Raw genomic sequence first — 45,651 nt, 5'->3', positions numbered from 1 at the left:
GGTACCGGGTGAACGCGGGGACGCGGAGCACCGGGCTCGTGCGGGGCGCCGGAGGTTGCCGCCGGGAAAGCGGGCCGGGCTCCATCCTCCCGGCGTGTTCTCGTCGACCCGGTGTGTTGCGAGCGCATGCAAGGTACCGGGCGGGCGGGAAGGTACCGGGTGAACGCGGGGACGCGGAGCACCGGGCTCGTGCGGGGCGCCGGAGGGTTGCCGCCGGGAACCGGGCCGGGCTCCATCCTCCCGGCGTGTTCTCGTCGACCCGGTGTGCTGCGAGCGCATGCAAGGTGCCGGGTGGGCGGGAAGGTACCGGGTGGACGGGAAGGTACCGGGCGGGCGGGAAGGTGCCGGGTGAACAGGAAGGCACCGGGCGGACAGGAAGGTACCGGGAACACGGGGACGCGGAGCGCCGGGCACGAGGCGCCGCCGGCCCGGGAAGGCCCGGGTCAGCGGGCGGACAGGGCCTTCACGATGCGCTGGGGCGAGACGGGCTGCGCGGTGCCGAGGCGCTGCGCGAAGAGGCTCACACGGTACTCCTCGAGCAGCCAGCGCACCTCCACGAGGCTCGGCGCGGCGCCGGGGGAGAGCGGGATCGTGCCGCCCGCATCGTCGTACGCCGTCGCCATCCGCTCGAACTCCGTCATGCGGGTGCGGTCCTTGCCCGGGGCGTCGCCGAGCACGCGCAGCCGCTCGACCATCCCGTCGAGGTACCGGGGCAGCTGGGCGAGCTGCGCCGCACCGGTCGTCGACACGAAGCCCGGATGCACGAGCCCGGAGAGCTGCGACCGCACGTCGTTGAGCGGAGCGAGGAGCGCGAGCGAGTTCTGCTGCTTGATGCCGCGCTCCACGTCCCTCGCCCGGGTGAGGATGCGGGCGACGAGCGACACACAGGAGAACAGCTCGTCGACGAGCTGCGCCGAGACCGCGTCGCGCACGCGGTGGAATCCCGCCTCGGTGCGGACCCGGCCGCCGGGCGCCTCCCGTTCGACGAGGGAGCGGGCCACGGCGGCGCGGCAGTCCTCGATGAGGGTGGCGACGTTCGGGTAGGGCGAGGCGGCGAGGGCGAGCTTCTCCGGCGCGGTCAGATGCTCCTGCACATAGGACGCCGGCGACGGCACGTTCAGCAGCACGAGGCGGAGGACGCCGTCGCGGGTCGCGGACGCGGCCGCCTCCGCCGTCGCCTCCACCCGCAGCGACACGGTCTTCCCCCCGTCCACGAGGGCCGGATAGCCCCGCACGACGCCCCCGGCCACGCGGGTGTCCAGCACCTCGGGAAGGTCGCCGAAGTCCCAGGTGGTCAGGCCGTCGCGCTCGATCGGGCCGCGTACCGACGCCTGCGCGACCGCGTCGGGGGTCGCCCGGCCGGGCTTCCGGTCGCGAGGTGCGGACGGGGAGAGCGACCGGGACACGCTCGCACGGGAGCGATCGGACAGCCGGGCCTGGAGCTCTCCGAGGTCGCGTCCGGCGCCGGCGACCCGGCCGCGCTCGTCCACGGCGCGGAAGTTCATCCGCAGGTGGGGAGGGACGCGGTCCAGCTCGAAGTCCGACGCCGAGACCCGCTGGTTGGCGAGCGGCTGGATGCGCTTCGCCAGCGCATCGGCGAGAGGGAGCGCCGGCAGGCCGGCGTGGTGCTCAGGACCCTCGGCGGCGAGCTCCGCGCCGAACCGCTCCGCCCAGTCCGCCGCGGGAACGACGTGACGCCGGATCGCCTTGGGCAGCGCCCGCAGCATGGCCGTCACGAGCTCCGCGCGGAGGCCCGGCACCTGCCAGTCGAAGCCGGTGTCGCGCACCTGCTGCAGCAGCGCGAGCGGGATCACCACGCTCACGCCGTCATCGGGCGCGCCGGGCTCGAAGCGGTAGGCGAGTCCGAGCACCTGGTCGTCCTGCGTCCACCGTGTGGGGAACTCGCCCTGGTCGGACCGCTCGTCGGCGTCGACGAGGTCGCTCTCCCGCATCACGAGGAGCTTCGGCGTCTGTGCGAGCGCCTCGCGCCACCACCGTTCGAAGGAGCGCACGTCGAACACGTCCGCCGGGATGCGCTCGTCGTAGAAGCGGAAGACCGCCTCGTCGCCGGCGAGGATGTCGCGGCGCCGTTCGCGCTCCTCGAGCTTCTCGAGGCGACGGCGCAGCTCGGCGTTGGACCGCCAGAAGGCGCTCACCCTCTTGTCGATCCGGCTGGGGTCCCACTCGCCCTCCACCAGCGCGTGGCGGAGGAACAGCTCCCGCGAGCCGGCGCGGTCGACCCTGGCGAACTGCACGCGGCGGCGCGGGATGATCTCCACGCCGAACAGCGTGACCTTCTCGTAGGCGAGCGCCGCTCCGGCATCCTTCGACCAGTGCGGCTCCGACACCTGCCTCTTGGCGAGGTCTCCGGCGAGGGACTCCGCCCAGGCGGGGTCGATCGCGGCGACCGTGCGCGCGAAAGTGCGGGAGGTCTCGACGATCTCGGCCGCCATCACCGCCTGCGGCGACCGTTTGCGCAGACCGGAGCCGGGGAAGATCGAGAAGCGGATGCCGCGGGCGCCGCGGTACTCGGCGATGCGGCGCTTCTGCTCCTTCGACGGCGTCTTGTTCGGCCCCTTCGCTGCGGTGCGCTCGTCGAGCACCCCGATCTGGGAGAGCAGCCCGGCGAGGAGCGCGCGATGGATCGCGTCCGCCGGATGTGCGGTCTCCCCGGCGGGCGGAGCCGCTCCGCGGGACGCCGCGCCCTCGGCCCGGTCCGGGCGTGAGGCCTCGTCGCCGCCCCCGGCCCGAGACGGACTCAGCGAGCGGGTCAGCGTCTTCAGCTGGCGGTGCACGTCGAACCACTCCCGCACCCGGACGTAGTTCAGGTGCTCGGAACGGCACATGCGCCGGAACGCGCTCGATCCGCGCTCGCGCTGCTGCTCGCGCAGGTGGTTCCAGAGGTTGAGGAGGGCGAGGAAGTCGCTCGTCGGATCGGCGAACCGGGCATGCATGCGGTCCGCCTCGTCACGCACGGCCTGCGGCGCGTCCGCCGACGGGCGCTCGCGCACGTCCTGGATCGAGAGGCCCGCGACGATCGGGAGCACCTCCTGCGACACGCCAGCGCGGACGCTCTCGAGCAGCATCCGCGCGAACCGGGGATCGATCGGCATCCGGCCGATCTCGCGGCCGATGCGGGTGAGGCGCGGCGCCCCGTCCCGTCCGAGGTCGACAGCGCCGATCTCGGTGAGCAGGTCGAAGGCGGCCTTGACGCCGCGGGAGTCGGGCGGGGTGAGGAAGGGGAACTCGGAGATGTCGCCGAAGCCGAGCGACAGCATCTGCAGCACGACCGAGGCGAGCGAGGTGCGCAAGATCTCGGGCTCGGTGAACTCCGGGCGCTTCTCGAAGTCGTCCTCGCCGTAGAGGCGGATCGCGATCCCGTCACTGGTGCGCCCGGCGCGACCGGAGCGCTGAGCGGCCGATGCCTGGGAGACGGGCTCGATGGGCAGCCGCTGGATCTTGGAACGGTTGCTGTACCGGGAGATGCGCGCGGTGCCCGTGTCGATCACGTACTTGATGCCCGGGACCGTGAGGCTCGTCTCCGCGACGTTGGTGGCGAGCACCACACGGCGCCGGAGGCCCGCGACCGTCGATCTCTCGAACACGCGGTGCTGCTCGGCCGCGGAGAGGCGGCCGTAGAGGGGGAGCACCTCGACCGGGGCGGTCTGCGAGCGGTAGGCGCCCCGCACGGCCTCTGCGGCGTCGCGGATCTCCGCCTCGCCGGGGAGGAAGACGAGCACGTCGCCGGGCGCCTCGCGGTCGAGCTCGCGCAGCGCGGCGACGATCGCCGAGACCTCGTCGTCGGGCTCGGTGCTCGCGGGACGCCTCGTCGGCGTCGCCGTGGTGCTCTGTTCCTCGTCGTCCGTCAGCGGTCGGTAGCGGACCTCGACGGGATAGGTGCGGCCGGAGACCTCGACGATCGGCGCCGGCGTGCCGTCGGGCTCCGCGAAATGGGCGGCGAAGCTCTCCGGATCGATCGTCGCCGAGGTGATGATCACCTTGAGGTCGGGGCGTTCGGGGAGGATGCGCCGCAGGTAGCCGATGAGGAAGTCGACGTTGAGTGAGCGTTCGTGCGCCTCGTCGATGATGATCGTGTCGTAGCGGCGCAGCAGACGGTCGCGGTGGATCTCGTTGAGCAGGATGCCGTCGGTCATGAGCGCGATGCGTGTCGCATCCGACACGTGATCGGTGAACCGCACCTTGTAGCCGACCAGGCCGCCCATCTCGACGCGCAGCTCCTCCGCCACGCGCTCCGCGATCGTGCGCGCGGCGAGCCGGCGCGGCTGGGTGTGGGCGATGCGCTCCCGGCCCAGCTCGAGGCAGATCTTCGGGAGCTGGGTGGTCTTGCCCGAGCCGGTCGCCCCGGCGACGATGACCACCTGGTGGTCGCGGATCGCGGCGGCGATCTCGTCGCGCGCGGCGCTGACGGGCAGCTCGGGCGGGTACGTGATCACGGGCGCGGACATAGCCCTCCATCGTACGACGAGCGGGGAGCGGACGGCGCCTCGGCGTTGACTTGCAAACAAGTTTGCATTACAAAGTTAACTATGGAACGCGATGACGAAGACGCACCGCTCTCGCCGGAGCGGATGCTGGCGCTGCTGCAGGACCAGCAGGTGACGGTGACCGGCCGGATGGCGGCGTTCGTGCCGTGGATCCTCGCCGCCTGGGGCCTCGCCTGGCTGATCGGCTTCCTCGTGCTCTGGGCGGACGCGCTGGGGAGGCCCGGGGAGGCGCCCGGCGTCGCCGCGGGTCTGACCTTCGCCGGCCTGCTCGTCGCCGCCGGTGCGGTCTCCGCGGTGCTGGGCATCCGCTCGGGTCGCGGCCTGCGCGGCACCCGGGAGTCGGCTGTCGTCGGCATCGTGTACGGCAACCTGTGGTGGCTGGGGAGCCTCGCCATCGGGGTCATCGGGCAGGCGCTGGTGCGCGCCGGCATGCCGACCCAGGCGCTCGGCGTCTTCTACCCGAGCGCGTTCATCTTCTTTGCCGGGATCATGTACGTGATGTCCGGCCTCATCTGGCACGCGTATCCGATGATGGTCCTCGGCGTCTGGTCGGTGATCGTCGCCGCGGTGGGCGCCTTCCTCCCGCAGCCGTCGCACTATCTCCTCTACGCGCTCGGCGGCGGCGGGGCGTTCCTCATCGTCGCGGCCTGGAGCGCCTGGTGGGTGCGTCGCGCCGGTCGCCGGGTGGCCTCGGCGGGGGCGCGCTGATGGACGATCTCGATCCGGTCATCCACGCGCAGGCGCGCCTGCGGATCGTCGCCGCCCTCGCGACGCTCGACGTCAAGGACCAGATCGCGTTCCCCCGGCTGCAGGAGGTGCTGGAGATGACGGCGGGCAACCTGTCCACCCATCTCCGCAAGCTCGAGGACGCGGACTACGTCGCCGTGGAGAAGACGCACCGGGGACGCACCCCGGTGACCTACATCGCACTGACCACGAAGGGGCGCCGCGCCTTCGAGGACTACACCGCGCAGCTGCGCGGCCTGCTGGGAGGCGGCTCATGACCCTCGCGACCTTCGACCACGTGACGCGGCGGTTCGGCGACCTCGTCGCCGTCGACGACGTGACTCTCGACATCCCCGAGGGGCAGATCCTCGGCCTGCTCGGCCCCAACGGCGCCGGCAAGTCGACGCTGCTGACCCTGCTGCAGGGGCTGCGCCGTCCGACGGCGGGCACGGTGCGCCTGTTCGGCGGCGACCCCGCATCGCCGCGCTCGCGGATGCGGCTCGGCTGCACGCCGCAGGAGACCGCACTGCCCGAGACGCTGCAGGTGGGGGAGGTGCTCGACTTCGTGGGCAGCCACTTCGACGATCGCGTCGACACCGCGGAGCTCGCGGAGCAGTTCGGATTCGGCGACCTGCTCCGCCGGCAGACAGGCGGCCTCTCCGGCGGGCAGAAGCGCCGCATCAGCGTCGCGCTCGCGTTCGTCGGACGCCCCCGGCTGGTGCTCCTGGACGAGCCGACCACGGGCCTCGACGTGGATGCGCGGAGGGTGCTGTGGGACGCGATCAGAGAGCGTCATGCGCAGGGCGCGACGGTCGTGGTCACGAGCCACTACCTCGAGGAGATCGAGGCGCTCGCGCAGCGCGTCGTCGTGGTCGACCGCGGGCGTGTCGTCGCCGACGACTCCCTGCAAGGGGTGCTCGGCCGCGTCGCCCGCTCCCGAGTGACCCTGAAGGCGTCCGACGCCGCCGCCGTCTCGGCCCTGGCCGGCGACGCCGCGGCGCGCGAGCAGGACGGCGAGCTCACGCTGATGGTCGCGGACGCCGACGCGTTCGTGCGCCGGCTCGTGGGCAGCGGTCTGGAGTTCCACGACCTCGGCGTGCGCGGAGCGACCCTCGAGGAGGCCTTCCTCGCCCTCACCGCTGCGGACGGCCCCGTGGCGCCCCTCCCGAACGGAGCAGAACGATGAGCGTGCTCTCGCTGACCGCCGTCCACTCCCGCTACAACCTCGTCGAGACGCTGCGGGTGCCGATCGCGGTGATCGGCACCATCGCCTTCCCCTCGCTCGCCCTGCTGTTCTTCGTGGTGCCGAATCGCACCGTCGCGGACAGCCCCGAGTTCGCGACCCAGGCGATCATCTCGATGGGCGTGTTCGCCGTGATGGCCAACGGCCTCTTCTCGTTCGGGCTCACGATCGCCGAGAATCGTGCGAAGCCATGGGATCCCTACCTCCGCACCCTTCCGGCGCCCGGGATCGTGCGCGTGCTCGCGCACATCTTCTCCACCGGGGCGCTGGGCTTCGTCGCCCTGCTGCCGATCGTGGTGATCGGCGCCGTGCTCACCGCCGCCGAGGCCTCGCCCTGGCGGGTGCTCGCGGGGCTGGTCGCGGTGGCGGTGGGGGCCCTGCCGTTCATGCTGATCGGCATCTGCATCGGGTTCTCGATGTCGCAGAAGGCGGCGATCGCAGTGGTGCAGGTGGTGATGTTCGGCCTGGCCTTCGCCGGAGGCCTGTTCCTCCCGCCGGTGCTCTTCGCCCCGTGGCTCGACACCCTCTCGAAGTTCTTCCCCTCGCGTCAGGTGCGCGAGCTGGTGATCTGGGCGGTGCAGGGCGGCGAGCTGCCGTGGTGGTCCTGGGCGGGCGTCGTGCTGTGGACGGCCCTGTTCCTCGCCCTCGCACTGCTGCTGTTCCGCAGGGACGAGGGGCGCCGGTTCCGCTGAGCCGCCGTCCCTCCGGCCCTCGTCGGAGGGCGGCGGTCCTAGGCTGGAGCCATGACGATCCCCACCCGTGAACTCAACGACGGTCACTCCATCCCCCAGCTCGGCTACGGCGTCTTCAAGGTCGACCCCGCCGACACCGAGCGCGTGGTCAGCGAAGCGCTCGAGATCGGATACCGCCACATCGACACCGCGGCGATCTACGGCAACGAGGAGGGCGTCGGCGCCGCGATCGCGAAGAGCGGCATCCCTCGCGACGAGCTGTTCATCACCACGAAGCTGTGGAACGACCGCCACGACGGCGACGAGCCCGATGCCGCGATCGACGAGAGCCTCGAGAAGCTCGGCCTCGATCGCGTCGACCTCTACCTGGTGCACTGGCCGACCCCCGCGCACGACAACCACGTGCACGCCTGGGAGAAGCTGATCGGCATCCGCGAGCGGGGTCTGGCGACCTCGATCGGCGTCTCCAACTTCCTCGTGCCGCAGCTGGAGGACATCGTCGCCGCCACCGGCGTCACCCCCGCCGTCGACCAGATCGAGCTGCACCCCGCCTACCAGCAGCGCGACGTGACCGACTGGGCCGATGCGCACGGTGTGCTCATCGAGGCCTGGGGTCCGCTCGGACAGGGCAAGTACGACCTGTTCGGCGCCCCGGCGATCGCCGCGGCCGCCGAGGCGACGGGCAAGAGCCCGGCGCAGGTCGTGCTGCGCTGGCACCTGCAGCGCGGCACCATCGTGTTCCCCAAGTCGGTGCGCGCCGAGCGCCTGCGCGAGAACATGGATCTGTTCGACTTCTCGCTGAGCGACGAGCAGATGGCGGCGATCACGGCGATCGACCCGGGCGACGGCTCCGGCCGCGTGGGGACGCATCCCCACGATCTCAACTGACCCGCGTGACCGGTCGCGCGCTCGGCGCGTGACGTTCCGCTCCATGACGCCCCGTGTCGCCCGACGGCGACGCGGGGCGTCATGCTCGATACCGTCGAGGGATGAGCGCTCCCCATCGCGTCGTCGCCGTCTCCGGGTCGCTGCACGAGCCGTCGAAGACCACGGCGCTGGTGCGGGCGATCGCCGCAGCCGTGTCGGCGCGCTCCGACGCCGAGGTCGACCTGATCGAGCTGGCCGTCATCGGCCCGGACCTCGCGGGCGCGCTGCGGAGGGAGCAGCTCCCCGACGCCGTCGAACGGCAGCTGCGGGCCATCGAGGAGGCGGATCTGCTGATCGTCGGCAGCCCGGTGTACCGGGCGTCGTTCACCGGTCTGTTCAAGCACCTCTTCGACTTCGTCGACCAGTACGCCCTGGTCGGCAAGCCGGTCCTGCTCAGCGCCACCGGAGGCGGGGAGCGCCATGCGCTGATGATCGAGCATCAGCTGCGTCCGCTCTTCGCGTTCTTCCAGGCGCTCACCCTCCCGGTGGGCGTCTACGCGAGCGACGGCGACTTCGCCGACTACGAGGTCGCCTCCGGTCTGCTGCATGATCGGATCTCGCTCGCCGCCGAACGCGCGCTCCCCCTGGTCGGGTACGCGTCCGCGCGCCGGGCGCAGCTCGCAGCGTCCTGACCGGCCCCGTCCGCCGGGCGCGGCGTAGCGTGGAGACATGAACCGTCTCGCGGACACGCGCAGCCCCTATCTGCGCGCCCACGCCGGGAATCCCGTGGACTGGCGGCCCTGGGGGCAGGAGGCCTTCGACGAGGCCCGGCGCCGCGATGTCCCGATCCTCATCAGCATCGGCTACTCCACCTGCCATTGGTGCCATGTGATGGCGCGCGAGTCGTTCTCCGATCCGTCGGTCGCCGCGCGGATCGACGAGGGCTTCGTCGCCGTGAAGGTCGATCGCGAGGAGCATCCCGACGTCGACGCCGCGTATCTGGCCGCGGCCTCCGCCTTCACGCAGAACCTCGGCTGGCCTCTGACCGTGTTCGCCACGCCCGACGGCCGTGCGTTCCACGCCGGGACCTACTATCCGCCGGTCGCCCGGGGAGGGATGCCCTCGTTCACCGACGTGCTCGTCGCCGTGCGCGAGGCGTGGACCGCCCGGCGGGGGCTGGTGGACGAGCAGGCCGGGACTGTCGCGCAGGCGCTGGCCGCCGCGGCGACCCGGACGGCCGGAGCGCTGCCGACGCGGGACCGGCTCGCCGAGGCGGCATCGGCCATCGCGGAGCGGGAGGATCCTCGGTACGGCGGCTTCGGAGGCGCGCCGAAGTTCCCCGTCGCGACGACTCTACGGCTGCTGCTCGCGGTCGGCCCGCGAGAGCCCGCAGAGCGCGCCATCGCCGCGATGGCCGGGTCGGAGTTGTGCGACGACGACGGCGGGTTCTTCCGCTACGCGACGCAGCGCGACTGGACCGTGCCGCACTACGAGCGCATGCTCACCGACAACGCACAGCTCCTCGACGCCGCCCGGGAGGCGGGGAGGGAGGACGTCGTGCGGGGCGTCGCGGGATTCCTGCTCCGGGTCCTCCGGCTGCCCGGGGGAGGGTTCGGCGCCGCGCAGGACTCCGAGTCGACGATCGCCGGGGAGCGCAGCGAGGGCGGGTACTACCGGCTGCCGCTCGCGGATCGCGGATCGGTGGAGGTCCCGGCGGTCGATGGAAAGGTCATCACGGGATGGAACGGCCTCGCGATCGGCGCGCTCGCACGGGCCGGCGCCGCCCTCGCGGAGCCGGAGTGGATCGACGCGGCGCAGGAGGCCGCTCGATGCGTCCTCACGGTCAACCGCGATGCCGGGGGTGCGCTCGTCCGGTCGTCGCTCGACGGCACCGCGTCCGATGCGGTGGCGACGCGCGCCGACCTGGGCCTGCTCGCCGACGGTCTGCTCGCGCTGGCGGTCGCGACCGGAGACGCATCCTGGGCCGAGGAGGGCCTCGCAGTGCTCGCCGCCGATGCGGACGCCGATCCGGTGCTCGCCGCGCAGGGCATTCCCGTCGCCGGTGACGAGGGCGACGGAGACCTGCCCTCGGGCACGGCCGCCCTCGCCGCGGCCTCCCTCACGGCCTGGCGTCTCGGCGCGGGCGACGGGCACCGGCGGCGCGCCGAGAGCCTGGTCGAGGAGCTCGCAGAGCGTGCGCTGCGCCATCCCTTCGCCTACGGATCGCTGCTGCAGGTCGCCGCCGGGCTCGCCGTCCCGCCGCGGCAGGTGGTGGCGGTCGCCTCGGATCCGGACTCGCCGCTGGTCGCCGCGGCGCGGGGCGTGGACGCCGATGTCATCGCAGTCGTGACGCCGGCGCAGGCCCGTGCGCTCGCCGCCGCGGGTCTCGGTCTCTTCGAGGGGAAGGACGCGCGCGACGGTGTCGTCTACGACTGCCGCGACTTCGTGTGCCGCCTGCCGGCCGCCGACCCCCGCGGGCTCTCGCCGCGGCGCTGAGCACGGGGTCGATCGCTGGTCAGTCTGTACAGCGGAACGCGACGAGAGCGGGGCATGCTGTGCGTCATGCGCAGTCGGCGATGCACGTATTGCCCAGCAGGGCGGCCGGTGCCTACAGTGACGTGACCCCGGCGCCGCTGCCGACGAAGACCAGCAAGGATGCTCTGACGATGACTCTCCCCACTCGTCCCGGACTCGACTCCGTCCCCGCCTACAAGCAGGGGCGCTCGGCCCCCGCGGGCGCCTCGAAGCTCTCGTCGAACGAGTCACCGCATCCGCCGCTGCCCTCCGTGATGGCGGCGATCCAGGACCGGCTCGGAACGATCCACCGGTATCCGCGGATGGATGCGCCGGAGATCATCGGGCGCCTCGCGGGGCGGTATCGGGTCGACCCGCAGCGGGTGACGGTCGGCGCCGGCTCGGTCGAGCTCGCGGCGCAGCTGATCCACGCCGTCGCGGGGGACGGCGACGAGGTGATGTTCGCCTGGCGCTCGTTCGAGGCCTACCCCTCGCTGGTGCGCATCGCGGGCGCGACACCGGTGATGGTGCCGCTCGACGCCGACCACCGGCACGACCTCGACGCGATGCTCGCGGCGATCACCCCGCGTACGCGCCTGATCTTCGTCTGCAACCCGAACAACCCGACCGGCACGGTCGTCGGCCCGGAGGAGCTGGAGCGCTTCGTGGACGCAGTGCCGCGCGACGTGCTCGTGGTGATCGACGAGGCCTATGTGCACTTCGACGGGTCGGAGTACTTCGACGACCCCGACCGGGGAGCCGGCCTCGAGCTCTTCCGCCGCTACCCGCACGTCGCCGTGCTGCACACGTTCTCCAAGGCCTACGGCCTGGCGGGTCTGCGCATCGGCTACGCGATCGCCCCGGCCGAGATCGCCGACAACCAGCGCAAGGTCGCCGTGCCGTTCGGGGTGACCGACCTGGCGCAGGCCGCCGCCGTCGCCTCGCTCGACGCGGAGGACGAGCTGGCGGCGCGGATCGCCGAGGTCGCCGCCGAGCGCGACCGGCTGCACGAGGTCCTGGTCGCCGCGGGCTGGCCCGCCGTGGCGTCCGAGGCGAACTTCGTCTGGGTCCCGGCGGGGGAGCGGTCTGCCGCGCTCGACGACCTGTTGCACGCGGGCGGCGTGGTCGCCCGCACCTTCCCGGGGGAGGGCGTGCGGATCTCCTCCGGCTCCGCCGAGGACGTCGACCGCGTCGCGAGGGCGCTCGCCGCCGCGCGTGCGGAGGTGCGCGCATGACCGAGGTGCCGCTGACCACGACCACGACCAAGGGGCTGCACCCCGGGCTGACCCGGCGTCAGATCTCGATGATGGGGCTGGGCGGGGCGATCGGAGCGGGGCTCTTCGTCGGATCCGGAGAGGCGATCGGGATCGCGGGGCCTGCGGTGCTCATCTCCTATCTGGTCGCGGGAACGATCGTGGTCCTCGTGATGGCGATGCTCGCGGAGATGGTCGCCGCGAACCCGAGCTCCGGCGCGTTCAGCTCGTACGCGCAGAAGGCGATGGGGCGCAGCGCGGGGAGCGCCGTCGGATGGCTGTACTGGATCCAGCTCATCGTGGTCATCGCCGCCGAGGCGACCGGCGCCGCCGGGATCGTCGCCCACTGGGCGCCCGGCGTCCCTGATTGGGTGTGGGTGCTCCTGTTCGTCGTCGCCCTGACGGTCGTCAACCTGCTCGGCGTGCGCAACTACGGCCGGTTCGAGTTCTGGTTCGCGGCGATCAAGGTCGCCGCGATCATCGCCTTCCTCGTCGTGGGGGTCTGCGCGATCGTCGGCCTCATCCCCGGCACTCCCGCCGTCGGCGTGAGCAACCTCGTGGCGCACGGCGGGTTCGCGCCCACCGGCATCGCGGGCATCGCCGGCGCCCTGCTGATCGTCGTCTTCGCTTTCGGGGGCACCGAGGTGGTGGCGATCGCCGCGGCGGAGTCGGACGACCCCTCGCGCAACATCCGCCGCATCGTGCGCGAGGTGATGGTGCGCATCCTGGTCTTCTACATCGGATCCATCTTCGTGATCGTCGCGGTGCTGCCGTGGAACTCCGATGCCGTGAGGGCGGGGCCGTTCTCCGCGGTGCTCGACACGCTGAACATCCCGGGCGTGAGCCTGGTGATGGACCTCATCGTGATCGTCGCGCTGCTCTCGGCGATGAACGCGAACATCTACGGCGCCTCGCGGATGGCGTTCTCCCTGGGGGAGCGCGGGCTCGCGCCCCTCTTCCTCACCCGCACGAGCGTCGGCGGGGTTCCGCGCGCCGCGGTGCTCGCCTCGGTGGCCTTCGGGTTCGTGACCGTGGTGCTCAACTGGATCTGGCCGGGGCAGGTGCTGCCCGCGCTGCTGAACGTGGTCGGCTCGACCCTGCTCGTGATCTGGACCGCGACCGCGGTGTCGCAGCTGATCCTGCGCCGCCGCGCGGACGCCGCCGGGGAGAGCCTGCCGATGCGCATGTGGGCCTTCCCTTGGCTCACGATCGTGGCGCTCCTCCTGCTGCTCGCGGTCACCGTTCTCGCGATGTTCAACGAGGCCGCGCGCACCCAGCTGCTGCTCACGATCGGTCTCACCGTGGTGCTGGTGCTCGTCGCCGGCCTCACCCGCGAGATCTCCCGGCCCGGCGTGATCAAGGAGCCCTGATGCGGATCGACGCCCTCGACGCCGCGCTCATCCGGCTGCTGACCGACTCTCCCCAGCTGCCGGTGCTGGAGTGCGCGCGGAGGCTGGGCGTCGCGCGGGGAACCGTCACCAGCCGGCTCGCCCGGCTGCACGAGAACGGCGTGATCGAGGGGATCGTGCCGAGGGTCGACCCCCGCGGATTCGGCTACGGTCTCACCGCCTTCTGCCAGGTGGAGATCGATCAGAAGGTCGGGCACGACCAGGTCGCCGTCGCCCTCGGAGTCGCGATCCCGGAGATCGTCGACATGTACACGGTCACCGGCGCGAGCGACATGCAGCTGCGGCTCGTCGCGCACGACGCCGAGCACCTGCAGGTCGTGCTCGACCGCATCGCGCTGGTCCCGGGCGTCGCGCGCACCGCGTCGTCGATCGCGCTCCGCACGCATCTGTCCGGGCGGATGGTCCCGCTCGTCGAGACCGCGGCGGTGTCGGCGGACTGACTCAGCCCGCGTTGCGCGGATGGCGGCGGGCGTCGCGCTCGTTGCCGTGCCGATACTGGCCGGTCAGGCGTGCCATGAGCAGCTGGGCATCGCCGGACTCCACCTGCGCGAGAAACTCCTCCGCGCGCCGCCCGCGCAGCGTTCCCGCGCGCACTCCATGGTGGGTGATGACGACCTCGTCGCCGCGGACGGTGTAGGCGAATCCCTGTGGTGCGGGCATCCGGCCATGGTAGACGGGAGGTGCGGAGCCTCTCGACCGTTCCGCGGAGGTCAGCCGTCGCGGCTGCGGCCGGACTCACGCTCGAGCAGGCGCTCGGCGCCGTGCGCGCAGCCTGGCACGAACGGGATTGACGCTCGCGCGCGGGCCGTGGGACGGTGGAGGGCTGCCCGAGGAGGGAACATGCCGAACGACTACGTCGCCGCCAACATGCGCAACTGGGACGAGCGCGTCGCCGACCACCTCGTCGCCTATGGCGCGGAGGCGTTCGCGGATGATCCCGCGGCCCTCACCGCCCGGGTCGAGGCGGAACTGCTCGCTCCCTTCGTGCCCGGGGGATCGTTCGAGGGCGTGACGATGCTGCATCAGCAGTGCCACATCGGGCTCGACACGATCAGCTTCGCGCGCCGTGGGGCGGACATCGTCGGCACCGACCTCTCCGGCGCGGCGATCGCCGCGGCCCGGGCGCTCGCCGCGCGCGCCGGCACACCGAACGCGACGTTCCTGCAGAGCGCCAACGAGGACGTCCCCGACGCGGTCGGACGGCGGTTCGACGTGGTCTTCACCTCCGTCGGCGTGCTCGTCTGGTTGAGCGATCTGGATGCCTGGGCACAGAGCATCGCCCGGCTGCTGGCGCCCGGAGGCGTGTTCCTCGTCTACGACGGGCATCCGATGATGGCGGCGATGGAGGACGGGCGTGACGACGGTCTGCTCGTCGTCGGCGAGCCGTACTTCGCGACCGGGGAGCCGCGGCGCTTCGACGACGGCGCGACCTACGCGAGCGAGAACCGGATGGAGAACGGGGTCACCTACCAGTGGCCGCACGACCTCTCCGAGATCCTCACCGCGGTGCGCGGGGCGGGGCTCTCGATCGAGGCCTTCGGGGAGCACCGATCGATCCCCTGGAAGGCGCTGCCCGGCCTGGTGCCCGGAGACGACGGATGGGTGCCCCCGGAGGGGAGCCCGGACCTCCCGCTGATGTTCTCGCTGATCGCGCGGGGGCCGGGGCGGGGCGAGACGCGCGGCTAGATCCAGCCGGGCAGCCAGTTGTGGATCAGCCAGAACTCGTAGGGCACGCTCATCCCGGTCCAGACCGGATAGAAGAACGCCGACACGAGCAGGGCGACCACGAGGAAGACCCCCACGGTGCGCTGGCCGGCCTTGCGGCGGTGCAGCGGCGCGTCGGGGCGGCCGGCGAGCTCTCTCAGCGCCACGGCGAGCGCGATCACCACGAAGGGGACCATCACCACCGTGTAGAACTGGAAGATCGTCCGCTCGGGGTAGATCAGCCAGGGCACGTAGGTGATCGCGAGGCCCACCAGGGGCACCGACATCGCGGGGGCGACCGACCGTCCCCGCAGCAGCGCCCGCACCACGCGGTAGAGCAGATAGACCGCGGCCGCCATGCCGCCGAACCAGATCAGCGGGTTCGGCACGGAGGAGATCACCGAGATACAGTGGCCGGTGCCGCAGCCGCCCTGCTCGTTGCCCACCCAGATCGCGGTGGGGCGCAGCAGGAAGGGCCATTGCCAGGCGGGGCTCGCATAGGGGTGCGAGGAGTGCAGGCCGACGTGGAAGCCGTACATCGCGGAGTGGTACTGCCAGAGCGCGACGAGCGGGTTGCCGGCGAGCTTCCGGTCGTAGCCGCCTGAGGTCACGAGCCATCCGGTCCAGCACACCAGATAGGTCAGCAGCGCCGGGGGCACGAGCAGGAGGAAGGAGATCGGTCCCTGGCGGAAGGCCGCGTCGGAGGGCCAGAGGATCACCTTGGCGCGGCGCCGCGCGAGAGCATCGGTCACGACCACGTAGATCCCGAGGCCGGCGAGCGCATACAGCCCGGACCACTTCACGGCCGAGGCGGCACCGAGCGCGATGCCGGCGGCGATGAGCCAGGGGCGCCGCACGAGCAGCCTCCCGAGCATCGGATCCGGCGCCTCGGGATCGCCGCGCTCGATCAGCGGGATGGCGCGCCGGCGATCGTAGAGCACGAAGAGCACGCCCAGGAGGACGAAGAAGGTGAGGCTGGCGTCGAGGAGGGCGATCCGGCTCAGCACGATGCCCAGGCCGTCGATCGCGAGGAGCGAGGCGGCGATCGTCGCGACGGTCGCCGACCTCGTCAGCTCCTTCGCGACGAGGAACACGAGGAGCACCGTGAAGGTGCCGATCAGCGCGGTGGTGATGCGCCATCCGAAGCTCGAGCCGGGGCCGAAGAGGCCCATTCCGAGCGCGATGATCCATTTGCCCAGCGGCGGGTGCACGACGAAGCTGCCGCGGGAGGTCAGAGCGTCGGTGTTCCCCTTCAGCAGGGCCTCGTTGGCGCCGTCGCCCCACTCGGCCTCATAGCCCTGTGTCCACAGCGACCACGCGTCCTTGACGTAGTACGTCTCGTCGAACATGATCTGCTGCGGATGCGAGAGGTTCGCGATGCGCAGGATCGCCGCCAGCAGCGTCACCAGCGCGGGCGCGAGCCAGCCCGACATGCGATGGAGCACGGGGTCAGCCCTGACCCGGTCGCGGATCGCCTCGAACCGGGTCGTGCCGCGCTCGACGGGCGGCAGCAGCGAGGCGGTGTCAGTCACCCGAACAGCCTATTCCGCTTCGCCCTGCTCCTAAGCTGGGCGGGTGATCATCCTCGCGGCGACCCCGATCGGCAACCTCGGCGACGCGTCCCGGCGCCTGATCGAGGTGCTCGAGAACGCGGAGCTCGTCGCCGCCGAGGACACCCGTACCACCCAGCGGCTGCTGCAGGCCCTGGGCATCGCCAACCGTCCCCGTCTCATCGCGCTGCACGATCACAACGAGAAGCAGAAGGCCGACGAGCTCGCGGCCCTCGCCGCCGATCGCGACCTCGTGGTCCTCAGCGACGCGGGGATGCCCACGGTCAGCGACCCCGGCTACGGCCTGGTGGCCGCCGCGGCCTCGCGCGGCGTGACCGTGACGGCCATCCCCGGCCCGAGCGCGGTGCTCACGGCTCTCGCGGTGTCGGGGCTTCCCACCGACCGCTTCGCCTTCGAGGGCTTCCTGCCGCGCAAGCAGGGGGAGCGACGGCAGGCGCTGCGCGATCTCGAGGCCGAGCGGCGCACCCTGGTGTTCTTCGAGTCCCCGTCGCGGCTCGCCGCCTCGCTCGGCGATATCGCCGCGGTCTTCGGCGCCGACCGCCGGGTCGCCGTGTGCCGTGAGCTCACGAAGCTGCACGAGGAGGTCCGCCGGGGCTCCGCCGCGGAGCTCGCGGAGTGGGCTGCCGAGGGCGTTCGCGGAGAGATCGTCGTGGTCGTGGAGGGGGCGGCGGTGCGGGCGGTCTCCCCGGAGGACGCCGACGCCCAGGTGCAGGAGCTGGTGGCCACCGGGGTGCGGCTCAAGGACGCCTGCGCGGAGGTGGCCGCCGCCACCGGCCTCGGCTCCCGCGACCTCTACCAGCGGGCGCTCGCCGCCCGGAAGCGCTGAGGCGCGCATGGCCGACCGTGACGTCGCCGCAGCGTACGGCGCCCGCGCCGCGGAGTATCTGGCGATCGCGGGCGGCATCGCCCAGATGGAGGAGCCCGACGTCGACCGCATCGCGCGGTGGCGGGATGCCACGCCCGGACGGCTGCTCGACGCGGGCTGCGGTCCAGGGCACTGGACGGCGTTCCTCGGCGCGGGCGGACGCGACGCCGAGGGCCTCGACCTCACGCCCGCGTTCGTCGAGGCCGCGCGGGTGGAACACCCCGGGATCCGCTTCTCCGAGGGCACGATGCGGGACCTCCCGTACGAGGACGCCTCGCTCGGCGGCGTGCTCGCCTGGTATTCGCTCATCCATCTGCCGCCCGCCGACGTGCCAGCGGTGCTCGCGGAGTTCGCGCGGGTCCTGGCGCCCGGAGGCGGACTGCTGATCGGATTCTTCGACGGTACGGCGGGGGAGGGGTTCGCGCACGCCGTCGCCCCCGCGCACTACTGGTCCGCCGACGCCCTGGGCACGCTGCTCGACGCGGCGGGCTTCGACGTCGTCGACGGCGAGCGCCGCGAACGCCTTCCCGGTGCCGCCAGCATCCGTCCACACGGCGCGCTGTCCGCCGTGCGCCGCCCCTGGAAGGCGAAGGGTGGTCAGTTTCGGCAGGAATTCGCCGCAAAACCTGCCGAAACTGACCACCCAACAGGCGGGCTGGCGCGCAGGCCCCCCGCGCCCTGACGCTCACGCGGGCGCGGGGGCTCAGCCCTTGCGGCGGCGGGACTGCTGGTACAGGTCCGCGTAGGTGGGGGCGTCGCCGATGAGGCCATCGCAGAACGCCGCGACGTCCGGCCCGATGAGGTCCATGACCCCGGTGCCCGCGGCGGCGCCCTCCTCGAAGAAGTCCACGATCTCGCTCAGCAGGCCGCCCTCGGTCAGCGACACGGGGCCGACCTTGAAGAGGTACTTCTGCATCTCCTCATAGACGATCCGGTAGTCGGGCGGGAGCGCCTTGACGCGGGCGACGTGCGCCCGCCACTCCCTCTTGCCCTCGATGATGTCCTGGATGCCCATCTCAGTCTCCGTCTCCCCGCTTGCTCAGCCGCCGGGCGACGCTGCGATTGAGCTGCTCGCGCCACCGGTCGCGGTAGTCCCCTGCGCCGTCCTCGCCGGCGACCGCGGCGCAGAACGCGGGGATGTCGTCCCCGAGCGCCTCGGCAGCGGTCTGTCCGTCGGCGGACGCGGTCTCGAGCAGGCCGAGCACCCCGTCGACGATCGGGGTGAGGTTGCGTCCGGTGAGATCGGCGTGCGGCATGATGCCGACCTTGATCTGCTCCCACGCCGCGCGGTAGTCCTCCGGCAGGGCCGTGGCCCGTTCGTCGAAGGCCCGCCAGTCGCGGGTCATGTCGTTCCCGGTGATCCGGTCCCAGAAGTTCATGCGCCGCCCTCCTTGAGCGTGCCGATGCGTGCGGAGACGTAGTCCCACTTCGCCCAGAAGGTCGCCAGCTCCCGACGCCCCGCGTCGTTGAGCGTGTAGAACTTGCGCGGCGGCCCGAGCTCGGAGCGGCGCTTGGTCACGTCGACCAGGCCGCCCTTCTCGAGCCGGAGCAGGATCGTGTAGACCGTGCCCTCGATGACGTCCGTGAACCCGAGCTCGTTGAGCCGGCGTGTGATCGCGTATCCGTAGGTCTCCTCGGCGTCGATGATCTGGAGGACGCATCCCTCCAGCGTGCCCTTCAGCATCTCTGTCAACCCGTCGATGATCCGCTCCCGTCGCTCGCCGTCCGGCTATTCGTTATCACATAGTACCACTACTCTGCATGACGTGGTACCGGCTCTGGTCACAGAGAACGGGCGCCCCCGCTTCCCGCCTAGAATTGTGCGCATGCCCGCAGGCGAATCGTTCTACATCACCACGCCGATCTACTATCCGAGCGACGTGCCGCACATCGGCCACGGCTACACGTCCGTCGCCGTGGACACGCTCGCGCGCTGGCACCGCCAGGCCGGCGACGACACCTGGATGCTGACCGGCACCGACGAGCACGGGCAGAAGATGCTGCGGGCCGCCGCGGCGAACAACGTCACCCCGCAGGAGTGGGTGGACAAGCTGGTGACCGAGTCGTGGTTCCCGCTGCTGAAGACGCTCGACGTCGCGAACGACGACTTCATCCGAACCACGCAGGAGCGGCATGAGACGAACGTGCAGACGTTCTTCCAGCGTCTCTACGACCGCGGCTACATCTACGCCGGCGAGTACGAGGCGCTGTACTGCGTGGGCTGTGAGGAGTTCAAGCCCGAGTCGGAGATCGTCGACGGCACCGGGCCCTTCGAAGGGCTGAAGGTCTGCGCGATCCACTCCAAGCCGCTGGAGCTGCTGCAGGAGAAGAACTACTTCTTCAAGCTCAGCGAGTTCCAGGACCGCCTGCTCGAGCTCTACAAGACCGAGCCCGACTTCGTGCGTCCCGACTCCGCGCGCAACGAGGTGGTGTCCTTCGTCTCCCAGGGGCTGAAGGACCTCTCGATCTCGCGATCGACCTTCGACTGGGGCATCCCGCTGCCGTGGGACGACTCGCACGTCATCTACGTGTGGGTGGACGCGCTGCTCAACTACGCCACGGCGATCGGCTACGGCGCCGACGACGAGCTGTTCGCGCGCCGCTGGCCCGGGTACCACGTGGTCGGCAAGGACATCCTGCGGTTCCACGCCGTGATCTGGCCGGCCATGCTGATGGCCGCCGGCCTCGACGTGCCCGAGGGCGTCTTCGCGCACGGCTGGCTGCTCGTCGGCGGCGAGAAGATGTCGAAGTCGAAGCTCACCGGGATCGCACCGACCGAGATCACCGACGTGTTCGGCTCGGACGCCTACCGGTTCTACTTCCTCTCGGCGATCGCCTTCGGCCAGGACGGCTCGTTCTCCTGGGAGGACCTGTCGGCGCGCTACCAGGCCGAGCTCGCGAACGGGTTCGGCAACCTCGCCTCGCGCACGATCGCGATGATCGAGAAGTACTTCGACGGCGTCGTGCCCGCACCGGGTGACGCCACCGAGCGCGACCTCGCGATCCAGAAGACCGTCGCGGATGCCGCACGGAAGGCGGACGCGGCGATCGAGAGCTTCCGCGTCGACGAGGCGATCTCGTCGATCTGGACGATCGTCGATGAGCTGAACGGCTACATCACCGAGAACGAGCCGTGGGCGCTGGCCCGCGACGAGAGCGCACGGGACCGTCTTGGGACCGTGCTGTACACCTGTGCCGAGGGCCTGCGCGCCCTGTCGGTGCTGCTGTCGCCCGTGATGCCGCAGGCCACGGGCAAGCTCTGGGAGGCGCTGGGCGCCGCCGGCGCGCTGGGCGTGCTGCAGGAGCAGCCGATCCGCGAGGCCGGCGCCTGGGGCCAGCTGCCGCCGGGGACGACGGTGAGCGCGCTCGCGCCGCTGTTCCCGCGCGTGGAGCAGACCGCCTGACGCGCAGCACGTTTCGTCTCGCTTCGCTCGCTCGCTCGACGACCGGGACCGAATACCGCGGGTCATCGAGCGAGCCAAGCGAGGAGACGAAAATGCCCGACACGTACGTGCAGCGCCGCGACTCCGAGGGTCGCAAGGACCTCCGCTACCCTCCGCCCCCGGAGCCGCTGAGGGTGCCCGTGTACGACAACCACGCGCACCTGGAGATCGCCGACGGCGACGAGGTCCTGTCGCTGACCGAGCAGCTCGACCGCGCCGAGGCCGTCGGGATCGCGGGGGTCGTGCAGGCCTCCGGCGACATCGAGTCGTCGCGGTGGGCCGTCGCCGCGGCGGAGCGGGACCACCGGCTGCTCGCCGCGGTCGCGATCCACCCGAACGACGCGCCGACGTACGCCGCCCAGGGGCGTCTCGACGAGGCGCTCGCGGTGATCGACGAGCTCGCCGCGCATCCCCGTACCCGCGCGATCGGCGAGACGGGACTGGACTACTTCCGCACCGACGAGCCCGGGCGCCCCGCCCAGCTCGCGTCCTTCGAGGCGCACATCGGCCTGGCGAAGAAGCACGGCGTCGCGATGCAGATCCACGACCGCGACGCGCACGACGACGTGCTCGCGACGCTCGCCCGTGTCGGCGCTCCCGACAGGACGGTGTTCCACTGCTTCTCCGGCGGCGACGACATGGCGCGCATCGCCGCCGACGCCGGCTACTGGCTCTCGTTCGCCGGCAACGTCACCTTCAAGAACGCGCAGAACCTGCGCGACGCCCTGAAGGTCACCCCTCGCGAGCGCATCCTCGTCGAGACCGACGCGCCGTTCCTCACGCCGGTGCCCCTGCGCGGGCGGCCGAACGCCCCCTACCTGGTGCCGCTCACCGTGCGGTTCCTGGCCGCGGAGCTCGGCGTCGACCTCGACGAGCTGTGCGCGCAGCTCGCCGCGAACACGCTCGAGGTCTACGGCGCGTTCTGAGCCGGGCCGAGGGCGCGGAGCGTCGCGCTCCCCGCGATCAGCGGGACCGGGGCGAGCACGAGGATCGCGGAGATCACGATCAGCGGTCCTGCGCCGATGGTCGTCGCGGCGGCGCCGATCACCGGATAGACGGCGAGCTGCGGAGCCTGCTGGACGATCACGAGCATGCTCTGGAACCTCGACATCATCTCTTCGGGCGCGAGCAGGAGATAGGTGGGGAAGACGTGCGCGGTGAAGATCACCACGCCCGCGCCCACCGCGACCGTCGCGGCGCAGGCAGCGGGCCAGGTCGAGGCCGAGGAGAGCAGGCCGAGGCCGACGGCGACCAGCAGAAGCCCTCCGGCCATCGGCCGCCACGGGCGGAGCATCGTGCCCCGCCAGGCGAACCACGCTCCGATGACGATGCCCCCGGCGATCCACCCGGCCTCGATCAACCCCGCCTCCGCGGCCGACCAGCCGCGTTCCCTCGCGATCAGCGGGATGCCGAGCAGGACGGCGGGTATCACGGCGCCCGCCACGATCGAGACGCAGACGAGGAGCGTGGTGGCGCCGCCCGACGCGCGGAGAGCCCTTAGCCCGGACAGGACGCTCGAGGACTTCGGCTCCGCCGCCGGGCGGCTCGGCCTCAGCGGCGGGCGGACCTGGGTGAGGAGGACGAGCATCCCGAGCGCCCCGAGCGCGTCGAGGAGCGCCACGCCGCTCAGGGCCAGCGCACCCAGAAGCGCACCTCCCAGCGGCGGCCCGAGCGTGCGCGCGAGCTGGCTTGCGATCCCGACCCTGGACATGGCGGCTCCGAGCGCGTCGTCGGTCGCGAAGAGCCGGGGGAAGACCCCCGACGCGGGGCGGAAGAAGGCCGAGACGACGCCGATCAGCGTCGCGGCGGCGAGGAGGAGCGGGACGGGAACGCCCAGCGCCACGGTCGCGGCGGCGAGGGCCGTCGACAGGGCGACCGTCGCCGCGGTGGTCGCGATCATGACCCGTCTCGGGCCGAAGCGATCGGCCAGCACCCCGCCGAGCAACCCGAGGGCGACGGCGGGGGCCACGGTCAGCACCAGGACCGAGGAGGCGACCCCAGGGCCATGCGCCGAGGCGGTCCAGGTCAGCGCGAAGGCGAGGAACCCGGATCCGAGCTCCATTCCGAAGGTCGCCCCCACCCAGGCGCCGAAGCCGCGGGGCAGCCGGCGGACGTTCATGCGGGGCGCGACATCATCAGCGCGATGAAGTCGGGCTGAGCGGGGGCGCTCCAGCGGAGCGGACCGGTGCCGCCACCGAGAGCGCAGACCAGCTCGTCGCCCACGGCGGCGTCGGCGATGAGCGTGACGGCGGCGGCGGAGAGCTCTCGGGTCCCCGGCATTGCGTCGCCGAGCACCGCGCCTCCGGCGAGGCCCGTACCGGAGCGCACCCCCGCCGACCCCGCCGCCTCCGCGGTGAGGAAGAGACTCCCCGAACCCGTCGTTGCCGCGACCGCGCGGAGCTCCCTGCGCACGAACCGGAGGGCCGTCCGGGGCGGCGGGGCATCGAAGAGCGCCGCGGAGGAGGGGAAGCGGTCGGGGGCGGCGAGAAGCGGAAGAGCCGCGCCCCGCTCGTCCCACAGACGCAGCGTCGCGTCCTCGCCGGGGACACGGGCGGCCGTGGCGAGGACCGTGAGGTCGGCCTCCATCGTCGAACGGAGCCGGCTGACGGCCTCCGCAGCCGAGAGGCGAAGACGTGCAGGCGGCCCCTCGACCACGGCGGGGACCGCTGCGCGTGCGAGCAGCACGAAGCGGTCGGTCGCGGAGATGGTCAGTGAGCGATCCCCCACCTCGATCAGCACGCCGTCCAGATCGGGGTCCGAAGAGGACACCGGCTCCACCTGCCGGATGGCGGCGGCGAGAACCATGGCGTCGCAGCGGACGCGGGTGCGCCGGGCGGGCGGGTCGCCGGCGTTGGCCCGCAGGCTCGCCAGGAAGTCGTCCGCGAGCGCCTTCGTGGTGGCCGCGCGGTCGCGGGTCTCCGACACCCATGCGGCGAGGAGCGTCTCCGCCTCCGCGATGTCTCCGGCGAGGACGGCGCCGATCCGTTCGAGACCGAGACCGGCATCGCGGAGACGACGGATCCAGATCGCCTGCCGCTGCTGGCCGGGATCGTAGTAGCGATAGCCGGTCCGGTCCTCCACGTCGAACGGCGGCAGGAGCCCCGAGGCGCCGTAGTCGCGCAACGTGCTGGGGCTCAGCCCCACCGATCTCGAGAACTCCCCGATCGTCTGGAGCGGGAGTCGCGGTCCGAGACGGCCGAGGGCGGGCGGTTCTCCGCGTTCGTGGGCCATGGGACCATGGTCGACCTTCACCCCGGCCGAAGGTCAAGCGGTGTTCTGAGCCGGGCCGTCGTCCGGTTCGCCGAGCACCGGACGGGCGGCGGCGATGTGCCCGATCTGGCGCCACATCAGCAGCAGCGTGAGGGCCGCCCCGCCGAACGCGAACCACCACGGCGCGGTGAGGCCCCAGAGCTGCGCGATCGCGCCGCCGAGCGCCTGGCCGAGGACCATCCCGCCGAACACGCCGACCATGTTCACCGAACCCACCCGGCCCTGCAGCTCGAGGGGGACGAGCCGCTGCCGCACGGTGGTGGAGATCGTCCCCCAGACGAAGGCGTACGAACCGAAGCCGAACATGATCACGAGCGCCACCCAGCCGACCGTGGTGAGGGCGAACGCGAGATGCATCAGCACCTCCAGCGAGAGGCAGACCCGCATCAGGGTCGCGAACGACACGTGCCGTTCCAGCCAGCCGAAGCTCAGCGTCGCCGCGAGGCCGCCGATCGCGGACGCGGTCGTGAGGGCGCCGTAGCCGATGGGACCCATCCGCAGGTGCTCGGTGGCGTAGAGCACGAGGATGCCCCAGGGCGCCGCCCAGGTGACGTTGAACGTGAGGATGATGATGATCAGCGTGCGCACCGGCTTGTTGCGCCAGGCCCATGCGAGTCCCTGGGCGATGTCCTTCCGCACCGGATGCCGCCCGCTCGGGGCGTCCGACTCCCGCGGCGGGACCGGGTGCCGGGCGATGCGCGAGACCAGCACGACCGCGAGCGCGACGCAGAGCACCTGCAGCGCGAAGGGCCAGAACACGCCGAGCGCGAACAGGAAGGCACCGAGCGGCGGCCCGGCGAGCTGGTTGGCGACGAGGTACCCGGCCTGGAGACGGGCGTTGCCCACGCCCAGGTCGGCGGGCCTCACCATCATGGGCAGCAGCGTGCTGCTCGTGGTGTCCGCGAACACCTCCGCGGTGCCGTAGAGGAACGACACGACGAGCACCAGCCAGATCGTCGCGTGCCCGGTGAGCAGGAACACCACCAGGGCGAGGACGACCACCGCACGGGTGCCGTTCGCCAGCATGACCAGTCTCCGCCGCTCGACGCGGTCGGCGATCGCGCCCGCATGCAGGCCGAAGAGCAGCCAGGGCAGGAACTGCATCATCGCGCCCATCGCCACGAGGATCGGGGAGGAGGTCATCGAGGCGATCAGCAGCGGCGCGGCGGCGAGGGCGATCCCGTCCCCGACGTTGCTCGTCCAGGAGGACGCCATCAGCCAGCGGAAGTCACGACCGAGACGGCGGGGAGCGATGAGTTCGCCGAGGGAGGTCACCGCACGAGCTTAGGGGGCGGATCGGACATGCGCGAGAATGGGGGGATGACCGTCACCCTGCTCGGAGCCGCCGACATCCGCCGACTCGCCGCCGAGCTCGACGTGACCCCCACGAAGAAGCTCGGACAGAACTTCGTGGTCGACGCGAACACGGTGCGCAAGATCGTGCACGCCGCGCGGGTGCAGGAGGGCGAGCGCGTCGTCGAGATCGGGCCGGGCCTCGGCTCCCTCACGCTGGCGATCCTCGAGGCCGGGGCGTCCGTCACCGCGGTGGAGATCGACCACCGCCTGGCCGAGCGGCTCCCGCAGACCGCGGGGGAGCAGGGCGTGCCGGAGGGACGCCTGACGGTCGTCGACGCGGACGCGCTGCGAGTGACGGAGCTGCCCGGCGATCCGCAGGTGCTCGTCGCCAATCTCCCCTACAACGTGTCGGTGCCCGTGCTGCTGCACTTCCTGGAGACGTTCCCGCGGATCGCGCGCGGCCTGGTGATGGTGCAGGCCGAGGTCGCGGAGCGCCTCGCCGCGAAACCGGGGTCGAAGATCTACGGGGCCCCGAGCGTCAAAGCCGCCTGGTACGGCCCGTGGCGGCTGTCGGGCACGGTGTCCCGCCAGGTCTTCTGGCCCGTGCCGAACGTGGACAGCCTCCTGGTGGGCTTCGACCGGGATCCCGAGCCGCGCGGCTCCGAGGAGGAGCGCCGCCGCACGTTCGAGATCGTCGACGCGGCGTTCAACCAGCGACGCAAGATGCTGCGTCAGGCGCTCTCCGGCCTGTTCGGCAGCTCGGCGGCCGCCTCCGCCGCCCTCGAGGCCGCCGGTGTCGCGCCGACCGCCCGCGGCGAGGACCTCACGGTCGAGGACTACCACCGCATCGCGCGGACCGCGGGCTGACGGATCGCCCTCGGGGTGGCCCTCCCCGCTGTCGGCGTCCCCGGCGCCCGCTACTCTGGCTGAGTGACCGAGTCCCGCTATCGCCCCGACGTCCCGGAGATCCACCGTCCGTACACCGCCGCGGACGACCGCTACGGGCGGTTCGCCTACCGACAGGTCGGAGCCTCGGGGCTCTACCTGCCGCCGATCTCCCTCGGCCTGTGGTGGAACTTCGGCGACAACATCCCGCTCGACGATCAGCGCGCACTGCTGCGGCACGCCTTCGATCGCGGGATCACCCACTTCGACCTCGCCAACAACTACGGTCCTCCCTACGGGTCCGCCGAGAAGAACTTCGGGCGCATCCTCGCGGAGGATCTGCGGCCTTATCGCGATGAGCTGATCATCTCGTCGAAGGCCGGCTGGGACATGTGGCCCGGGCCCTACGGCGACCTCGGCAGCCGCAAGTACCTGCTCGCCAGCGCCGAGCAGTCGCTCACGCGCATGGGGATCGACTACGTCGACATCTTCTATTCGCACCGCGTCGACCCCGTCACGCCGGTGGAGGAGACGGTCGGAGCGCTCGACACCCTCGTGCGGCAGGGCAAGGCGCTCTACGTCGGGATCTCCTCGTACAGCGCGGAACGCACCGCCGCCGCGGCCGCGGCGGCCCGTGACCTGGGCACTCCGCTGGTGATCCATCAGCCGTCCTACTCGATGCTCAACCGGTGGATCGAGGACGGTCTCACCGACACCCTCCGCGCAGAGGGGATGGGCGCGATCGCCTTCACGCCGCTCGCGCAGGGGCTGCTCACCGGCAAGTACCTCGCCGACGGGACGGCGGAGCGTGCGCAGAGGCGCGGCTCGCTCTCGGACCGGCCGCTGCCGGAGGACGCGCTGGCGGTGCTCCGCAGGCTCAACGACATCGCCGCCGCCCGCGGCCAGAGCCTCGCGCAGCTCGCGCTGCAGTGGACGCTGCGCGATCCGGTGGTGGCTTCGGCGCTGATCGGCGCCTCGAGGCCGGCGCAGCTCGACGAGAACATCGCCGCCGTGGACGGTCCGGCCTTCGACGACGAGGAGCTGGCGCGCATCGACGCGCTCGCCCGCGGGATCGACGTGAACCTCTGGGCCCGGTCCTCGGACCTGTGAGACCGGGACGCGGCGGAGGGGACGGAGGACCGGGATGAGCATGGCGCAGCGTTCGGATGCCGTGCACGTGCGCGCTCCGGGAAAGATCAACGTCTACCTCGCGGTCGGCGGTCGTCACGACGACGGCTACCACGCGCTCGCCACCGTGTTCCAGGCGGTGTCGCTCTACGAGGACGTCTACGCGAGCCCCGCGCACGACTTCTCGCTGACGGTGTCGGGCGACGTGGATCCCGGCACCGTCCCCCTCGACGACCGCAATCTCGCGATGAGGGCGGCCCGGCTGGTCGCGCAGACCGCGGGGGTGACGGAGGGTGTCGAGCTGCACATCCGCAAGAGCGTCCCGGTCGCCGGCGGCATGGGCGGCGGCTCGGCCGACGCGGCGGCGGCCCTCGTCGCCTGCGACGCGCTGTGGGGGACGGAGCTCGGGGCGTCGGTGCTGCACGACCTCGCCGCCCGGCTGGGAGCGGACGTGCCGTTCGCCCTGCACGGCGGAACCGCGGTGGGGACGGGACGAGGGGAGCGGCTCACGCCGGCTCTGGCCCCCGGTCGTTTCGACTGGGTGCTCGTGACCAGCGAGAAGGGCCTCTCGACGCCGGAGATGTACGCCGGACTCGATGAGCTGCGCGCTCGCGTCGGCGCTCTCGCCGACGATCCGCCGCTCTCGCTCGACGTGCCGATCGCGGTGCTGCAGGCGCTGCGCGCCGGAGACCCCCTGGCGCTCGCCCCCAGCATGATCAACGACCTCGAGCAGGCGGCGGTGCGGGAGCGGCCGTCGCTGGACCTCCTGCTCGCCGAGGGCGTGCAGGCCGGCGCGCTGACCGGCATCGTCTCGGGATCGGGGCCGACGGTCGCCTTCCTGTGCGCGGGACCGGAGGCGGCCGCCGCGGTGCAGGAGGAGCTGATCGCGGCGGGGCACCGTGCGCTGCACGTGCACGGCGCCGTGCCGGGCGCCCGCATCATCGGCTAGCGCCGCGCCACCGGAGCGGTGGCCGCGTGACCGACCGCATGGTTGAATGACGGGCATGTCGAAGACGAGACTCCTCCCGTTGGCGCTCGTCGGGACGATCGCCGTGCTCGTCAGCGGCTGCACCGCCGTCGAGCAGACCGAGGAGGACCCCGCCGCCTGGGCGTCGCGGCAGGACCACGTGAGCTCCGCCGAGCTGATTCCCTACGACGACGGCGACGGCGACGGCGACGCCTCCCTGTCGGTGGTCCTCGACGAGGGGCTGGACGACGAGACCGTGCACGCGGTCGTCGATGCGTTCAAGGCGCACTTCGACGGGACGACGGGCGCTCCGAGCATCGAGGTCGATGTCGACGGCTTCCGGGGTCACGTGTTCCCGGCGAAGGTCGGCGATGATCCCGAACTCCGACGCGCGCTCTGGCTCCGCGCCGACGGTCGGGCCACCTCCTACGGAGACCGGTACCGCTCGAAGGCCGTGTCGCATCCGGTCGTCACGGCGCCCGCCGCGGTCGTCGCACAGCTCGCGCTGGACTACGACGACGCGGTTCCCCACGACGGAGAGGTGCGGTACACGATGTCGGTCGAGTCGGCCGACGGCACCGCGGGCGTGCAGTGGGACTCCTCCGTCAGCCTCGGCTTCGGCATCGACGAGGAGGCCGTCGGGTCCCTCGCCGCCCTGCAGGAGCGCTACCCGGGGACCACGGGATGGATCGACACGGTCGGCACGGAGACCACCGGCGCCGTGCACTTCTCGTCTGCCGACGTCACCCTCGACGCGGTGGCGGCGGGAGGTCTCGTCGACCCGAAGCCGTTCGTACGGCTGGAGCTCGGCTGGGGTCCTGCGCGCGGCGATGCGCCCACGTTCGCGGGGGCCTTCTCCGATCCCGCGGTGCGCGCCGCGCTCCAGGCGGTCTCCGCGATCGACGGCGTCACCGAGCTGAGGAGCGAAGCCCCGGGCTCGGGCCGGGCCGTGAGCGTCACCGTCGACTCGGTCGCCGCCTTCGAGGGCGTGCGGGGCTATGCGGCTCGGAGCGGCACCCACCTCACCGTGAGGCTCCTCCGTGCGCCGGTGCTCTTCAACCGGTTCGCGGACCCGGTGTTCTCGGTGCGCACCGACGCGCCGCCTGCGCGACTCGACGCGTTCCGCACGGTCGTCGACCTCCCCGGCATCCGCGCGTTGAAGCTCAGCGAGAAGACCGGCTATCTCGTGGTCGACGGCGACGCGACCGACCGAGAGCTCGAAGCGACCTTCGCCTCGCTCCTCCGGCTTCCCGGGCCCTACGCGTCCACCGTCGTCGCCGTGGCCGTCCCCCGGCCGTACGGGGCGGACGCCGAGTCCGCCCTCGGGACGCTGGCCCGTGGGACGGGCGCCGTGCTCACCGTCGATGATCCCGTGCACGACGACCTCGTCGCGCGCATCTCCGCCGCCTGGACGACGGCGGCAGGCTGACCTCGCCCGGAGGAGCGGCCCGGCAGGAGCGGACCCGGAGGACGCATTGTGCCGGCGTCACGGAACGCCGTCGTCATGAGGGCGCCTTCTCCTGACGGGAGACGGCGATGCAGAGGACGGCGGCGAGGACGAGCACCGCGGCGCCGCCGAGGAGGGCGCCGGAGGTTCGCACCACGAAGCCGGCGGCGTGCGAGGGTCCTGCGATCGCGGCGGAGGCGGCGATGCCCAGCGCGCCGCCGGCCTGCCGGGCGGTGTTGCTCGCGCCGGACGCCAGGCCCGGCGACTCCGGCATCGCCTTCATGGCGGCGCCGACGATCGCGGGCGTGAGGACGCCGAGACCGGAGCCCCAGAGGGCGAGGGAGAGCGCGAGGGGGACGGCGCCCGCACCGGCATCCGGGAGGGCCGCGGCGATGCCGGCCATCCCGGCGGCGGCCGTCGCCGCACCGAGGGCGCCGGTGCGCCACAGGCCGATCCTCGCGGCCAGCCGTCCGGCGGGTGCGCCCAGCAGGGGCAGCGGCAGCATCGCCGGGAGGGTGAGCAGGCCCGCCGCCAGCGGGCTCAGCCCGTGCACGTCCTGGAGCACCTGGGTCAGCAGGAACAACCCGCCGAGAGCGCACAGGTTCATCAGCCCCGCGACGAGCGCCGCGAGACCGAGCGGACGCCGCGCCGTACGCGGCACGGCCAGGACGGGGCGGGCGGCGTGCCGTTCGACGACGGCCAGGCCGAGCAGCGCGCCGACCGCTGCGGCCGCGAGCGCCCCGGCGGCGAGGGGCGCCTCCGGCGCCCGGATGGCGGCGGTGACCAGGCAGGCGAGCCCGATCATGAGCAGTCCGGCTCCGGCCGCATCGACGTCGCCGTGCCCGGGAGCGGGGGCCGACCGCGGGAGCCGGGCGACCGGCACGATCGCCACGGCGATCACCGGTACCGAGAGCCAGAACACCGCCCGCCATCCCGCGGACTGGACGAGGAGTCCGCCGATGAGCGGGCCCGCGGGCAGCGCCGCACCGCCGATCGAGGCCCAGATCCCGACGAGGCGGCTCCTGGAGGCCTCGTCGGAGCCGGACTCGACCAGCAGGGCCAGCGTGCCGGGGAGCATGAGCGCCGCGCCGATGCCCTGGACGACCCGCGCGGCGATCAGCACGCCGATCCCCGGGGCCAGGGCGCATGCGGCAGAGGCGGCGCCGAAGCAGGCCATGCCGAGCAGCACGACCAGGCGGTGGCCCAGGCGGTCGCCGATCGCGCCGGACACCAGCAGGAGCGCAGCGAGGGGAACGGAGTAGGCGTCGACGCTCCAGGCGAGCCCGGCGGCGTCCGCCTGCAGCTCCGCCCCGATCCGCGGGAGCGCGACGTTGACCACCGTCACATCGAGCAGCACCAGGAAGTAGCCGCCGCACAGGGCGAGCGTCAGCGGCCAGCGCGAGCGTGTCGGCGTCATGCGTCGATCCTCGGCCCGGGACGTTTCAGCCCGCGTCGAAGCGTTCCGTCCGTATCATCGAGCCATGAGCAACGACCCGGTCGCCCAGGGCGAGCCGGACATCGCCGCCGTCGCCTCGGCGTTCGCCGACGCCCGACGGGCGCGGGTGCTGATGGCGCTCGCCGATGGGAGGGCGCTTCCGGCCGGGCGTCTCGCCGAGGAGGCGGGCGTCTCGGCATCCACGATCAGCAACCATCTGACCGTGCTGCTGAACCGGGGCCTGGTCACGGTCGAGCGGCAGGGGCGTCATCGTTACTACCGGCTGGCGACCGCCGAGGTCGAGGGCGTGCTCGAGGCCTTGGCGGGACTGGCGCCGCGGACGCCGATCACGTCGCTGCGCGCGCACACCCGCGCGCACGCCCTCCGTGAGGGGCGCACCTGCTACCGACACCTCGCCGGTCGGGCGGGCGTCGCGCTCTTCCAGAGTCTTCTCGCCACGGGATGGATCTCGGGCGGGGACGGCCGCCATCGCCCCGAGGTCACCGGAGACAGGCTCTCCGCCGCGGGCAGGGGCACCCAGTACCGGCTCACGGACGCCGGCGCTGAGGCGCTCGCGGGGTGGGGCGTCCCGTGTGCGGTGCTCCAGACGTCGCGGCCGCTGCACTACTGCGTCGACTGGACGGAGCAGGCCCATCACCTCGCGGGTCCGCTCGGCGCCGCCGTGACCGACAGGCTCTTCGACCTCGGCTGGATCGTGCGGAACAAGGTTCCGCGCGCCGTCGAGATCACCGCGTCGGGGGAGTCCGGGATCGCCGCGCTCACCGCGTCGGCCTGAGGTCGCCGCGGACTCAGCGCGGATCGAGGTCGAGCAGTCGCAGCTGCACCATCGCGGAGAAGCGCGCATCGGGGTCGGCGAGGTCCAGGCCGCTGATCTCCGAGAGGCGGCGCAGACGGTACCGGAAGGTGTTCGGGTGGGTGTAGACCCGCGTCGACGCCGCGGTGACGTCTCCGAGGCACTCGAGCCACGACTGCAGCGTCTCCACGAGGTGCGTCCCGCGCTCCCGGTCGTGCTCGATGAGCAGGCCGACGGGGCCGGTCGGCCGCTCGCCGCGGGTGCGGGCGAGGTCGGCGACCTCCACGAGCAGGGCCTCCATCTGCACGGCGGAGAACAGCACCACCGCGCCCTGCCGACGTCCGCTGCGCAGCACGCGCAGCGCGCGATCCGCGCTCTGGCGGGAATCGGGGAGCATCGAGCCGTTCTCGGCGATCGCCCCGACCGCGACGAGCACGTCGTCGGACGAGCCGAGCCGTGAGAGGAAGTCCTCCGCGACGCGCGCGGCGCGCGCATCGGCGTCCTGCTGCTCGCCCGGCACGCCGGCGACGGCGTAGACCACGTCGCCGATCATCGCGACCGCGGAGCGGGGGTAGACCGCGCCGAGGTGCATCGCGAAGGCGTCGGCGATGCGATGCCGCTCACCGAGTACCCGCGCATCCGTCGCATCCGCCTGTGCGGCGGTCTCGGCGGTCGAGAGCGCCAGCACGACGCAGCGGTGGTCGCCGAGGCGCAGCCGGGCGACCGCGTCCTTCGCACCCGCGCCGCCCTCGAGGGCCGTGGCGAGCAGATCGGCACGCAGCCGTCGCTCGACGTCGGCCCCTGCGCGCTGCTGCAGCATGTGCAGGGCGACGAGCTTGGTCGCGTCCTTGAGCGCCTGCAGGCGGTCGGAGCTCAGCGGCTCCCGCACGGCGACCCAGATCGAGCCCAGCACCTCGTCGCCGGCGCGGACCGCGCACGCGACGCGCGGCATGGCGGGCGATCCTCCCGCCCGCACCGGGTCGATGCTGATGGGGTCCGCGCTCCGGTAGAGCTCGCGGAACACGCCGCGCTCCTCGAGCTCGCGCGAATAGCGGTCCGGGACCTGCCTGCTGAGGATCGTCTCGACCCGCTGGGGGTCGGCCTCCTCCTGCCGGCCGGAGAACGCCAGCACGCGGGAGTTGCGGTCCTCGATGGTCACCGGCGCGTCGAGCAGCGTGGAGATCGCGTTCGCGATCGCGAAGAGGTCGCCGGCGGACGTGCCGCCGAGCGTCTGCGCGTCGGGCTGTCCGACGTCGCCGTCAGCGGTGAGGGTGCGGAGCATGGCGGAGAGCTGCGACCAGGAGGCACCACGCGTGAGGGCGAGCACCGGCACTCCCGTGGCGGCCGACGCCGCCGCGATCGGACCGTCGACGGCGATCGGCGCACGCAGCACGAGTGCCGTGGCGTCCTCCTCCCGCATGGCGGACAGAAGGGCGGTGATCTCATCGACCTCGCTGAGTCCGACGCCGAGCACCAGGGCCTCGCGCATCGGGACGACGTCGTCGAGGGGGTCGTGGATGATCACGCCGTCGATCGGGCGCTCGGCCGCGATATCGCCGCACACGGCGTCGAGCAGGGTCGTGCCGAGGTCTTCGATCACCCGTCCGAGGCTTGCCCGCGGGCGCGTCGTCACTGACATGAGCACGATCCCGAGGCTACGTCGACCAGGTCGTGCGGCGGATTGTGGGACACGACGAGATCTTAACGCCGTTTCGTCGTGCCCCACAGATCGTGGATCAGAATGTGATCCACTCCGTGCGGGTGGTCACCGCATCGAGGGCGTCCGTGTGCGGGGTGACGCCGATCCCCGGGCCGGTCGGCACGGGGAGCACTCCGTTCTCCACCGTGAACGGGTCGGTAATGTCCTGCGCGTAGTACCGGTTCGAGCCGGAGGTGTCGCCGGGCAGCGTGAAGCCGGGGAGCGCGGCGAGGGCGAGGTTCGCGGCGCGGCCGATGCCGGTCTCGAGCATGCCGCCGCACCACACCGGGATGTCGTTCGCGCGGCAGACGTCGTGGATGCGCCGCGCCTCGAGGTAGCCGCCGACGCGACCCGGCTTGATGTTCACGATCGAGCAGGCGCCCAGTGCGATGGCGTCCGCGGCGGCGCGGGCCGAGACGATCGATTCGTCGAGGCAGATCGGGGTCTTCACGACCTCCGCCAGCTGCGCATGGCCGAGCACGTCCTCCTCGTCGAGGGGCTGCTCGATGAGGAGGAGGTCGAAGTCGTCGAGCCCGGCGAGCAACCGGGCGTCTCCGCGGCGGTACGCGGTGTTGGCGTCGACCTGCAGCAGGATGTCGCCGAACCGCTCCCGCACCGCCCGCACCGGCTCGATGTCCCAGCCCGGCTCGATCTTGAGCTTGATGCGCTGGTAGCCCTCGGCGAGGTAGCCGTCGACGGCGTCGAGCAGTTCGGGGATCGAGTCCATGATGCCCACCGACACACCGCAGTCGACCTCGGCGCGCACGGCCCCCAGCTCCCGCGACAGGGGGATGCCCGCCGCGCGCAGCTCGGCGTCGAGCACCGCCATCTCGAGCGCCGCCTTCGACATGCGGTGCCCCTTGAAGGGCTCCAGCACGGTCGCGACCTTCGAGCCGTCCAGGGACCCGGCGCCGGCGAGCGCGGGGATCAGATGGCGGCGGAGCACGTCCATGCTGCTCTCGACGTACTCGGAGGAGTACAGGGGGGCGTGCATCGACACGCACTCGCCCCACCCCTCGGCGTCGGGCGTCACCGCGCGCACGATGATCGCCTCGCGCACCGTCTCCACGCCGAAGGACGTGCGGAACGGGGCCACCAGCGGCATCTCGATGACGCGCAGTTCGATTCCAGTCAGGTTCATGCCAGTTCTCCTCTGTCGATGGTGTACGTATCGGTGCGGTCGAAGGCGAGCACCTGTGCTCCGCCGTCGAGCAGGTCGCCGAGCGTGTCGCGCAGCGCCAGCCGCCAGCGGGTGGCGAGCTCGGGGTCGCTGCGGCGGATGCGCTCGATGTCGTGCGGCAGGGTCACGCGCACGATCCGGCCGCGGGGCTCGGCGACGAGCGGCTCGTCGCCGGCGCCGATCGAGAGCATCGGCTCGCCGTCCGGCGCCGTCGCATCGGACGGGCTCCCGGCGCAGGCCGCGGCGACACGGGGGTCGTGCACGAACCAGGTGGCGAGCATCCGGTCGGTCTCGTCCGCGCCGTTGAGGGCGTCGTGCATCTGCCCGTAGAAGTTGCGGTGGTACGACGTCGCCGTGGCGGCGAGCTTCACCAGGTTGAAGTGCGTGTTGCGGCTGATGAGCGGATCGAACGTCCAGGTGATCTCGTCGAGGTCGTGGTCGATCGCCCAGGCCCGCTGATGCACCTTCAGCGCGAAGCCGACGCTGCGTCCTCGCATGCGCTCCGAGACGCCGGCGATGTGGCTGTGCAGCGCTCGCCGCCTCGGCGGAGCGAGGAAGCCGAAGCACGCGCCGACCAGCTCCTCGCCGTCGAAGGCGCCGCCGAGGTAGCTGCCCGCCTTGGAGAGCGCGCGCAGCGTCTCGGTGTTCACCGGCGGGGGCTCGTCGTTCAACGAAGTCCAGATGCCGCCGAACAGGTCGACGACCTGCTCGAACTCCTCCAGCCGGGTCAGCAGCCGGATGTCGACGCCCGCCGCGGCCGCTGCCCGGTCGGAGTCCTGCGCCGCCTGCTCTCGTTCTTCGATCATGGTCACCGGTCGCTCCTTCGCGATCCCTCGGAGAGCAGCTCCCGCAGCAGCCCCTCCAGCAGCGCGGTGCGCTGCGGGATGAACTCCGCGATCACGTGCTCGTCGTCCGCATGTGCGCCGCCGCCCACGGCGCCGAGGCCGTCCAGCGTGGGCACGCCGATCCCCGCGGTGAAGTTGCCGTCGGATGCTCCGCCGACGGCGATCCCCTCGAACGGCGGGATGCCGAGCGAGGCGGCCACGCGGGAGGCCAGCGCGAACAGTTCCGCGGCGCTGCCCTCCTCCATCGGCGGGCGGTTCGGCCCGCCCTCGATCCGGACGGACGCGTCGCGGCCCCGTAGCGCCCTCATCGCGACGTCCACCCGCTCCTGCTCCGCGAGGGTGCGCACGCGCACGTCGACCGAGAAAGCCGCCTCCGCGGGAACCGTGTTGGTGGTCGTCCCGGCGCTCAGCAGCGTGGGGGTCACCGTCGTGCCGGCATCGGGGGAGCCGAGCCCCGCGACCGCGAGCAGCAGCTCCGCGGCCTCGACGGCCGCGTTCACGCCCTTCTCCGGCTCGAGGCCCGCGTGGGCGGCCCGTCCCGTGACGTGCACGCGGTAGAGCGACACGCCCTTGCGGGCCACCTTGAGCGCGCCGCCGTCGCCCGCCGCCTCGAGCACGAGGGCGGCGCGGCATCCGGTCGCCCGCTGCTCGATCAGCGCGCGCGACCGCGGGGAGCCCAGCTCCTCGTCGCCCGTGATGAGGATGCCCACGCCGTCGCGATCGTCCAGCGCTGCGACGGCGTGCAGCGCCATCACCACGCCGGTCTTCATGTCGAAGCAGCCCGGTCCTCGCACGATCCCGTCGTCGACGCGGAACGGGAGGCGCTCCAGCGAGCCGAGCGGCCACACCGTGTCGTGATGCCCGACCAGCAGAACCCTCGGCACGCCGAAGCTCCAGCCCAGGTGCGTGCAGCCGTCGACGACGATGCGCTCCGGCGCGACGCCGAGCAGGCGCTCGCCGAGGGCGGCCACCACCTCGGCGCTCTCGGCGACCGCGTCGAGGTCGGATGACGGCGACTCGCGGCGCACGAGCTCGCCGATGTGCGCGACGAGGGCCTCCTGCGCGTGCATCAGGGCACCTTCGGCGCCGCGCGGATGCCGGTGTGCATGTAGAGCTCACCGGTGGGCAGCGTGTAGAAGATCACGGGCATGGTCGATGCGCCGTCGTCCACCGGGATGACGAACTCCCGGTCGTCGACGGGCACGAGACGGTGTTCCTGCACCGGGTTGGGCAGCATCGAGGCGAGCGGCCCGGTCAGCGTGACGCGCACGCGCAGCCCGTCTCCGGACTCCTCGCGGAAGACGTCCGCCGTCACGCCGGCCCGCTCGTAGGTGCCGAGCACCCGGTCGACGTCGCCGTCGAAGGGCTCGTCCGGCATCGCGAGGCCGCCGGGAACGCGCAGGTCGGCGAGCTCCGCGAAGATCTCGCGGAACAGCTCCGTCATCACCTGCTTGCCGCCGACGCCGTTGGTCAGCAGCACGATCGCGAGGCCCTCCTCGGGAAGGACGCGGAGGAAGGCGTACTGGCCGATCGTGGTGCCGTCGTGGCCGAACACCCGGCGGCCGTCCCAGTCGAACAGCATCCAGCCGAGACCCCATGCGCTGCCGAGCGTGTACGGGTCGGGCACCTCGACCTGCTGTCGCTGCATCTCCGCGACGAGGTCCTCGGACAGCACGCGGGTCCCGTCGACGGCGACGCCGCCCTCGAGATGCATCCGCGCGAAGGCGAGCACGTCCGCGGACGAGGCGTTGATCAGCCCCGCGGGACCCATCGACCGCGGCAGCGACCACTGCCCGGCCTGCACGGGGCCGTCGTCGTCCAGCCCGGTGTGGCCGATCGCGGCGCGCTGCATGATCGCCTCCTCGGGCCGGGTGGTGACGCCGGGGAGGCCGAGCGGCTCGAACACCAGCTCCCTCATCGCCTCGTCCCAGGTCTTCCCCGTGACGCGCTCGATCACGTTGCCGACGAGCGAGAAGCCGGAGTTGCAGTACGAGAAGGTGGCGCCGAGCGGATGGTTCTGCGGCACGTCCGCGAGCTCGCCGAGGAAGCGGTCGAGCGCGTCGTCGCCCTGCCCGGTCTCCGCCACGAAGTCGCCGTCGATGCCGCTGGTGTGCGTGAGGAGGTGGCGCAGCGTGACGCCCTGCGTGATCTCTTCGGAGGGGACGCGGAACTCGGGCAGGTAGCGGACGATGGGCGTGTCGAGGTCGAGGTCGCCGCGTTCGACGAGGCGCAGCGCCGCCGTCGCGGTCCACACCTTCGTGATCGAGCCGATCTGGAACACCGATCCGGGGGTCGCCGTCAGGCCGGTGCGGGCGCTGAGGACGCCGTAGGCGCCGTACGCGGGCTCCTCGCCGAGCCGGAGGATGCCGAGCGAGGCGCCGGGCACCCGGTGCTTCGACGCGATCGCGTTCAGGCGCTGCTGCCAGTGGGCGGCATCGATGCGCGGGCGGGTGGGGCGGGCATCCGCCGGCACGTGCTGCTGCATCCACCCCGTGATCCGGGCGTTGAAGTCGGCGCGCTGGGAGGGGGCGCCGGTGATCGGGAACAGATGCGACGCTCCGGGGTAGAGCACGAGCCGGGAGGGCACGTCGCGCTCCTGCAGCGCGGTGAACCACTGCTCGGCCTGCCCCACCGGGCAGCGGTCGTCCGCGGCGCCGTGCAGGATGAGCGTCGGGGTGACCACCCGATCGACCTGAGTGTAGGGCGACTGGGCGCGCAGGCGCTCCGCGTCGCGCCAGGGGAGTCCGCCGTGTTCGCTCGACGCGAGGTAGTGGCCCACGTCGGAGGTGCCTCCGAAGCTCACCAGATCGGTGACGACCCCGCCGGGGACGGCCGCGGCGAAGCGATCGTCGCGCGAGGTGAGGTAGCAGGTCATGAACCCGCCGTAGCTGTAGCCCGTGACCGTCAGCCGCTCGGGGTCGAGGACGCCCTCCTCGACGAGCCGGTCGATCGGCTCGAGGAAGTCGCGCGCGTCGCTCAGCCCCCAGTCGCCGGTGACGCCGCGGTAGAACGCCTCGCCGTAGCCGTCGCTGCCGCGCGGGTTGACCGTCAGCACGGCCCATCCCTCCGCGATGAGGAGCTGCTGGTACGGATGCGCCAGGTCGGCTGCGCCGTTCCAGGCGTTGTGCGGGCCGCCGTGGATGTCGAGCAGCAGGGGGAGCGGACCCTCCGCTCCGGCGGGACGGCGCAGCCAGCCGGTCACGACGGTGCCGTCGGAGATCGTGAAGCGACGCTCCTCGGCGACGGCCAGGGGGAACGCGGGGGCGCCGTAGGAGGTGAGCGTGCGGAGCGTCCCGTCGCGGAGGTCGAGGAGGGCCACATCGGCGAACGCGATGTCGGTGCCCACGACCACGGCGGCGCGGTCGCCCGCGACCGAGACGCCGGACACGTTCGCGGTGCCGCCGACGAGCTCGCGGCGGTCTGAGCCGTCGGGGGCGAGCGAGATCACCTGGCTGAAGCCGTTCTCGCGCACGCAGAGCACGTGCCGCCCATCGGCGCTGCGCTGCGGGAGCGCCCCCGGGTAGCCCGGGCCGCCGGCCATGACGTTGCGGTCCAGAGCGGCGGTCAGATCGACGGGTTCGCCGCCGTCCACCGGGATCAGGAGTAGCCCGATGTGGCCCACCTCGACGTCGAGACGGCCGGCCGCGGCGATGTGCGCGCCGTCGTCCGTCCAGCCCACCGCTGTGGTCTGAAACCCTTCGCCGCCGACCCGCACGGGGTGCCGTGCGGGGTGACCCGCATCGACGGTGAACACCGCGCTGCTCATCGTCAGGTCTGAGTCCTCCGCCGCCGGCATCGAGAATGCCAGGCGGGTGCCGTCGGGCGACCAGAAGGGATCGGTGGTGTGCTCGGGTCCGTCGGTGAGGCGCGTGACCTTCCCGTCGCCGATGTCGATGACGTGCACCTGGCTGCGCATCGTGCCGAACACGCCCACTCCGTCGAGCTTGTAGCGCAGATCGTCCGCGACCACGGGCGCCGACGACGGAGAAGGCTCGCCGCCGCCGATCGTCGTCATGTCGACCGGTGCGGAGAAGGCGATCCGGGTGCCGTCGGGGCTCCAGCGAGGTGAACGCGCGCCACGGGGGAGGGTGGCGAGTCGGGCGGCCTCCCCTCCGAAGGCAGGCAGCAGCCACAGCTCCACGGCGTCCTCCGCTGCGCGGAGGAAGGCCAGCGTCTCGCCGTCGGGGCTCCACGCCGGCGTGCTGTCGGCGGTGCCGCGGGTGAGTCGCCGGGGCTCTCCGCCGTCGGCGGGGACGGCCCAGAGCGAGCGCACATCGCGATCCGCGTCGCGGTCGACGGTCCGCAGCACGTAGGCGATCGTCAGGCCGTCCGGCGAGAGGGCGGGCTGCTCGGGCGTCGCGATCGCGAAGAAGTCGTCGATGGTGAGGCGTGACATGCGGGGAGTCTCCTTCTCGTGGGCGGATTTCAGGACGCGGACGCCGCGAAGTGGCAGGCGGCCGCGTGGCCGGCGGCGGGCAGGACGGGTTCCTCCGTCGTGCACACCGTGTGGTCGGGGAACATCAGCGGGCCGATCGGGCACCGGGGGTGGAAGCGGCATCCGGACGGCGGATCGTGCGGGTCGGCCGGCTCGGTGTCGATCGCGGCGCCGTCGTCGATCGCCAGCAGGTCGCCGTGCCGGGTCGGGGCCGATGCGAGGAGCTCCTGCGTGTAGGGATGCTGCGGGTCGGAGAGCACCTGGTCGACCTCGCCGACCTCGACGATCCGGCCCATGTACATCACGGCGACGAAGTCGCTCACATAGCGGACGACCGAGAGGTTGTGCGAGATGAACAGCATGGTGAGGCTGAGGCGGGTCTGCAGATCGCGCACGAGGTTGAGCACGGAGCCCTGCACCGACACGTCGAGTGCGGAGGTGATCTCGTCGGCGATGATCGCGTCGGGCCTGGCGCCGAGCGCACGGGCGAGGGCGATGCGCTGCCGCTGCCCGCCGGACATCGCCGACGGCAGGTCGTCGGCGCGCTCGGGGTCGAGGTTCACCAGCTCGAGCAGCCGGCGCACCTCGGCGCGGCGCTGCACTCCCGACATCCCGCGCGGGAACGCCTCGGAGATGGACTCCCCGATCGTCATCCGCGGGTCGAGGGAGGAGTAGGGATCCTGGAAGACCATCTGGATCGGGCGCCGGCCGCGGCGGAAGCCGCGCACGTCCTCGCCGCCGAGGGTGATGGTCCCCTCGGTGAGGGGCGAGAGGCCGATGGCCGCGCGGGCGAGCGTCGACTTGCCCGAACCAGACTCGCCGACGAGTCCGACGACGCTGCCGGAGGGGATGACGAGGTCGGCGCCCCGGACCGCGGTCAGGGCGTTCCGGCCGGAGCCGTACCGGATGCTGACATCCGCGAAGCGCAGTTCGCTCATCGGTTCTTCTCCTCGATCTCGACGCGCACCGGACCGGCGGCGGGGGAGGACGCGCCGTCGCTGACCGGATGCCAGCAGGCCACGCGATGGTCGGAGCGCTCCGCGCTCAGCCCGGGATCCTGCTCCCGGCACAGCTCGGTCGCCAGGGGGCAACGATCGGCGAACGCGCAGCCGGCGGGGAACGCGCCGGGGGCGGGCGGTCGCCCGGGGATGGTCCTGAGCGGCTGGGCCCGGTCGGTGTCGAGCTCGGGCACGACGTCGATCAGCGCACGGGTGTAAGGATGGCGGGCCTCGGTGTGCAGTCGCGATGCCGGGAGGTCCTCGACGATCCGGCCCGCGTACATCACGAGCACCCGGTCGCAGGTCTGCGAGACGACGGCGATGTCGTGGCTGATGAGCAGGATCGCGGCGTCGGTGCCCTGGCGCACGCTGTCGAGCACTCGCAGCACCTGGCGCTGCACGGTGACGTCGAGGGCGGTCGTCGGCTCGTCGGCGATGATGAGCTTCGGCGTGTTCATCAGGCCCATCGCGATCATCGCGCGCTGGCGCATCCCGCCGGAGAACTCGTGCGGATACTGTCCTGCGCGCCGCTGCGCCGCCGGCACCCGCACCGAGCGGAGGCGGTCGACGGCGCGCTCGGTCGCCTGCTTCCAGCTGAGGCCCTGATGCTCGACGGAGGCCTCCGCCAGCTGCCACCCGATCCTCCTCGTGGGGTTGAAGGAGGTCATCGGGTCCTGGAACACCATCGCGAGGGAGGAGCCGAGCAGCGCGCGGACGGACTTCTCCGGGGCGCCGAGGAGCGGCGTGCCGGCGAAGTCGAGGCGCGCGGCGGCCACATCGCCGGGCTTCTCGATGAGCTGGGCGATCGCGAGGGCGGTGAGGCTCTTGCCCGAGCCGGACTCGCCCACCACGCCGATCGCCTCGCCCTTGCCGATCGAGAAGCTCACACCGCGCACCGGGGTGATCGGGCCGGCCGGCGAGGGGAAGGTCACGCGCAGGTCGTCTACGGCGAGCACCATACTGTCGTCGACGACCTGCGCGTGGGCAGAGGGGACGGGGGCCGCGCCGCGGAGCGGGATGCCGAAGACGCGGGCGGAGCGCCCGCCGAGCACCGACGCGGCGGTCTCGCCGAGCAGGTTGAACGCGAGCCCGGTGAGGATCACGGCGATGGTCGGGCCGATCGCCGCCGCGGGGTTGATGTAGATGCGGTTCAGGCCCTCGCTGAGCAGCTTGCCCCAGTCGTAGGCGGGCACCTGTACGCCGAGGCCCAGGTAGGAGAGGCCGGCGAAGGCGAGGAGCGCGCCGCCGGCGGCGATCGTCGCGTTGATCACCAGCGGCTCGCCGATGTTGGGCAGGAGGTGGCGGATGAGGATGCGGAACCGGGAGACGCCGGCGACGCGCGCCGCGGCGATGTAGTCGCGGCCGGTGATCGCCGCGGACAGGGTGTGCGTGAACCGCGCGAAGCTCGGGGCCATGGCGAACCCGATCGCGAGCATGCCGCCGAACACGCCGACGCCGAAGATCACCGCGAAGAACAGCGCGAGCAGCAGCGACGGGAAGGCGACCGCGATGTTCACCGCGCCGACGACGATGCGTCCGGCCCAGCGGGGGAGCAGCGCCGGGGCGGTGCCGAGGACGATCCCCAGGACGATGCCGATCGCGACGGAGGCGAGCGCGAGCAGGATCGAGAGCCGGGTCGCCACGAGCACGCGGAGCAGCACGTCGCGGCCGAGGGCGTCGGTGCCGAGGAGGTGCTCGGCACTCGGACCCTGCAGCATCCCGGACGGATCGGCCGTCTCGGCCGCCTCCCCCCAGAGGATCGGGGCGAGGACGGCCGTGACTGCGACGAGCGTCAGCAGGACGAGGGCGGTGGCACCGACCGGGGTGGCGGCGACGGCGCGCCATTTCTTCAGCGCGGCCATCATGCCTCCTTGATCGTCGAGCGGGGATCGAGCACCATCAGCAGCACGTCGACCAGGAGGTTGACCAGCAGCACTCCGGCACCGTAGATCAGCACGATCGCCTGCACCACGGGATAGTCCTTGGCCAGGATCGAGTTCACGATCATCTGCCCGAGGCCCGGCCAGGCGAAGATCATCTCCACGAGCACCGTTCCCGCGACCATGCCGCTGAGCAGCAGGCCGCTGAGCGTGAGAGTGGCCGTCAGGGCGTTGGGGAGGGCGTGGCGCCGGTAGATGCGGGCGGGCGTGAGTCGCTTCGCGCGGGCCGTGCGGACGAAGTCCTGGCTCAGCACCGAGAGCACCTCGACCCGGATGATGCGGGAGAAGACCGCGATCGGACCGATCGCGAGGGCGATCACCGGCAGGACGAAGGAGGACGGTCCGGAGTTGCCGGCCACGGGCAGCCACTGCAGCGTCACCGCGAAGAGGAACACCAGCCCGACGGCGATGAGGAACTCGGGGATCGCGGCGACGATGACGCTCGTCGTGGCGAAGCCGAGCTCGAGCCCGCGTCGGCGACCGCCGCGGGTGGCGACGGCCATGATCACACCGACCGGCACCGACACGAGCAGCACGAGGATCACGGCGAGCACCGCCAGTTGGAGGGTGGCAGGGAGGCGGGTCGCGATGATCTCGCTCACCGGCTGATTGCTCAGCATCGAGGTCCCCATGTCGCCGCGGAAGAGCCGCCCGATGTACTCGACGTACTGCTCGATGAGCGGTTTGTCGAGACCGAGCGCCGTGCGCCGCGCCTGCACGATCTCCGGCGGCGCGGTCATCCCCAGCGCGGCCCGGACGGGATCGCCGGGGATGAGGTGGATCATCAGGAAGGCGGCCGTGACCAGCACCCATACCGACAGCAGGAACTGCCCTCCGCGGCGGAGCAGGAAACCCACCCACGGATTGTCCGGTCGGGCGGCCTTGAGGAGTATCGCCTGTGTCGCGGTGGTGCTGGTCATCGGTCGCGTCCCGTCATTCGTACATGCGGATCGTGGCGGGGTTGATGCCCGGCTCGAAGCTCGCCTTGTTCGCGAAGACGGTCGCCTTCAGGCCGGCGTAGGGGACGATCGTCAGGCTGTCGTACAGGGACCTCTCCGCGGCCTTCCAGTCGTCGCATCCGCTGGTGCTGGGCTTGGTCATCGCCGTGGCGACCGCTTTCGCGTACTCCGGGATGTCGGCGGAGAAGACGTTGGTGCCGCCCTGGGTCGGCGCCGGCCCGGTCACGTACGGGGTGACCTGGGACGGGAGCCCGAACTGCAAGGGGACGGCGGAGACATCCCAGTCGCTGGTCACGAACAGGAGCTCCTGCAGCGCGTTGTTCTCGGGGGTCTTCACCTCGACCTTCGCACCCAGGTCGGTCCATGCCTTGAGCACCAGTTCGGACGCCGCCGTGCCGGGATCGCCGAGTGAGGACGGAGAGGCGAAGGTCAGCGAGAGCTTCTCGCCGTCCTTGGCGCGGATGCCGTCGGCGCCCTTCTTCCAACCGGCCTCGTCCAGGGTCTTCGCGGCCGCGGCGGCGTCGTGCTTCGGGAACGCGTCCTTCGCCTCCTCGGAGCGGCAGGGATTCGCGCCCGTGGTGACGATGCTCGCCGGCTCGACGCCGTCGCCGCTCGTGACGACGGAACGGAGCTCGGGGAGATCGAGCGCCTCGACGAGGGCCTTCCGGACCGCGAGTTCCGACGTGGGGCGGCCCGCGGCCTCGTTGAAGCTGATCTGGCCGACGACGCCGGTCGCCGAGGCTTCGAAGAAGCCCCTGCCCTTGACCCGCGCGAGGTCGGGGCCGCTGACGGAGGCCGCGGTGAGCTCGCCGGAGATGAGCATGTTCGTCGACGTCGTCGGGTTGTCGATGATGCGGACGACGACCTTCTCGGGAAGGCCCTTGGTCTTGGGGTCCCAGTCGCCGGGCCCCCAGGAGGTGTCGGTGCGCCGCGTCATCGTGAACTGGCTGTTCGGGACGATCTCGGTCATCGTGAACAGGCCCGTCGCGCCCTTGCCCTTGGACAGCGCGTCGGGGTCCTTCAGCACGGTGCCGCAGACGATCGGCACGGTGCCCAGGCTCTCGAGAAGGAACGGGTTGGGTGCGGCGCTGGTGACGGTCACGGTGCGCGCGGCCTGGTCGGCGACCGCGGTGGTTCCGATGAGGTAGTTGCCCGCGGCGAGGGGAGAGGCGGTCGCGGGATCGGCGAGGTGGTTGAACTCCGCGGCGACGTCCTTCGCTGTCAGCGGGGTGCCGTCGTCGCAGGTGAGGCCTTTGTGCAGCGTGAAGGTGGCCGTGGTGGTGTCGGCCTCCCACTTCTCGGCGAGTCCCGAGACGATCGGTCCCTCCTGGCGGAGGTCGATGAGAGTGCCCCACAGGAAACGGCCGATGCTCTGAGCGCCGGTCATCGTGGTGGTGATCGGGTCGAGGTTGCCGGGGCTGCTGAACGCGACCGTGAATGTCTTCCCGTCGGCCGGGGTGCCGAGCGAGTCCTTCCCGGGGCTCCCGGTCGATGCGGCGGGGGTGCAGGCCGTCAGAGCGAGCGCGGCGACGCCGACGACAGCGAGAAGGGGGAGTGGTGA

Annotated in this window: 39 protein-coding genes (1 of these 39 cut by a window edge); 20 read left to right on the top strand and 19 right to left on the bottom strand. The window is 72.1% G+C overall.

Going from position 1 to position 45,651, the window contains the following annotated elements; translation table 11 throughout:
* Positions 1–443 precede the first annotated feature (443 nt).
* Positions 444–4,466: an ATP-dependent RNA helicase HrpA gene (gene hrpA / locus ABWO84_RS10830; RefSeq protein ID WP_502915409.1), complete on the bottom strand. Its 4,023-nt coding sequence runs from the start codon at positions 4,464–4,466 to the stop codon at positions 444–446.
* Positions 4,467–4,547: 81 nt separating this feature from the next.
* Here hrpA and ABWO84_RS10825 point away from each other — a divergent pair, with 81 nt between their 5' ends.
* The 10 genes from ABWO84_RS10825 to ABWO84_RS10780 all read left to right on the top strand — a co-directional run bounded on the left by ABWO84_RS10825 (position 4,548) and on the right by ABWO84_RS10780 (position 13,649).
* Complete coding sequence (locus ABWO84_RS10825; protein ID WP_353114583.1) at positions 4,548–5,213, top strand: hypothetical protein; 666 nt, start codon at positions 4,548–4,550, stop codon at positions 5,211–5,213.
* Entirely contained in the window at positions 5,213–5,509 is a 297-nt protein-coding gene (locus ABWO84_RS10820; protein ID WP_353114582.1) for a transcriptional regulator, read from the top strand. The genes ABWO84_RS10825 and ABWO84_RS10820 overlap by 1 nt, the downstream gene beginning before the upstream one ends.
* Positions 5,506–6,417, top strand: a complete 912-nt coding sequence (locus ABWO84_RS10815; protein WP_353114581.1) for an ABC transporter ATP-binding protein — start codon at positions 5,506–5,508, stop codon at positions 6,415–6,417. Before ABWO84_RS10820 ends, ABWO84_RS10815 begins: the two co-directional genes overlap by 4 nt.
* Positions 6,414–7,166 carry an ABC transporter permease gene (locus ABWO84_RS10810; protein WP_353114580.1) on the top strand — a complete coding sequence of 251 codons (753 nt, stop codon included), beginning with the start codon at positions 6,414–6,416 and terminating at the stop codon, positions 7,164–7,166. Before ABWO84_RS10815 ends, ABWO84_RS10810 begins: the two co-directional genes overlap by 4 nt.
* Positions 7,167–7,217: 51 nt before the next feature.
* Positions 7,218–8,054, top strand: coding sequence for an aldo/keto reductase (locus ABWO84_RS10805; protein ID WP_353114579.1), 837 nt, complete (start codon positions 7,218–7,220; stop codon positions 8,052–8,054).
* A gap of 101 nt (positions 8,055–8,155) precedes the next feature.
* Positions 8,156–8,725 carry an FMN reductase gene (gene msuE / locus ABWO84_RS10800; protein ID WP_353114578.1) on the top strand — a complete coding sequence of 190 codons (570 nt, stop codon included), beginning with the start codon at positions 8,156–8,158 and terminating at the stop codon, positions 8,723–8,725.
* A 37-nt stretch (positions 8,726–8,762) separates the two neighbouring features.
* Positions 8,763–10,529, top strand: coding sequence for a thioredoxin domain-containing protein (locus ABWO84_RS10795; RefSeq protein WP_353114577.1), 1,767 nt, complete (start codon positions 8,763–8,765; stop codon positions 10,527–10,529).
* A 170-nt stretch (positions 10,530–10,699) separates the two neighbouring features.
* A complete protein-coding gene (gene hisC, locus ABWO84_RS10790) occupies positions 10,700–11,782 on the top strand; it encodes a histidinol-phosphate transaminase (RefSeq protein ID WP_353114576.1) in 1,083 nt (360 codons plus the stop codon).
* Positions 11,779–13,170: an amino acid permease gene (locus ABWO84_RS10785; protein WP_353114575.1), complete on the top strand. Its 1,392-nt coding sequence runs from the start codon at positions 11,779–11,781 to the stop codon at positions 13,168–13,170. The genes hisC and ABWO84_RS10785 overlap by 4 nt, the downstream gene beginning before the upstream one ends.
* The gene (locus tag ABWO84_RS10780; RefSeq protein ID WP_353114573.1) at positions 13,170–13,649 is read left to right on the top strand and encodes an Lrp/AsnC family transcriptional regulator; all 480 of its coding nucleotides are present in this window, start codon (positions 13,170–13,172) and stop codon (positions 13,647–13,649) included. The genes ABWO84_RS10785 and ABWO84_RS10780 overlap by 1 nt, the downstream gene beginning before the upstream one ends.
* A 1-nt stretch (position 13,650) precedes the next feature.
* On the opposite strand, the gene ABWO84_RS10775 is transcribed toward ABWO84_RS10780, so the two are convergent.
* A complete protein-coding gene (locus ABWO84_RS10775; RefSeq protein WP_353114572.1) occupies positions 13,651–13,869 on the bottom strand; it encodes a hypothetical protein in 219 nt (72 codons plus the stop codon).
* Positions 13,870–14,049: 180 nt separating this feature from the next.
* Between ABWO84_RS10775 and ABWO84_RS10770 the strand changes: the two genes are divergently transcribed.
* Entirely contained in the window at positions 14,050–14,895 is an 846-nt protein-coding gene (locus ABWO84_RS10770) for a class I SAM-dependent methyltransferase (protein ID WP_353114571.1), read from the top strand.
* On the opposite strand, the gene ABWO84_RS10765 is transcribed toward ABWO84_RS10770, so the two are convergent.
* Entirely contained in the window at positions 14,892–16,445 is a 1,554-nt protein-coding gene (locus ABWO84_RS10765) for a dolichyl-phosphate-mannose--protein mannosyltransferase (RefSeq protein WP_353114570.1), read from the bottom strand. The two genes, ABWO84_RS10770 and ABWO84_RS10765, sit on opposite strands and share 4 nt — an antisense overlap.
* 43 nt (positions 16,446–16,488) lie before the next feature.
* On the opposite strand from ABWO84_RS10765, the gene rsmI reads away from it, so the two are divergent.
* Together rsmI and ABWO84_RS10755 are read left to right on the top strand one after the other, a co-directional pair.
* A complete protein-coding gene (gene rsmI, locus ABWO84_RS10760) occupies positions 16,489–17,310 on the top strand; it encodes a 16S rRNA (cytidine(1402)-2'-O)-methyltransferase (protein ID WP_353114568.1) in 822 nt (273 codons plus the stop codon).
* 7 nt (positions 17,311–17,317) lie between these two features.
* Positions 17,318–18,031: a class I SAM-dependent methyltransferase gene (locus ABWO84_RS10755; protein ID WP_353114567.1), complete on the top strand. Its 714-nt coding sequence runs from the start codon at positions 17,318–17,320 to the stop codon at positions 18,029–18,031.
* A 21-nt stretch (positions 18,032–18,052) separates the two neighbouring features.
* Here the strand turns inward: ABWO84_RS10755 and ABWO84_RS10750 are convergent, their stop codons facing one another.
* From ABWO84_RS10750 to ABWO84_RS10740, 3 genes are read right to left on the bottom strand one after another with little or no spacing between them, the layout of a single operon-like run.
* Positions 18,053–18,364, bottom strand: a complete 312-nt coding sequence (locus tag ABWO84_RS10750) for a DUF1048 domain-containing protein (RefSeq protein WP_353114566.1) — start codon at positions 18,362–18,364, stop codon at positions 18,053–18,055.
* A gap of 1 nt (position 18,365) precedes the next feature.
* Positions 18,366–18,728, bottom strand: a complete 363-nt coding sequence (locus ABWO84_RS10745) for a DUF1048 domain-containing protein (RefSeq protein ID WP_353114565.1) — start codon at positions 18,726–18,728, stop codon at positions 18,366–18,368.
* On the bottom strand, positions 18,725–19,033 hold the full coding sequence (locus ABWO84_RS10740) for a PadR family transcriptional regulator (RefSeq protein ID WP_502915411.1): 309 nt from the start codon (positions 19,031–19,033) through the stop codon (positions 18,725–18,727). The genes ABWO84_RS10745 and ABWO84_RS10740 overlap by 4 nt, the downstream gene beginning before the upstream one ends.
* Positions 19,034–19,175: 142 nt before the next feature.
* Between ABWO84_RS10740 and metG the strand changes: the two genes are divergently transcribed.
* On the top strand, positions 19,176–20,753 hold the full coding sequence (gene metG, locus ABWO84_RS10735) for a methionine--tRNA ligase (protein ID WP_353114564.1): 1,578 nt from the start codon (positions 19,176–19,178) through the stop codon (positions 20,751–20,753).
* Positions 20,754–20,845: 92 nt separating this feature from the next.
* A complete protein-coding gene (locus tag ABWO84_RS10730; protein WP_353114563.1) occupies positions 20,846–21,718 on the top strand; it encodes a TatD family hydrolase in 873 nt (290 codons plus the stop codon).
* Here ABWO84_RS10730 and ABWO84_RS10725 read toward each other — a convergent pair.
* From ABWO84_RS10725 to ABWO84_RS10715, 3 genes are read right to left on the bottom strand one after another with little or no spacing between them, the layout of a single operon-like run.
* Entirely contained in the window at positions 21,703–22,911 is a 1,209-nt protein-coding gene (locus ABWO84_RS10725; RefSeq protein ID WP_353114561.1) for an MFS transporter, read from the bottom strand. The genes ABWO84_RS10730 and ABWO84_RS10725 overlap by 16 nt on opposite strands.
* Positions 22,908–24,023, bottom strand: a complete 1,116-nt coding sequence (locus ABWO84_RS10720; protein ID WP_353114560.1) for a MerR family transcriptional regulator — start codon at positions 24,021–24,023, stop codon at positions 22,908–22,910. The genes ABWO84_RS10725 and ABWO84_RS10720 overlap by 4 nt, the downstream gene beginning before the upstream one ends.
* 33 nt (positions 24,024–24,056) lie before the next feature.
* Positions 24,057–25,337: an MFS transporter gene (locus ABWO84_RS10715; RefSeq protein ID WP_353114558.1), complete on the bottom strand. Its 1,281-nt coding sequence runs from the start codon at positions 25,335–25,337 to the stop codon at positions 24,057–24,059.
* A 45-nt stretch (positions 25,338–25,382) separates the two neighbouring features.
* Between ABWO84_RS10715 and rsmA the strand changes: the two genes are divergently transcribed.
* The 4 genes from rsmA to ABWO84_RS10695 all read left to right on the top strand — a co-directional run bounded on the left by rsmA (position 25,383) and on the right by ABWO84_RS10695 (position 29,767).
* Positions 25,383–26,225 (top strand): 16S rRNA (adenine(1518)-N(6)/adenine(1519)-N(6))-dimethyltransferase RsmA, encoded by an 843-nt coding sequence (gene rsmA / locus ABWO84_RS10710; RefSeq protein WP_353114557.1) that lies wholly within the window; start codon positions 25,383–25,385, stop codon positions 26,223–26,225.
* Between the two features lie 63 nt (positions 26,226–26,288).
* Positions 26,289–27,353, top strand: a complete 1,065-nt coding sequence (mgrA, locus tag ABWO84_RS10705; protein WP_353114555.1) for an L-glyceraldehyde 3-phosphate reductase — start codon at positions 26,289–26,291, stop codon at positions 27,351–27,353.
* 34 nt (positions 27,354–27,387) lie between these two features.
* Positions 27,388–28,320 (top strand): 4-(cytidine 5'-diphospho)-2-C-methyl-D-erythritol kinase, encoded by a 933-nt coding sequence (locus tag ABWO84_RS10700; RefSeq protein WP_353114554.1) that lies wholly within the window; start codon positions 27,388–27,390, stop codon positions 28,318–28,320.
* A 55-nt stretch (positions 28,321–28,375) separates the two neighbouring features.
* Positions 28,376–29,767, top strand: coding sequence for a hypothetical protein (locus tag ABWO84_RS10695; RefSeq protein WP_353114552.1), 1,392 nt, complete (start codon positions 28,376–28,378; stop codon positions 29,765–29,767).
* A 73-nt stretch (positions 29,768–29,840) separates the two neighbouring features.
* Here ABWO84_RS10695 and ABWO84_RS10690 read toward each other — a convergent pair whose 3' ends face one another.
* Positions 29,841–31,202 (bottom strand): MFS transporter, encoded by a 1,362-nt coding sequence (locus tag ABWO84_RS10690; protein WP_353114551.1) that lies wholly within the window; start codon positions 31,200–31,202, stop codon positions 29,841–29,843.
* A gap of 64 nt (positions 31,203–31,266) precedes the next feature.
* Between ABWO84_RS10690 and ABWO84_RS10685 the strand changes: the two genes are divergently transcribed.
* Positions 31,267–32,016, top strand: a complete 750-nt coding sequence (locus tag ABWO84_RS10685) for an ArsR/SmtB family transcription factor (RefSeq protein WP_353114550.1) — start codon at positions 31,267–31,269, stop codon at positions 32,014–32,016.
* Between the two features lie 13 nt (positions 32,017–32,029).
* Here the strand turns inward: ABWO84_RS10685 and ABWO84_RS10680 are convergent, their stop codons facing one another.
* The 9 genes from ABWO84_RS10680 to ABWO84_RS10640 all read right to left on the bottom strand — a co-directional run.
* The gene (locus ABWO84_RS10680; RefSeq protein WP_353114549.1) at positions 32,030–33,634 is read right to left on the bottom strand and encodes a PucR family transcriptional regulator; all 1,605 of its coding nucleotides are present in this window, start codon (positions 33,632–33,634) and stop codon (positions 32,030–32,032) included.
* A 136-nt stretch (positions 33,635–33,770) separates the two neighbouring features.
* Entirely contained in the window at positions 33,771–34,874 is a 1,104-nt protein-coding gene (gene menC / locus ABWO84_RS10675) for an o-succinylbenzoate synthase (protein ID WP_353114548.1), read from the bottom strand.
* Positions 34,871–35,725, bottom strand: coding sequence for a GNAT family N-acetyltransferase (locus ABWO84_RS10670; RefSeq protein ID WP_353114547.1), 855 nt, complete (start codon positions 35,723–35,725; stop codon positions 34,871–34,873). The genes menC and ABWO84_RS10670 overlap by 4 nt, the downstream gene beginning before the upstream one ends.
* The gene (locus tag ABWO84_RS10665) at positions 35,722–36,828 is read right to left on the bottom strand and encodes a M20 family metallopeptidase (protein WP_353114546.1); all 1,107 of its coding nucleotides are present in this window, start codon (positions 36,826–36,828) and stop codon (positions 35,722–35,724) included. The genes ABWO84_RS10670 and ABWO84_RS10665 overlap by 4 nt, the downstream gene beginning before the upstream one ends.
* Positions 36,828–40,154, bottom strand: coding sequence for a serine hydrolase (locus ABWO84_RS10660; protein WP_353114545.1), 3,327 nt, complete (start codon positions 40,152–40,154; stop codon positions 36,828–36,830). The genes ABWO84_RS10665 and ABWO84_RS10660 overlap by 1 nt, the downstream gene beginning before the upstream one ends.
* A gap of 29 nt (positions 40,155–40,183) precedes the next feature.
* Positions 40,184–41,131 (bottom strand): ABC transporter ATP-binding protein, encoded by a 948-nt coding sequence (locus tag ABWO84_RS10655; RefSeq protein ID WP_353114544.1) that lies wholly within the window; start codon positions 41,129–41,131, stop codon positions 40,184–40,186.
* Entirely contained in the window at positions 41,128–43,053 is a 1,926-nt protein-coding gene (locus ABWO84_RS10650) for a dipeptide/oligopeptide/nickel ABC transporter permease/ATP-binding protein (protein ID WP_353114543.1), read from the bottom strand. The genes ABWO84_RS10655 and ABWO84_RS10650 overlap by 4 nt, the downstream gene beginning before the upstream one ends.
* Positions 43,053–44,051 (bottom strand): ABC transporter permease, encoded by a 999-nt coding sequence (locus tag ABWO84_RS10645; protein WP_353114542.1) that lies wholly within the window; start codon positions 44,049–44,051, stop codon positions 43,053–43,055. The genes ABWO84_RS10650 and ABWO84_RS10645 overlap by 1 nt, the downstream gene beginning before the upstream one ends.
* Positions 44,052–44,064: 13 nt before the next feature.
* Positions 44,065–45,651: the 3' portion of an ABC transporter substrate-binding protein gene (locus ABWO84_RS10640; RefSeq protein WP_353114541.1), read on the bottom strand. It continues 6 nt past the right edge of the window; only the last 1,587 of its 1,593 coding nucleotides appear in the window; its start codon lies beyond the right edge, outside the window; it ends in the stop codon at positions 44,065–44,067.

The organism is Microbacterium sp., assembly GCF_040394595.1.
In the GTDB taxonomy this organism is placed as follows: Bacteria; Actinomycetota; Actinomycetes; order Actinomycetales; family Microbacteriaceae; genus Microbacterium.
The sequence above is the reverse complement of the archived record's forward strand: the minus strand, read 5'-3'. Positions and strand labels throughout refer to the sequence as shown.

What these genes read in the sequence shown, in the direction of transcription:
- ABWO84_RS10730 (WP_353114563.1), top strand. Translation starts at nt 20,846, where the DNA reads ATGCCCGACACGTACGTGCAGCGCCGCGACTCCGAGGGTCGCAAGGAC.
- ABWO84_RS10795 (WP_353114577.1), top strand. Translation starts at nt 8,763, where the DNA reads ATGAACCGTCTCGCGGACACGCGCAGCCCCTATCTGCGCGCCCACGCC.
- ABWO84_RS10815 (WP_353114581.1), top strand. Translation starts at nt 5,506, where the DNA reads ATGACCCTCGCGACCTTCGACCACGTGACGCGGCGGTTCGGCGACCTC.
- ABWO84_RS10750 (WP_353114566.1), bottom strand. Translation starts at nt 18,364, where the DNA reads ATGGGCATCCAGGACATCATCGAGGGCAAGAGGGAGTGGCGGGCGCAC.
- ABWO84_RS10660 (WP_353114545.1), bottom strand. Translation starts at nt 40,154, where the DNA reads ATGTCACGCCTCACCATCGACGACTTCTTCGCGATCGCGACGCCCGAG.
- ABWO84_RS10775 (WP_353114572.1), bottom strand. Translation starts at nt 13,869, where the DNA reads ATGCCCGCACCACAGGGATTCGCCTACACCGTCCGCGGCGACGAGGTC.
- ABWO84_RS10725 (WP_353114561.1), bottom strand. Translation starts at nt 22,911, where the DNA reads ATGAACGTCCGCCGGCTGCCCCGCGGCTTCGGCGCCTGGGTGGGGGCG.
- ABWO84_RS10780 (WP_353114573.1), top strand. Translation starts at nt 13,170, where the DNA reads ATGCGGATCGACGCCCTCGACGCCGCGCTCATCCGGCTGCTGACCGAC.
- ABWO84_RS10785 (WP_353114575.1), top strand. Translation starts at nt 11,779, where the DNA reads ATGACCGAGGTGCCGCTGACCACGACCACGACCAAGGGGCTGCACCCC.
- ABWO84_RS10745 (WP_353114565.1), bottom strand. Translation starts at nt 18,728, where the DNA reads ATGAACTTCTGGGACCGGATCACCGGGAACGACATGACCCGCGACTGG.
- ABWO84_RS10650 (WP_353114543.1), bottom strand. Translation starts at nt 43,053, where the DNA reads ATGGCCGCGCTGAAGAAATGGCGCGCCGTCGCCGCCACCCCGGTCGGT.
- ABWO84_RS10825 (WP_353114583.1), top strand. Translation starts at nt 4,548, where the DNA reads ATGGAACGCGATGACGAAGACGCACCGCTCTCGCCGGAGCGGATGCTG.
- hisC (WP_353114576.1), top strand. Translation starts at nt 10,700, where the DNA reads ATGACTCTCCCCACTCGTCCCGGACTCGACTCCGTCCCCGCCTACAAG.
- ABWO84_RS10820 (WP_353114582.1), top strand. Translation starts at nt 5,213, where the DNA reads ATGGACGATCTCGATCCGGTCATCCACGCGCAGGCGCGCCTGCGGATC.
- ABWO84_RS10740 (WP_502915411.1), bottom strand. Translation starts at nt 19,033, where the DNA reads ATGCTGAAGGGCACGCTGGAGGGATGCGTCCTCCAGATCATCGACGCC.
- ABWO84_RS10655 (WP_353114544.1), bottom strand. Translation starts at nt 41,131, where the DNA reads ATGAGCGAACTGCGCTTCGCGGATGTCAGCATCCGGTACGGCTCCGGC.
- ABWO84_RS10810 (WP_353114580.1), top strand. Translation starts at nt 6,414, where the DNA reads ATGAGCGTGCTCTCGCTGACCGCCGTCCACTCCCGCTACAACCTCGTC.
- ABWO84_RS10645 (WP_353114542.1), bottom strand. Translation starts at nt 44,051, where the DNA reads ATGACCAGCACCACCGCGACACAGGCGATACTCCTCAAGGCCGCCCGA.
- ABWO84_RS10665 (WP_353114546.1), bottom strand. Translation starts at nt 36,828, where the DNA reads ATGCACGCGCAGGAGGCCCTCGTCGCGCACATCGGCGAGCTCGTGCGC.
- ABWO84_RS10685 (WP_353114550.1), top strand. Translation starts at nt 31,267, where the DNA reads ATGAGCAACGACCCGGTCGCCCAGGGCGAGCCGGACATCGCCGCCGTC.
- ABWO84_RS10755 (WP_353114567.1), top strand. Translation starts at nt 17,318, where the DNA reads ATGGCCGACCGTGACGTCGCCGCAGCGTACGGCGCCCGCGCCGCGGAG.
- menC (WP_353114548.1), bottom strand. Translation starts at nt 34,874, where the DNA reads ATGAACCTGACTGGAATCGAACTGCGCGTCATCGAGATGCCGCTGGTG.
- ABWO84_RS10805 (WP_353114579.1), top strand. Translation starts at nt 7,218, where the DNA reads ATGACGATCCCCACCCGTGAACTCAACGACGGTCACTCCATCCCCCAG.
- rsmA (WP_353114557.1), top strand. Translation starts at nt 25,383, where the DNA reads ATGACCGTCACCCTGCTCGGAGCCGCCGACATCCGCCGACTCGCCGCC.
- ABWO84_RS10690 (WP_353114551.1), bottom strand. Translation starts at nt 31,202, where the DNA reads ATGACGCCGACACGCTCGCGCTGGCCGCTGACGCTCGCCCTGTGCGGC.
- ABWO84_RS10700 (WP_353114554.1), top strand. Translation starts at nt 27,388, where the DNA reads ATGAGCATGGCGCAGCGTTCGGATGCCGTGCACGTGCGCGCTCCGGGA.
- ABWO84_RS10770 (WP_353114571.1), top strand. Translation starts at nt 14,050, where the DNA reads ATGCCGAACGACTACGTCGCCGCCAACATGCGCAACTGGGACGAGCGC.
- ABWO84_RS10720 (WP_353114560.1), bottom strand. Translation starts at nt 24,023, where the DNA reads ATGGCCCACGAACGCGGAGAACCGCCCGCCCTCGGCCGTCTCGGACCG.
- metG (WP_353114564.1), top strand. Translation starts at nt 19,176, where the DNA reads ATGCCCGCAGGCGAATCGTTCTACATCACCACGCCGATCTACTATCCG.
- hrpA (WP_502915409.1), bottom strand. Translation starts at nt 4,466, where the DNA reads ATGTCCGCGCCCGTGATCACGTACCCGCCCGAGCTGCCCGTCAGCGCC.
- msuE (WP_353114578.1), top strand. Translation starts at nt 8,156, where the DNA reads ATGAGCGCTCCCCATCGCGTCGTCGCCGTCTCCGGGTCGCTGCACGAG.
- ABWO84_RS10695 (WP_353114552.1), top strand. Translation starts at nt 28,376, where the DNA reads ATGTCGAAGACGAGACTCCTCCCGTTGGCGCTCGTCGGGACGATCGCC.